The organism is Amycolatopsis sp. NPDC059235 (assembly GCF_042754125.1).
GTDB lineage: Bacteria > Actinomycetota > Actinomycetes > Mycobacteriales > Pseudonocardiaceae > Amycolatopsis > Amycolatopsis albidoflava.
Genome location: NZ_JBHZAG010000001.1, coordinates 241716 through 296589, shown reverse-complemented (window position 1 = coordinate 296589; position 54874 = coordinate 241716). Strand labels below are relative to the sequence as shown.

Annotated in this window: 48 protein-coding genes and 1 pseudogene (1 of these 49 running past the window's edge); 29 read left to right on the top strand and 20 right to left on the bottom strand. The window is 68.7% G+C overall.

The genetic code is table 11. The features are described from left to right. Positions 1-149: 149 nt before the first annotated feature. Together ACFXI3_RS01340 and ACFXI3_RS01335 are read left to right on the top strand one after the other, a co-directional pair. Positions 150-1844: a bifunctional 3'-5' exonuclease/DNA polymerase gene (locus tag ACFXI3_RS01340; RefSeq protein ID WP_378397329.1), complete on the top strand. Its 1695-nt coding sequence runs from the start codon at positions 150-152 to the stop codon at positions 1842-1844. Between the two features lie 152 nt (positions 1845-1996). Further along, positions 1997-2395, top strand: coding sequence for a hypothetical protein (locus tag ACFXI3_RS01335; RefSeq protein WP_378397328.1), 399 nt, complete (start codon positions 1997-1999; stop codon positions 2393-2395). Positions 2396-2398: 3 nt separating this feature from the next. Here the strand turns inward: ACFXI3_RS01335 and hrpA are convergent, their stop codons facing one another. From hrpA to ACFXI3_RS01320, 3 genes are all read right to left on the bottom strand, one after another. Further along, positions 2399-6274, bottom strand: a complete 3876-nt coding sequence (gene hrpA, locus ACFXI3_RS01330; protein ID WP_378397327.1) for an ATP-dependent RNA helicase HrpA — start codon at positions 6272-6274, stop codon at positions 2399-2401. Positions 6275-6350: 76 nt separating this feature from the next. After that, the gene (locus ACFXI3_RS01325) at positions 6351-7544 is read right to left on the bottom strand and encodes a cation:proton antiporter (RefSeq protein ID WP_378397326.1); all 1194 of its coding nucleotides are present in this window, start codon (positions 7542-7544) and stop codon (positions 6351-6353) included. A 42-nt stretch (positions 7545-7586) separates the two neighbouring features. Beyond that, positions 7587-7904: a hypothetical protein gene (locus ACFXI3_RS01320; RefSeq protein ID WP_378397325.1), complete on the bottom strand. Its 318-nt coding sequence runs from the start codon at positions 7902-7904 to the stop codon at positions 7587-7589. 289 nt (positions 7905-8193) lie between these two features. Between ACFXI3_RS01320 and ACFXI3_RS01315 the strand changes: the two genes are divergently transcribed. Then, complete coding sequence (locus ACFXI3_RS01315; protein WP_378397324.1) at positions 8194-9051, top strand: chitosanase; 858 nt, start codon at positions 8194-8196, stop codon at positions 9049-9051. Beyond that, positions 9015-9599 (top strand): L,D-transpeptidase, encoded by a 585-nt coding sequence (locus ACFXI3_RS01310; RefSeq protein WP_378397323.1) that lies wholly within the window; start codon positions 9015-9017, stop codon positions 9597-9599. Before ACFXI3_RS01315 ends, ACFXI3_RS01310 begins: the two co-directional genes overlap by 37 nt. Here the strand turns inward: ACFXI3_RS01310 and ACFXI3_RS01305 are convergent. From ACFXI3_RS01305 to ACFXI3_RS01295, 3 genes are read right to left on the bottom strand one after another with little or no spacing between them, the layout of a single operon-like run. Next, complete coding sequence (locus ACFXI3_RS01305) at positions 9565-10548, bottom strand: PHP domain-containing protein (RefSeq protein ID WP_378397322.1); 984 nt, start codon at positions 10546-10548, stop codon at positions 9565-9567. The two genes, ACFXI3_RS01310 and ACFXI3_RS01305, sit on opposite strands and share 35 nt — an antisense overlap. An 18-nt stretch (positions 10549-10566) precedes the next feature. Continuing rightward, a complete protein-coding gene (locus tag ACFXI3_RS01300; RefSeq protein ID WP_378397321.1) occupies positions 10567-11070 on the bottom strand; it encodes a metallophosphoesterase family protein in 504 nt (167 codons plus the stop codon). 4 nt (positions 11071-11074) lie between these two features. Beyond that, positions 11075-11728: a GntR family transcriptional regulator gene (locus ACFXI3_RS01295; RefSeq protein ID WP_378397320.1), complete on the bottom strand. Its 654-nt coding sequence runs from the start codon at positions 11726-11728 to the stop codon at positions 11075-11077. Positions 11729-11846: 118 nt separating this feature from the next. Between ACFXI3_RS01295 and araD the strand changes: the two genes are divergently transcribed. Together araD and ACFXI3_RS01285 are read left to right on the top strand one after the other, a co-directional pair. Then, positions 11847-13565 (top strand): L-arabinonate dehydratase, encoded by a 1719-nt coding sequence (gene araD / locus ACFXI3_RS01290; protein WP_378397318.1) that lies wholly within the window; start codon positions 11847-11849, stop codon positions 13563-13565. A gap of 90 nt (positions 13566-13655) precedes the next feature. Further along, a complete protein-coding gene (locus ACFXI3_RS01285) occupies positions 13656-15434 on the top strand; it encodes a VanW family protein (RefSeq protein WP_344287140.1) in 1779 nt (592 codons plus the stop codon). Here the strand turns inward: ACFXI3_RS01285 and ACFXI3_RS01280 are convergent. Continuing rightward, positions 15415-16092 carry a TetR/AcrR family transcriptional regulator C-terminal domain-containing protein gene (locus tag ACFXI3_RS01280; protein WP_378397317.1) on the bottom strand — a complete coding sequence of 226 codons (678 nt, stop codon included), beginning with the start codon at positions 16090-16092 and terminating at the stop codon, positions 15415-15417. The genes ACFXI3_RS01285 and ACFXI3_RS01280 overlap by 20 nt on opposite strands. 79 nt (positions 16093-16171) lie before the next feature. On the opposite strand from ACFXI3_RS01280, the gene ACFXI3_RS01275 reads away from it, so the two are divergent. The 3 genes from ACFXI3_RS01275 to ACFXI3_RS01265 are packed head-to-tail and all read left to right on the top strand — an operon-like array spanning position 16172 to position 19110. Further along, entirely contained in the window at positions 16172-16729 is a 558-nt protein-coding gene (locus ACFXI3_RS01275) for an ester cyclase (RefSeq protein ID WP_344287144.1), read from the top strand. A gap of 42 nt (positions 16730-16771) precedes the next feature. Then, complete coding sequence (locus ACFXI3_RS01270) at positions 16772-17542, top strand: ABC transporter ATP-binding protein (protein WP_067582806.1); 771 nt, start codon at positions 16772-16774, stop codon at positions 17540-17542. Next, a complete protein-coding gene (locus ACFXI3_RS01265) occupies positions 17518-19110 on the top strand; it encodes a hypothetical protein (protein WP_378397316.1) in 1593 nt (530 codons plus the stop codon). The genes ACFXI3_RS01270 and ACFXI3_RS01265 overlap by 25 nt, the downstream gene beginning before the upstream one ends. 669 nt (positions 19111-19779) lie before the next feature. Here the strand turns inward: ACFXI3_RS01265 and ACFXI3_RS01260 are convergent. Continuing rightward, positions 19780-21132, bottom strand: coding sequence for a TrpB-like pyridoxal phosphate-dependent enzyme (locus tag ACFXI3_RS01260; protein ID WP_344287150.1), 1353 nt, complete (start codon positions 21130-21132; stop codon positions 19780-19782). Positions 21133-21340: 208 nt separating this feature from the next. Here ACFXI3_RS01260 and ACFXI3_RS01255 point away from each other — a divergent pair, with 208 nt between their 5' ends. Continuing rightward, positions 21341-22120, top strand: coding sequence for a PIG-L family deacetylase (locus ACFXI3_RS01255; protein WP_378397314.1), 780 nt, complete (start codon positions 21341-21343; stop codon positions 22118-22120). A gap of 988 nt (positions 22121-23108) precedes the next feature. Here ACFXI3_RS01255 and ACFXI3_RS01250 read toward each other — a convergent pair. The 4 genes and pseudogenes from ACFXI3_RS01250 to pucD form a co-directional block, all read right to left on the bottom strand. Next, positions 23109-23243 (bottom strand): annotated as a pseudogene (locus ACFXI3_RS01250) (RidA family protein); the annotation flags it as partial. 39 nt (positions 23244-23282) lie between these two features. After that, entirely contained in the window at positions 23283-23762 is a 480-nt protein-coding gene (locus tag ACFXI3_RS01245; RefSeq protein WP_378397313.1) for a (2Fe-2S)-binding protein, read from the bottom strand. Then, positions 23753-24631 (bottom strand): FAD binding domain-containing protein, encoded by an 879-nt coding sequence (locus ACFXI3_RS01240; protein ID WP_378397312.1) that lies wholly within the window; start codon positions 24629-24631, stop codon positions 23753-23755. Before ACFXI3_RS01240 ends, ACFXI3_RS01245 begins: the two co-directional genes overlap by 10 nt. 518 nt (positions 24632-25149) lie before the next feature. Next, positions 25150-27483, bottom strand: coding sequence for a xanthine dehydrogenase subunit D (pucD, locus tag ACFXI3_RS01235; RefSeq protein WP_378397311.1), 2334 nt, complete (start codon positions 27481-27483; stop codon positions 25150-25152). A gap of 83 nt (positions 27484-27566) precedes the next feature. Here pucD and ACFXI3_RS01230 point away from each other — a divergent pair, with 83 nt between their 5' ends. Next, on the top strand, positions 27567-28562 hold the full coding sequence (locus ACFXI3_RS01230; protein ID WP_378397310.1) for a LacI family DNA-binding transcriptional regulator: 996 nt from the start codon (positions 27567-27569) through the stop codon (positions 28560-28562). Between the two features lie 23 nt (positions 28563-28585). Here ACFXI3_RS01230 and ACFXI3_RS01225 read toward each other — a convergent pair whose 3' ends face one another. After that, the gene (locus ACFXI3_RS01225; RefSeq protein WP_009081542.1) at positions 28586-29569 is read right to left on the bottom strand and encodes an amidohydrolase family protein; all 984 of its coding nucleotides are present in this window, start codon (positions 29567-29569) and stop codon (positions 28586-28588) included. Between the two features lie 340 nt (positions 29570-29909). Here ACFXI3_RS01225 and ACFXI3_RS01220 point away from each other — a divergent pair, with 340 nt between their 5' ends. The 6 genes from ACFXI3_RS01220 to ACFXI3_RS01195 all read left to right on the top strand — a co-directional run bounded on the left by ACFXI3_RS01220 (position 29910) and on the right by ACFXI3_RS01195 (position 37237). Then, positions 29910-31310 (top strand): amidohydrolase, encoded by a 1401-nt coding sequence (locus ACFXI3_RS01220; RefSeq protein WP_378397309.1) that lies wholly within the window; start codon positions 29910-29912, stop codon positions 31308-31310. A 34-nt stretch (positions 31311-31344) separates the two neighbouring features. Continuing rightward, a complete protein-coding gene (locus ACFXI3_RS01215) occupies positions 31345-32706 on the top strand; it encodes a nucleobase:cation symporter-2 family protein (RefSeq protein ID WP_378397308.1) in 1362 nt (453 codons plus the stop codon). A 211-nt stretch (positions 32707-32917) separates the two neighbouring features. Next, positions 32918-34270 carry a nucleobase:cation symporter-2 family protein gene (locus ACFXI3_RS01210; protein WP_378397306.1) on the top strand — a complete coding sequence of 451 codons (1353 nt, stop codon included), beginning with the start codon at positions 32918-32920 and terminating at the stop codon, positions 34268-34270. Positions 34271-34279: 9 nt separating this feature from the next. Beyond that, positions 34280-34885 (top strand): UbiX family flavin prenyltransferase, encoded by a 606-nt coding sequence (locus ACFXI3_RS01205; protein ID WP_378397305.1) that lies wholly within the window; start codon positions 34280-34282, stop codon positions 34883-34885. Continuing rightward, on the top strand, positions 34882-36243 hold the full coding sequence (locus ACFXI3_RS01200) for a UbiD family decarboxylase (RefSeq protein WP_378397304.1): 1362 nt from the start codon (positions 34882-34884) through the stop codon (positions 36241-36243). The genes ACFXI3_RS01205 and ACFXI3_RS01200 overlap by 4 nt, the downstream gene beginning before the upstream one ends. A 13-nt stretch (positions 36244-36256) precedes the next feature. Next, positions 36257-37237, top strand: coding sequence for a CobW family GTP-binding protein (locus ACFXI3_RS01195; protein WP_378397303.1), 981 nt, complete (start codon positions 36257-36259; stop codon positions 37235-37237). Position 37238: 1 nt separating this feature from the next. Here the strand turns inward: ACFXI3_RS01195 and ACFXI3_RS01190 are convergent, their stop codons facing one another. Continuing rightward, positions 37239-37637, bottom strand: a complete 399-nt coding sequence (locus ACFXI3_RS01190) for a RidA family protein (RefSeq protein ID WP_378397302.1) — start codon at positions 37635-37637, stop codon at positions 37239-37241. A 62-nt stretch (positions 37638-37699) separates the two neighbouring features. Here ACFXI3_RS01190 and mtnA point away from each other — a divergent pair, with 62 nt between their 5' ends. Beyond that, positions 37700-38665, top strand: a complete 966-nt coding sequence (gene mtnA / locus ACFXI3_RS01185) for an S-methyl-5-thioribose-1-phosphate isomerase (protein ID WP_378397301.1) — start codon at positions 37700-37702, stop codon at positions 38663-38665. Between the two features lie 24 nt (positions 38666-38689). Here mtnA and ACFXI3_RS01180 read toward each other — a convergent pair whose 3' ends face one another. Together ACFXI3_RS01180 and ACFXI3_RS01175 are read right to left on the bottom strand one after the other, a co-directional pair. Beyond that, entirely contained in the window at positions 38690-38905 is a 216-nt protein-coding gene (locus ACFXI3_RS01180) for a ferredoxin (RefSeq protein WP_378397300.1), read from the bottom strand. Between the two features lie 3 nt (positions 38906-38908). Continuing rightward, positions 38909-40099 (bottom strand): cytochrome P450, encoded by a 1191-nt coding sequence (locus ACFXI3_RS01175; protein WP_344287181.1) that lies wholly within the window; start codon positions 40097-40099, stop codon positions 38909-38911. Between the two features lie 196 nt (positions 40100-40295). Between ACFXI3_RS01175 and ACFXI3_RS01170 the strand changes: the two genes are divergently transcribed. Together ACFXI3_RS01170 and ACFXI3_RS01165 are read left to right on the top strand one after the other, a co-directional pair. Continuing rightward, complete coding sequence (locus ACFXI3_RS01170) at positions 40296-41543, top strand: sensor histidine kinase (protein ID WP_378397299.1); 1248 nt, start codon at positions 40296-40298, stop codon at positions 41541-41543. Next, a complete protein-coding gene (locus ACFXI3_RS01165) occupies positions 41531-42181 on the top strand; it encodes a response regulator transcription factor (protein ID WP_344287185.1) in 651 nt (216 codons plus the stop codon). The genes ACFXI3_RS01170 and ACFXI3_RS01165 overlap by 13 nt, the downstream gene beginning before the upstream one ends. A gap of 100 nt (positions 42182-42281) precedes the next feature. Here the strand turns inward: ACFXI3_RS01165 and ACFXI3_RS01160 are convergent, their stop codons facing one another. Next, positions 42282-42734 carry a hypothetical protein gene (locus ACFXI3_RS01160; RefSeq protein ID WP_378397298.1) on the bottom strand — a complete coding sequence of 151 codons (453 nt, stop codon included), beginning with the start codon at positions 42732-42734 and terminating at the stop codon, positions 42282-42284. 162 nt (positions 42735-42896) lie between these two features. Here ACFXI3_RS01160 and ACFXI3_RS01155 point away from each other — a divergent pair, with 162 nt between their 5' ends. Together ACFXI3_RS01155 and ACFXI3_RS01150 are read left to right on the top strand one after the other, a co-directional pair. After that, entirely contained in the window at positions 42897-43616 is a 720-nt protein-coding gene (locus tag ACFXI3_RS01155) for a class I SAM-dependent methyltransferase (RefSeq protein ID WP_378397296.1), read from the top strand. Positions 43617-43666: 50 nt separating this feature from the next. Next, on the top strand, positions 43667-44419 hold the full coding sequence (locus tag ACFXI3_RS01150; RefSeq protein ID WP_378397295.1) for a maleylpyruvate isomerase family mycothiol-dependent enzyme: 753 nt from the start codon (positions 43667-43669) through the stop codon (positions 44417-44419). Here the strand turns inward: ACFXI3_RS01150 and ACFXI3_RS01145 are convergent. Continuing rightward, complete coding sequence (locus ACFXI3_RS01145) at positions 44416-44814, bottom strand: hypothetical protein (protein ID WP_378397294.1); 399 nt, start codon at positions 44812-44814, stop codon at positions 44416-44418. The genes ACFXI3_RS01150 and ACFXI3_RS01145 overlap by 4 nt on opposite strands. Next, positions 44811-45323, bottom strand: a complete 513-nt coding sequence (locus tag ACFXI3_RS01140; protein WP_378397293.1) for a MarR family winged helix-turn-helix transcriptional regulator — start codon at positions 45321-45323, stop codon at positions 44811-44813. The genes ACFXI3_RS01145 and ACFXI3_RS01140 overlap by 4 nt, the downstream gene beginning before the upstream one ends. A 90-nt stretch (positions 45324-45413) precedes the next feature. Here ACFXI3_RS01140 and ACFXI3_RS01135 point away from each other — a divergent pair, with 90 nt between their 5' ends. The 6 genes from ACFXI3_RS01135 to ACFXI3_RS01110 all read left to right on the top strand — a co-directional run bounded on the left by ACFXI3_RS01135 (position 45414) and on the right by ACFXI3_RS01110 (position 51599). Next, positions 45414-46850, top strand: a complete 1437-nt coding sequence (locus ACFXI3_RS01135; protein WP_378397292.1) for an FAD-dependent monooxygenase — start codon at positions 45414-45416, stop codon at positions 46848-46850. Continuing rightward, positions 46851-48269: an MFS transporter gene (locus ACFXI3_RS01130; RefSeq protein WP_378397290.1), complete on the top strand. Its 1419-nt coding sequence runs from the start codon at positions 46851-46853 to the stop codon at positions 48267-48269. It abuts the gene before it with no gap. A gap of 126 nt (positions 48270-48395) precedes the next feature. Further along, positions 48396-49604, top strand: coding sequence for a cytochrome P450 (locus tag ACFXI3_RS01125; RefSeq protein ID WP_378397288.1), 1209 nt, complete (start codon positions 48396-48398; stop codon positions 49602-49604). 73 nt (positions 49605-49677) lie between these two features. Next, positions 49678-50244, top strand: a complete 567-nt coding sequence (locus ACFXI3_RS01120; RefSeq protein ID WP_344287201.1) for a TetR family transcriptional regulator — start codon at positions 49678-49680, stop codon at positions 50242-50244. A gap of 40 nt (positions 50245-50284) precedes the next feature. Further along, the gene (locus ACFXI3_RS01115; protein ID WP_378397286.1) at positions 50285-51211 is read left to right on the top strand and encodes an aminoglycoside phosphotransferase family protein; all 927 of its coding nucleotides are present in this window, start codon (positions 50285-50287) and stop codon (positions 51209-51211) included. 133 nt (positions 51212-51344) lie between these two features. Beyond that, on the top strand, positions 51345-51599 hold the full coding sequence (locus tag ACFXI3_RS01110) for a hypothetical protein (RefSeq protein WP_344287205.1): 255 nt from the start codon (positions 51345-51347) through the stop codon (positions 51597-51599). A gap of 27 nt (positions 51600-51626) precedes the next feature. Here ACFXI3_RS01110 and ACFXI3_RS01105 read toward each other — a convergent pair whose 3' ends face one another. Next, complete coding sequence (locus ACFXI3_RS01105) at positions 51627-52253, bottom strand: YigZ family protein (protein ID WP_378397285.1); 627 nt, start codon at positions 52251-52253, stop codon at positions 51627-51629. A gap of 562 nt (positions 52254-52815) precedes the next feature. Between ACFXI3_RS01105 and gltB the strand changes: the two genes are divergently transcribed. Continuing rightward, positions 52816-54874: the 5' portion of a glutamate synthase large subunit gene (gltB, locus tag ACFXI3_RS01100; protein WP_378397284.1), read on the top strand. It continues 2474 nt past the right edge of the window; only the first 2059 of its 4533 coding nucleotides appear in the window; the start codon lies at positions 52816-52818; its stop codon lies beyond the right edge, outside the window.

Sequence of the window (54874 nt, the reverse complement as noted above, 5' to 3'; positions counted from 1 at the left end):
GCGGGGGGGGGTTTTAACCCCCCGTACGGGGTCCCCCACCTCCGGGTCGGGCCCCGTGGTGTTTAGCTGCGCCCCCATGGCCCCCATCCCCGCACCGCCGGGCACCTGGGTGTGCGGAAATTGTCGGTGCTGGTCCGCACAATGTGACGGTGCAGGTGATCACCGGCCGGGAGGAAGAGTCCGGCTACACGATCGAGGGCCCTTCTGGGACCCTCCGCGGGCTGTCGCGCGCCGACTGGGCCGACGAGGTACGTCGGCTGGAGGCGGCCGAGAGCCCGCGCTGGGTGCTGCCCTCGGCCGAGGAGATCTACCCCGCGCTGGTCAAGGCCGGCGTGCGGCTGGGCCGGTGCTACGACCTGTCGCTCGCCGAAGGACTGCTGCTCGCGTACGAGGGCCGGGAGGGCGAATCACGCAGCCTGCGGGCCGCGTGGGCCCGGGCGAACGGCGAGGAACCACCCGACGACGGACCGGCCTTCGGCGAGGACGCCCAGCCCACGCTGTTCTCCCCGCGCGGCCCCGGCCTGCCGCCGGGCGTCACGGTCGTCGCCGCGGCCCGGCGGGTCCTGGCTGAGCAGGAGAAACGCGTCGCCGCCACGGAGAATCCCGCGCGGATGCGGCTGCTGCTCGCGGCCGAATCGGCGAGCGCGCTGGCCGCCGCCGAAATCTCCGCCGCCGGGCTCCCCTGGCGCGCCGACCGCCATCTGCAGCTGTTGGAAGAGCGCCTCGGCCCGCGCGTACCCGCTGGTCAACGCCCGAAAGCCCTCGTCGACCTCGCCGCGAAAATCTCGGCGGCCCTTGGCGGACGGCCAGTCAACCCCGACTCATCAGCGAGCGTCGTCCGCGCGCTGGCCCGGGAGGGCATCGAAATCCCGGCCGCGCGGAAGTACCTGCTGCAGGACATCGACCACCCCGCCGTCGCACCCCTGCTGGAGTACAAGGAGCTGTCGCGGCTGCACTCGGCCAACGGCTGGGCGTGGCTGGACGAATGGGTCACCGACGGACGATTCCGACCGCACTACGTCGTCGGCGGCGTGGTGTCCGGCCGCTGGGCCACCCGAGGCGGCGGGGCACTGCAGATCCCGCGCGCGTTGCGCTCCTGCGCGTCCGCGGACCCCGGCTGGAAGCTCATCGTCGCCGACGGCGCGCAACTGGAGCCGCGCGTCCTCACGGCGTTGTCCGGCGACCGCCGCCTGGCCGAGGTCGCCGCGGCGACCGATTTGTACGCTCGCTTGGCGGAAGCGCTGTTCTCCGGCACGCGCTACGTCCCGCTCCGCCCCGGCGACACGAGAGACGACCGTTCCCGCGCGAAGATCGCCATGCTGTCCGCGATGTACGGCGGCACCTCCGGCGAGGCTGGGCCACTGCTTGCGTTGCTGCGCCAGCGCTTTCCGGACGCAGTGTCCTATGTGGAGCATGCTGCCGCGGCGGGTGAGCGAGGCGAACGGGTCAGGTCTCGGCTGGGCCGTACGTCTCCGGCTCCGTCCGCTGCCTGGCGAGCTTTGACGGGCGGCCTCACCGAGGACGAGGCGACGGAAACCCGCGCGCGCCGGGCGTCGCGAAGCTGGGGGCGGTTCACGCGGAATTTCGTGGTGCAGGCCAGCGCGGCTGATCTGACTGCCGTTTTGCTGGCCACCTTGCGCGGACGGCTGCCTGACCCAGCGCATTTGGTGTTCTTCCTGCATGACGAGGTGATCGTGCACGCGCCTGCCGAACTGGCGGACGAGGTCGCGGGCATTGTGGAGGCGTCGATCCAGGAAGCCGCGAGGCTGGTCTTCGGAGAAGCGTGTCCCGTGCGATTTCCCATGGACGCGAAATCGGTGGACAATTATGCGGAGGCCAAGTGATCAGCTGACTCAGATTTCCCATCAACCACATGGCGGTACTCGAAATATCCATTCGGGCGAACGCGCAGTTGCCGTAGGTGGCGCTCAGCGCGTGACGTTCAACCGCAAAGGCGCTATCCGCCGATCGAGAACGATGAGTACCGTCGTGCCCCATGGTGGGGAGAAAGACAAAACGCAAAATCGGAAAACTCTGGGGCTATCTGGCGCTGATCGCGGTCGCGGTCCTGTGGACGGTTCCCTCGGTGGGGCCGGGAGTTATCGCGATTCTGTCGGCTTTCGTGGTGCTGTACTGCCTCTTCCAGGCCCCGACCTGGTGTTGCGCAACGACCCGGAAAGGAGAGTTCTGCCGCAACAACGCCAACGGAGTCCTCCTGGGCTGCCGCCTCCGGCAGCACAAATGGCAGAAGCTCAAGATGGCGTTCAAGGAGCAAGCTCCGGCGAAAGCTCTCGGAAGAATGCTCAGCAACATGGGCGGAGTGGCGGCCTCGCTTTCGGCGGTAGCTGGCACAGTTTCAGCGGGAGTCGCCACTGTCGCGCTCGTGGTGAAGTGATCCTCAGGCCAGCGCCTCGTCCAACGCCTTAGTGATCCGCTTCAACGAAACCGGATGCGCAGTCCCCAGTGTCTGCGCGAAGAAGCTCACCCGAAGCTCCTCGATCATCCACCGCACCTCCGCCAGCGCGGGCGAGGATGTCCCAGGCGGCAAAGCAGCCAACGCGTCCTGGTATTCCTTCGTGATCCACGCGACGTCCGCCATGCGCTGCAAGTCCCGTGTCTGCTCCAGCGGCAGCTTCTCCAGCCTCCGCTCGATGCCGCGCAGGTATCGGACCACGTTCGACAGCCGTCCGGCACCCGTTTCCGTCACGAAGCCCTTGTGCACCAAGCCATCCAGCTGACGACGGATGTCCGCCAGCGACTCGGCCGGGCCGCGGGTGTCGGACAGGCGCGTTTCGACGTCGATGGCCGCGCGCAGGATCCGCTCGACCTCCGTCAAAACCTCCAGCACCTTCGGGTTCAGCCCCGCCCGCACCTTCTCCAGCAGCGCGGCGAACCCTGCCTCGTCCCAGACCGGCCCGCCGGCGGACGCCATCAATGCGTCGACAGCACAGTCGACACAATCCTCCAGCAGGCCAGCGACGCTGCCATGCGGATTGCGGTTCAGCACCAGCTTCGAGGAGTTCGAAAGCGACCGCGTAATGAACTTCATCGGCGAGTTCAGGTTCAACCGCAGCATCCGCCGCGTGCCGGACCACATCGCGTGTTGCTGTTCGGCTGGCGTGTCCAGCAGCCGCACGGCCACCGACGCGCCCTCGTCCACCAGCGCCGGATACGCCTTCACATCGTGGCCGCGCCGAGTGGAGGCGAACACCTTCGGCAGCTCGCCGAACGACGGCTGCACCAGACCGGCCTTCTCAATGCTGTTGGCAGCCTTGGAAATCGTCTCCCGCACCCGCGGCGCGAGGCGGCGCTTCAGCTCTTCCAGGTCCTTGCCCTCGGCCACCCGCTTGCCGCGCTCGTCCACCACGCGGAAGGTGATCCGGAGGTGGTCCGGCACCGTCGAGAGGTCCCACGCCGAATGCGGGACGTCGATGCCGCGCATCGCGTGCAGCTCGTCGCCGAGGATGTCGAGGAGCGGACCGTCCGAAGGGGACATTCGCGTCAACGCGTCCGCGGCCGTATCGGGAGCCGGGACGAAGTTGCGCCGCAACGTTTTCGGCAGCGACTTGATCAGCTGCGTCGCCAGTTCGCCGCGCAGGCCGGGCACCTGCCAGTCGAAACCGTCCGGCGTGACCTGGTTCAGCACCGGCAGCGGGATGTGCACGGTCACGCCGTCGGCGTCCGCGCCAGGCTCGAACTGGTAGGTCAGCTTGAAGACGTGCGTGCCCTGTGTCCACGAGTCCGGGTAGTCCGATTCGCGGACCGCGCCCGCGACCTCGTTGATGAGCATGGACTTCTCGAACGACAGCAGGTCCGGCTCGTTCCGCCGCGCCTTCTTCCACCAGCTGTCGAAGTGCCGCACGGACACGATGTCCTCGGGCACTCGCGCGTCGTAGAACTCGTACAACGTCTGGTCGTCCACCAGGATGTCGCGCCGCCGGGCGCGGTTCTCCAGGTCTTCGACCTCGTCCAGCAGCGCGCGGTTCTCGGCGAAGAACCGGTGGTTCGTGTGCCAATCGCCCTCGACGAGCGCGTGCCGGATGAACATCGCGCGCGAGATCTCCGGGTCGATCCGGCCGTAGTTCACCCGCCGGTCCGCGATGAGCGGCACGCCGTACAGCGTCACCTTTTCGGTCGCCATCACCGCGCCCTGCTTGCGCTCCCAGTGCGGCTCCGAATACGAACGCTTCACCACGTGCTGCGCGAGCGGTTCGACCCAGTCCGGCTCGATCCGCGCGTTGACCCGGCCCCACAGCCGCGACGTCTCGACCAGCTCGGCCGACATCACCCAGCGTGGCTGCTTCTTGAACAGCGCCGAACCGGGGAACACCGAGAACCGGGCCCCGCGCGCGCCGAGGTAGTCGCCCTTCGCCGGGTCCTTGAGCCCGATATGCGACAGCAGCCCGGAAATCAGCGCTGTGTGCACGTGCTGCGGTTCGGCGGGCGTGGTGCTGAGCGTGATGCCGAGCGGTTTGGCGAGCTGGCGCAGCTGGCCGAAGATGTCCTGCCACTCGCGGATCCGCAGGTAGTTCAGGTATTCGGTACGGCACATCCGGCGGAACTGGTTGCCGGTCAACGTCTTCTGCTGTTCGCTGACGTACTCCCACAGCTTCAGGTAGGAGAGGAAGTCCGACGTCGGGTCCGCGAACCGGGAGTGCTGCGCGTCGGCGGCCTGCTGCTTCTCCGCCGGCCGCTCGCGCGGGTCCTGAATGGACAGTGCGGCGGCGATGATCATCACCTCGCGCACGCAGCCGTTCTGCGCGGCCTCCAGCACCATCCGGCCCATCCGCGGGTCCACCGGCAGCAGCGCGAGCTTGCGGCCGACCTCGGTGAGCTTCGAGGAATCGCCGGTCTCGAACGCGCCGAGCTCCTGCAGCAGCTGCACGCCGTCGGTGACCTGGCGGCGGTCCGGCGGCTCCACGAACGGGAACGCGTTCATGTCGCCGAGCCCGAGCGACGTCATCTGCAGGATGACCGACGCCAGGTTCGTCCGCAGGATCTCCGGATCGGTGAACTCCGGCCGCGATTCGAAATCCTCCTCGGAGTACAGCCGGATGCAGATGCCGTCCGAGGTACGCCCGCAACGGCCCTTGCGCTGGTTCGCCGACGCCTGCGAGACCGCCTCGATCGGCAGCCGCTGCACCTTCGTGCGGTGGCTGTAGCGCGAGATGCGTGCGGTGCCCGGATCGATCACGTACTTGATCCCGGGCACGGTCAGCGACGTCTCGGCGACGTTCGTGGCCAGCACGATCCGCCGTCCGGTGTGCCGCTGGAACACCCGGTGCTGATCGGCTGCGGACAGCCGCGCGTACAGCGGCAGCACCTCGGTGTTCCGCAGGTCCAGCCGGTTCAGCACGTCCGCGGTGTCGCGGATCTCGCGCTCGCCGGAGAGGAACACGAGGATGTCGCCCGGCGCCTCGCCGGACAGCTCCTGCACCGCCTCCGCGATCGCCTGCGTCTGGTCGCGGTCCGGGTCGCCTTCGGGCTCGTCCGGGTCCGCGAGCGGGCGGTAGCGCACCTCGACCGGATAAGTCCGGCCGGAGACCTCGACGATCGGCGCGTTGTCGAAATGCCGCGAGAACCGCTCCGGGTCGATGGTCGCCGAGGTGATGACGACCTTCAGGTCGGGACGGCGCGGCAGCAGCTGCTTGAGGTAGCCGAGGATGAAGTCGATGTTGAGGCTGCGCTCGTGCGCCTCGTCGATGATCAGCGTGTCGTACTGGCGCAGCATCCGGTCGGTCTGGATCTCGGCCAGCAGGATGCCGTCGGTCATCAGCTTGACCAGGGTGTCCTGGCCGGAGTGGTCGGTGAACCGGACCTTGTAGCCGACGGTGTCGCCCAGTTCGGTCTTCAGCTCGCTGGCGATCCGGTCCGCGACCGTGCGCGCGGCGAGCCGGCGCGGCTGGGTGTGCCCGATCTGCCCGCGTACGCCGCGGCCCAGCTCCAGGCAGATCTTCGGCAGCTGCGTGGTCTTGCCCGACCCGGTCTCCCCCGCGACGATCACCACCTGGTGGTCGCGGATCGCGTCGCCGATCTCGTCCTTGAGCCTGCTGACCGGCAGCTCGGCGGGGTACTCGATCTTCGGCACGCTTTCGCGGCGCTGCTGCACGCGCAGCAGCGCCGTCTCGACGTCGGCGGCGATGCGCTCGGCCGTCTCCTGCTTGGCACGAGACCGGCGCGCGCCGTCGAGACGACGACGGAGCCGGTACTCGTCGCGCAGCATCAGTTCGGGCAGCTGGGCGCGCAGCTCTGCGAAGGGGGATGGAGTGGACATACTTGGGCCAAGGATAGCCGTGCGTGACGGTCGTGGCTTCCGAATATGCCGCGAGTGACAGCCCCGCCTCCCCGATTCACGGCACCGGAGCCGGGCGCGGCCGCACGAGCTTGGCCGGAAGCAGCCAGGTCAGCCGGTCCGAGCGGAGCACGGCGAGCGGTCCGATCACGGCCAGGAGCAGCACGTATCCGGCGACGAACGGGGCCACCCGCGAGTCGAGCCCGGCCGCGGTCGCCATCGTCGCCAAGACCAGCGAGAACTCGCCTCGGGTGAGCACGGTCAGGCCGATGTTCACGCCTTCCTGCCGGTCGAAGCCGTGCAGGCGGGCGGCGAACGCGCCGGCGGCCAGGTTCAGCACCAGCGTCAGCACGACCGCGGCCAGCACCGGGAGGACGACCGTGCCGACCGCGCCCGGATCGATCGACAGCCCGAAGATGAAGAAGAACAGCGCGCCGAACGCGTCCCGCAGCGGCAGCACCAGCTTGTGCACCCGCGGCGCGACCTTGGAATTGCCGAGCATCATGCCGACCATGAACGCGCCGATCGCGTCGGAAACGCCCACCTCCTCGGCCACCGCGGCGCCGAGCACAGCCACGCCGACGAAGCAGACGGTGAGCAGTTCGTCATCCGCCGAGCCGAAGAGGCGCGACACCAGCCGTCCGCCCCAGCGGGCCAGCGCGGCGAGCACGAGCAGGAAGCCGAATGCCTTGCCGAAGTCGGCGAGCGCCGCACCGAAGCCGTCGGCACCGCTCAGCACCGGCTGCAGCAGCGCCAGATAGAGCGCGAGGAACAGGTCCTCCAGCACGACGATGCCCATGATGAGACGGGATTCCCGGTTGTTCATCCGCCGGGTTTCCAGGAGCAGTTTGGTGACGATGGCCGAGGACGAGATGCCGATCGCGCCGGCGATCACCAGCGCCTCGCGCGTGCCCCAGCCGAGCACGAAGCCGAACGCGAGCCCGCCGCCGATGTTCAGCACCAGGTATGCCAGCCCCGCCCAGGCGAGTCTGGCACCGCCGCGGGCCAGGTCGTCGAGCGAGAACTCCAGGCCGAGATAGAAGAGCAGGAACACGAGACCGAGCCCGGCCAGCACGCCGAACTCGGCCGGATCGTCCACAAGGGACAGTCCGGGGGTGTGCGGGCCGAAGACGAAACCGGCCAGCATGAACAGGGGAATCGTGGGCAGCCCGATCCGGGCGCCGACGCGGGCGAGGGCGCCGGCGGCGAGAAACGCGCCGCCGACGGCCAGCAAAGCATGACCGTTGCTCATGAAATCCTCTTGAGAGCCGGGTACAGGTGGGGAAACGAGTACTCAGCGATCAGGAGGGGCGCGCGCCGCGGCGGGTGCGGGCGCGCGGTCCAGTTCGACCGGCGGCGCGGCGGAAAACGGGACGGTGCACCAATCCGGCCGGGCGAGGCGGATCTCGCCCGGGGCGTCGGCGAGCGGCAGCGGGTGCGCGGCGACGAGATGCGGGCCTTGTTCCTGGACCAAGGCCGGTTCGGGGTCGTGCGGACGCGGACCAGTCGGTCCTGGCCCGGGTACGGCCACGCCGAGCAGGAGCAGCGCGGCGAGCAGCAGAACGAGGATGGACCGGTGCCGCGGCGCGGAAGCGGCGGCAGCAGTCGTCATCTCAGGATGAGTTTACCATGTCTTTAAGGTGCGCCGAGAGCTCTCGTTTTCGTCCATAGTGGACAGTCAGATGGCGACTCCCGCGGTTCCAGTGGATTTTCGGCCGCATTCAGGCAATCTTCATCGTCCACAGTAGACAGCTCACGTTCACATCTGTGAAAAGTTTTCGCATCCCTTGCCCCGCGGCTTCACGCTCGGTTATCGTGGCGCTACGCCGCAGCAGTACCCGGAACCGGTCATTCGCCGGTCCGGCCGCCTTGCCCACGTACCGCGGAAAGGGATTCCCCTCATGCGCAAGACGATGCGGCCCACGCTGGTCGCCGGTCTCACGGCTGCCTCGGCCCTCGCCCTCGTGTTCAGCACCCCCGCTCTCTCGGCCGCCGCCGTACCGGCCCCGCTCGCCGCCTCACCAGTGTCTTCGTCGGTGCTGGGATCCGGCGGCGACCTCGCGTCTCCGGAGAAGAAGGAGATCGCGATGCAGCTGGTGTCGAGCGCGGAAAACTCCTCGCTCGACTGGAAGAAGCAGTACTCCTACATCGAGGACATCAAGGACGGCCGCGGCTACACCGCGGGCATCATCGGGTTCTGTTCCGGCACCGGCGACATGCTCGAACTGGTGCAGGCCTACACCAAATCCGTGCCGGACAACCCGCTGGCGAAGTTCTTGCCCGCGCTGGAAAAAGTCAACGGCTCCGATTCGCACGAAGGTCTCGGCGCGCCGTTCGAGAACGCTTGGAAGGAAGCCGCGGGCACCCAGGAATTCCAGGCCGCGCAGAACAGCGAACGCGACCGCGTGTACTTCGACCCGGCGGTCAACCAGGGTAAGTCGGACGGTCTCGGCGCGCTCGGCCAGTTCATCTACTACGACGCGATCGTGATGCACGGCCCCGGCACGAGCACCGACAGCTTCGGCGGGATCCGCGACGCCGCGCTGTCGAAGGCGAAGCCACCGGCCCAGGGCGGCGACGAAACGGCCTACCTCAAGGCATTCCTCGACGCGCGCAAGGTGGTCATGAAGAAGGAAGAGGCACACGCGGACACGTCCCGCGTCGACACCGAACAGCTGGTGTTCCTCAATGACGGCAACCTCGATCTGCACACGCCGCTGAAGTGGAAGGTCTACGGCGACCCGTACGAGATCAACTGAACTCCCAGCAGGTTCTCGCGGTCACCGCGCATAGCGCGGCCGCGTGGGACCACGACGGCGACCGCTGGGTACGGGCACTCGGTCCGTACCCAGAGGAAGTCGGCGCGCAAGGAATCGGTGTCGCGCGCGAAGGGCTTTCCCTTACTCCCGCTGGAATCTGGCCGCTCACGGAGGCTTTCGGCATCGAGCCGAACCCCGGCACCCGGCTCCCCTATCGGCAAGTGACCACTTCGGACTGGTGGGTGTCCGATGTGCACTCTCCGCTTTACAACACGCATTACCGAGGCACACCAGGCCCGTTCGACGAAGCGGCGGGCGAGAATCTCGGTGCGGCGGGTCCCGCGTACGCGCACGCGGTGGTGATCGACTACAACCGCTCGCCAGTCGTGCCCGGTGCCGGTTCGGCGTTCTTCCTGCACGTGGCCACCGGCGGACCGACCGCTGGCTGTGTCGCTCTCGCGCAAAACGATCTGATCGCGGTGCTGCGCTGGCTCGACCCCGCGCGGAATCCCGTCATCGCAATAGCTGATCAGCCGTCCGCGTGTTGATGATCCGTTCCGGTCCGATGCCCGCGTTTTCCGCCCGCTCGCAGCCGTAAACCTGCCAGTCGAGCTGGCCGGGCGCGTGCGCGTCGCTGTCGATCGCGAACTCGCAGCCCAGTTCGGCGGCCTGGCGCAGCAGCCGCGTCGGCGGATCGAGCCGGTCCGGCCGCGAGTTGATCTCCACCGCCACCCCGTTCTCGCGGCAGGCGGTGAACACCTTCTCGGAGTTGAACTGCGACTCCGGCCTGCTGCGTCCGCCGACCAGCCGTCCGGTGCAGTGCCCCAGCACGCGGACATGCGGATTCTCGACGGCGGCCAGCATCCGCGGCGTCATCTCCCGCGCCGGCATGCGGAGCTTCGAGTGCACGCTCGCCACCACGAAGTCCAGCCGGTCCAGCAGCTTCTCGGTCTGGTCGAGCGCACCGTCGTCGAGGATGTCGACCTCGATGCCGTGCAGCAGGCGAAACGGCGCCAGCTGCTCGTTCACCCGCGCAACCTCGTCCATCTGCGCGCGCAGCCGCTCCGGGGACAGGCCGCGCGCGACGGTCAGCCGCGGGGAATGGTCGGTGAGCACGATCCACTCGTGCCCCAGCTCTCGCGCCGTCTCGGCCATCTCGAGAATCGGGCTACCGCCGTCGGACCAGTCGGAGTGCGTGTGACAGTCACCGCGAAGCGCCGTACGCAGCGCACCGCCGCCCGGCAGCTTCTTCTCAGGCAGCTTCGCCGCGTACGCAGGCGTGCGGTCGTGCCACGCGTCTTCGATGACCCCGGCAGTGGCTTTGCCAATGCCCTTCAACGCCTGAAGCGTCTTCGCACCGACGCGCGACGCTAGTTCGTCTTCGGAGAGCTTGTCGACCACCGCGGCGGCCTGGCGGAACGCGCGCACCCGGTAAGTCGGTTCACCGGCGCGTTCGAGCTGGAAGGCGATGTCGCGCAGGGCGCGGGCCGGGTCCATGACTCCTGTTTTACCCGCTCAGCCGCGCCGAGGCAGCTCATGCAGCTCGACGTCGCCGAGACGGCCGTCGCTGATCTCGGCGGTTTGGTACGTGCAGAACGGCTGTCGCCGCCGGTCGGTGGGCGAACCGGGGTTGAGCAGCCGCAGCCCGCCGGGCGTTACCGAATCCCACGGGATGTGGCTGTGGCCGAAGATCAGCACGTCGACGTCCGGATACAACGCGTCGCACCGAGCGGGACGGCCCTTCGCGTCGCCGGTTTCGTGCACCACTGCCAGCTTGACGCCTTCCAGCGTCTCGCGAGCCACCTCAGGCAGGCGTTTCCGCAGTTCAGGACCGTCGTTGTTGCCGTAGACGCCGATCAGCCGGGCGCTGCGGGCCTCAAGAGCGTCGAGAGTGTCCACGTCGACCCAGTCGCCTGCGTGCACCACGAGGTCGGCCTCCGCGACTTCGTCCCAGACCTGGGCAGGCAGTTCCTTCGCCCGCTTCGGCAGGTGGGTGTCCGCGAGGAGCAGCAACCGCACGCCGTCACTCCTCCCCGATCGCCTCGAGCACGTGGTCGAGGAACGCCGCGATGTGCGCGCGCAGCAACTCGGCCGCGCCGTCCTCATCGCCCTTCTTCGCGGCGGCGAGCACCGCCTTGTGCTCGCTCCATTCCTTGCGCCAGCTGGGATTCGCGTCCCAGCCGACCACGGTGATCAGCGCCGCGCGGTCGCGCAGGTCGTCCAGCATCGACACCATCAGCGGGTTGCCGCAGCCCGCGTACAGCGCGCGGTGGAACCGCCGGTTCAACAGGCTCAACGTGGTCTGGTCGGCATCCGCGGCCGAAGCTTCCTTCAGGATCTGCCCGGCCTCGTCGAACGCCGCCTTGTCCGAAGACCGCACGGCACGGCGCAGCGCTTCCGGCTCCAGCACCATCCGCACGTCGTAGACCGACCGCGCCAGTTCCGCGTCGACCACGCACACGGACGCGCCTTTGTATGGGCTGAACGTGACCAGCCCGGTGTTGGACAGCACCTTGAGCGCCTCGCGCACGGGCGTCTTGGACACCCCGAGCCGCGCGGCCAGCTCCGCCTCCACCAGCTGCTGACCGGGCACCAGCTCGCGGGCGAGAATGCCGCGCCGGATCTCCTCCAGCACCACCTCGGTGCGGGAGGCGGGGAGGCTGAACGTGGACGGCATGCCGACCCTCCTGGCTTTCGCGCTCGTCCCCGCACATTCAACCAGGCGGGCGTCTCCGAGCGTCGACACGTACGATCATATATCAGATGCCATCTGCCGACCGAGGAGACGCAGCCCGATGAAGGCACCCGAGGACTTGCGCAGCCACCGCTGGTTCGGCGGCGACGACCTGCGGAATTTCAGCCACCGCACCCGCGCCCGGCAGCTCGGCTACGAGCCGGAAGAACACCTCGGCAAGCCGGTGATCGGCATCCTCAACACCTGGAGCGACATCAACCCGTGCCACCAGCACCTGCGCGAACGCGCGGAGCAGGTCAAGCGCGGCGTGTGGCAGGCGGGCGGATTCCCGCTGGAGTTCCCGGTGGCGACGCTGTCGGAGACCTACCAGAAGCCGACGCCGATGCTGTACCGGAATCTGCTGGCGATGGAGACCGAGGAACTGCTGCGGTCGTATCCGGTCGACGGCGCGGTGCTGATGGGCGGCTGCGACAAAACCACCCCGGCGTTGCTGATGGGTGCGGCGAGCGCGGGGCTGCCGTCGATTTTCGTGCCCGCCGGGCCGATGCTGCGCGGAAATTGGCGCGGCGAGGTGCTCGGCAGCGGCACCGACATGTGGAAGTACTGGGACGAACGACGCGCGGGCACGATCGGCGACCGCGAACTGGCCGAACTCGAGCGCGGTCTCGCCCGCTCCCCCGGGCACTGCATGACGATGGGCACCGCGTCGACCATGACGTCCGCCGCCGAAGTGCTCGGGCTGACGCTGCCCGGCGCGGCGTCGATCCCGGCGGTCGATTCCGCGCACCACCGGATGGCGGCGGCGAGCGGCGCGCGAATCGTGGGCATGGTGTGGGAAGACCTCACGATCGCGAAGATCCTCGACGAGCGCGCGTACGCCGACGCGATCACCACCGTGCTCGCGCTCGGCGGGTCGACCAACGCGGTCATCCACCTGATCGCGATGGCCGGACGCAGCGGGATTTCCCTGTCTCTGAAGGATTTCGACGAGATCGCGCGCCGGGTGCCGGTGCTGGCGAACATCCGGCCGGGCGGCGATTGGCTCATGGAGGACTTCTATTACGCGGGCGGCCTGCCCGGGTTGTTGTCCCGCTTGACCGACCTGCTGCACCTCGACCGGGTCACCGTCACCGGGCGTCCGCTCGCCGATTCTCTCGCCGACGCCCGCGTGCACAACGACAACGTGATCCGCCCGCGCGACAACCCGGTCGCCAGCGAAGGCGGCGTGGCTGTGCTGCACGGAAACCTCGCGCCCGGCGGCGCGGTGATCAAGCACATCGCCGCTGACCCCGCGCTGCTTACCCACACCGGTCCGGCGGTGGTTTTCGACAACTACAAGGACCTGAAGAAGCGCATCGACGACCCGGCGCTGGGCATCACCGCCGATTCCGTACTGGTGCTGCGCGGATCCGGTCCGCTCGGCGGCCCCGGGATGCCCGAGTACGGCATGCTGCCGATCCCGGCGCACCTGCTGGAACAAGGCGTCCGGGACATGGTGCGGATCTCCGACGCCAGGATGAGCGGCACCAGCTACGGCGCGTGCGTGCTGCACGTGGCACCGGAATCGCACGTCGGGGGGCCGCTCGCGCTCGTCCGCGACGGTGACCTGATCACCCTGGACGTGCCTTCCCGGACGTTGCGGCTACAGGTCGACGACGCCGAGCTAGAGCGTCGTCTCGCTTCGTGGGCCGCCCCTGCGCCGCGGTTCGAACGAGGCTACGGTGCGCTGTACGCGGAGCACATCACGCAGGCCGACGAGGGCTGCGACTTCGACTTCCTCGCCCGTGCCGGCGCCAATCCGGAACCGGACGCGGGGTGACCGGTTTGTTCCGCTGGGGGCAGTAGTCCGGCATGTCCGGCTCGGCCCGTACGCTGTGCCCCTGACCGCAGCGAATCGAAGGGGTCTGAGGTGCAGTACGAACCGCGCTGGCCGGAAACCGACAGCGACCAGACCGAGATCCTGCCGGTCGTGCCGCCCGAGGAACCTCCGTCCCCGCCGCGAAGGCGCGGCCTGCGCAAAGCGGGCTGGATCAGCGGCGGCGTGCTCGGCGTCCTGGTCGTCGCCTACCTCATCGACCTGCTGACCAGCCAGGGCCGGGTGCCGCGCGGCGTCGTCGTGGCCGGCGTGGACGTCGGCGGGCTGGAGCGGCCGGTCGCCGAACGCGAGCTGCGCGGGAAGATCGAGCCGCGGCTCACCCAGCCGCTCACCGTCACCGCGGGCAACGCGCACACCAAGCTTTCGCCGACCGAGGCCGGGCTGGGGCTCGACTGGAGCGGCACCCTCGACCAGGCGGGCGACCAGCCGATCAACCCCTTCACGCGGCTCGCGTCGTTCTTCAGCACTCGCGAGCTGGGCGTGGTCTCGCACACCGAGGCCGACAAGCTCGACCCGGCGCTCGAGGACCTGCGCGGACGCGTCGACCGCGAGCCCGTGGAAGGCACGATCCGGTTCGACGGCACCACGCCGGTCGCGGTCCCGCCGCAGGCCGGGCAAAAGCTGGATGTCGCGGCGGCGCGGGCGAAGGTGCTGAGCGGCTGGGCTTCCAGCAACGAGCTGACTCTCCCGGTCGCGCCGACGCCGGTGCGCACCACCGCTGAGGGCGTCCAGCGGGCGCTCGCCGAATTCGCCAAGCCCGCGGTGTCCGCGCCGATCGTCGTCAAGGGCGAAGGCGCGGACGCGACGCTGACCCCGGAGCAGATCGCCGGCGCGCTCACGTTCGTGCCCGGCGACGGCGGCGGCCTCGCCCCGCAGGTCGACCCGAAGAAGGTCACCGACGCGCTCGCGCCGCAGCTGAAGTCGACCGAGCAGGAGGGCAAGGACGCGGCCATCGCGTTCTCCGGCGGCAAACCGGTCGTCGAACCGTCCGCGGACGGCAACACCGTCGACTGGGAGCAGAGCCTCAAGCCGCTGCCGAACACGCTGAAGCAGACCGACAGCCGCGAGCTGAAGGCGATCTACAAGAAGACGCCCGCGAAGGTCACCACCGAGCAGGCGGACAAGCTGGGCGTCAAGGAAGTCATCGGCGAATTCAGCACCGGCGGGTTCGCGCCCGACTCCGGCACGAACATCCGCGTGGTCGCCGAGAAGGTGAACGGCGCGATCGTGAAGCCGGGAGAAACGTTCAGCCTCAACGGGTTCACCGGCGCGCGCGGGCGTCCGCAGGGCTACGTCGAAGCGGGCGTGATCGAGAACGGCGCGCCTGCCCGCGAGGTCGGCGGCGGCATTTCGCAGTTCGCCACCACGCTGTACAACGCGGCGTACTTCTCCGGGATGAAGGACGCAGGGCACAAGGAACACAGCTACTACATCAGCCGTTATCCGGCCGCGCGCGAGGCGACGGTGTTCCAGAACCCCAACGGCGCCAGCGTGATCGACCTGAAGTTCACGAACGACTCGGACACCGGCGTCGCGATCCAGACCGTCTGGACGCCGTCGTCGATCACCGTGAAACTGTGGGGCACCAAGCGGTACACCGTCGAATCGGTGCCCGGCGAGCGGTCGAACCCGACGCCGCCGCCGACGAAACCGGGTCCGGCGGAGAACTGCCACGCGTCCAACGGCGCGCCCGGTTTCACCGCGAGCGACACCCGGATCCTGCGCGACGCCTCGTCGGGCCGGGAGGTTTCGCGGCACACGCGGTCGGTCCGCTACAACCCGCAGCCGAAGATCACCTGCGGGGAGCAGTGAGTCGATGCATCGTGGCGGCCACCGCCAGATCGACGGCGAAGGAAAACTCCGCTTCGTGATCGCACCGCGCCAGATGCGGCGCGGATTCGACGACGGCGGGAAGTTCGGTCTGCTCCAGTTCGGCGCGGCGATGGGCGATTCCGGCTTCATCGGTGACGCCGAACGCCGGGCCCGCGCCCGCCTCGCGCAGGAGCGAGCCGACTACGACGGCCAGGAGCGAGCGCAGCAGGTGCACAGCCTCTTCGGGGGACGCGCCTGCCTTGCGCAGCACCGAAAGCACCGCTTCGACCGGGGCGAGCGCGGCGATCGACGGCAACTGTCTGGTTAGGACCAGCGCAGCGGCCTGCGGGTGCGCGCGCGTTGCTTTCCGGAAGGACTGGGCGATCGCGCGGAGGTCTTCTTCGAGCTGGCCAGTCAAGTCCGGGAGGTCGATTCCGCCGAGCACGTGCCCGGCGACGGCGTCGAGCAAGGCTTCTTTGCCGTCGATGTGGTGGTAGAGGCTCTTCGCGTCCACGCCGAGGCGCTGCCCGACGGTCCGCATGCTCACCGCTGCCGCGCCGTCGGCGTCGACTACTTCCAGCGCGGCCGTCAGGATCGCCTCCCGCGACAGCCGGGCGTCTCCCTTGCGCGGGCGTCCCCGGCGCGTCGTGGTGTTCACGGTTCCATCATGGCGCACTTGCAGTTAACCCACACTGTGGATTAAATTGCGGTTCCGCTCTCCCGGCTTGGAGGAACCCGTGGACCCGTCGGCCATCCCCGCTCCCGAAGTGCTGCGCGCCCGGCAAAAGCTCGTCCTCGACCACTTCCGCGACGAGGTGCGCCAGGACTGGGACGACGTGCTGGCGACGTTCCCGCACCCGCGCTACGAGATCGTCCCGACGATGACCGTGCACGACGGCGATTCCGCGGTGCGCGGTTACTACGACGAAACCCGCCGCGCTTTTCCGGATCAAGACCACGAAATCATTGCCCTGCGACACAGTGCAGATGCGGTAATCGTGGAATTCTGGCTTCTTGGCACCCATCGCGGGCCGCTCGGGAAGATTCCGCCGACCGGGCAGCGGTTCCGCGTCCGGATGACCGCGTACTTCCTCTTCGACGCCGACGAACAGCTGGTGTGCGAACGCATCTACTTCGACACGCTCACCATGCTCCGCCAGCTGTTGAGCGCGTACGACGTCCGGAAACCCACCTCGTGGCCCAAGCTCGTCCGAGCCGTGCGCGGGCTGCTCGCGATGTCCGGAACCCCGGATCCGCGGCTCTCCGACACCACTCCGCCCGCTTTTTGTCGGTGACCCCGCGTACAGTCGTGCGCACACCACGGGAAGGGGGAACCGGTGTCCGACGACGCGGCCATGGGGCTTTACGGACTCACCAAACGGTTCGGGACCACGCTGGCAGTAGACGATGTGCGGCTGGAAGTGCCGCGAGGGTCGTTCTTCGGCCTCGTCGGGCCTAACGGAGCCGGGAAAACGACGTCGCTGTCGATGGCGGTCGGGCTGCTCAGGCCAGACGCCGGCGAAGCGCGCGTGTTCGGCGTGGACGTTTGGCGGGAGCCGGAACGGGCGAAAAGCCTGATCGGCGTTCTTCCGGACGGATTGTCCATTCCGGAGCGGCTCACCGGGCGGGAACTGCTGACGTACATGGGCTTGCTGCGCGGGCTCGCGCCGGACACAGTCGCCGAGCGTGCCCAGGAACTGCTCGGCGTGCTGGAGCTGACGGACGCCGAGCGCACCCTCGTCATCGACTATTCCGCGGGCATGCGCAAGAAGATCGGCCTCGCGACGGCGTTGCTGCACGGCCCTCGGCTGCTGGTCCTGGACGAGCCGTTCGAAGCGGTCGACCCGGTTTCCGCGTCGACGATTCGCACGATCCTGCAGCGGTTCGTCGCTTCCGGCGGCGCGGTCGTGCTGTCGAGCCACGTGATGGCGTTGGTGGAGCAGCTGTGCAGTCACGTCGCGGTCATCACGCGCGGGCGCGTCGTCGCCGCGGGCGCGGTGGCGGACGTGCGGGGCGAAGGCACGCTGGAAGACGCGTTCGTGCACATTGTCGGCGGGCGGACCGGTGGAGCGGAGGGGCTGGCGTGGTTGGCGTCCTCGTCCGACTGAAGCTGCGGGTCCTGCGCAATTCGCTGCGCGGGCGGCAGATCGCCGGAATGATCGTCGGCGGCATCTTCGGTCTGCTGGCGGCTTTGTTCACCGTCGGCATCGCGGTGTTCCCGGCTCCGGAAGCGCGGATCACCGTCGACCTGCTCACCTCCGTCTACGCGGTGTGGATGGCGGGCTGGGTGCTCGCGCCGATCGCGACCGGAGGCGGGGACGACACCCTGCGTCCGGAACACTTCGCGCTGCTGCCGATCGGCCGTCGCAAACTGGCAGTCGGTCTGCTCGCGGCGAGTTTCGTGGGCGTCACCGCGCTGGTGAGCCTGCTGGCGTTCCTTGGCTTGGCGTTCTATGGCCTGCGGTTCGGTGCCGGGGCGGCGCTCGTCGGGCTCGTGTTCACCGTGCTGCAGCTGGCGTTCGTGGTGCTGCTGTACCGCGTGGTGATGGCCGCGCTCGGCACCCTGCTGACGTCGCGCAAGGGCAAGGAACTCGGCATCATCCTGGTGGCGCTCACCGGGTTGTCCGGCGTCGCGGTGAACTACGTGATGCGGAGCGTCGGCCCGGCGATCGTCACCGGCCAGATGCCCGGCTTCGTCAGTGTCATGCACGCCCTGCCGTCCGGATGGGGCACGCTCGCGGTGCACGCGGCCGGAGTCGGCGAATGGGGCACGGTCGGCGGCCTGTTCGCCGCGCTGCTCGGCGCAGTGGCTGTTCTGGTCCTGGTCTGGGGCGCGCTGCTGGCCCGCCAGGTCACCACGCCTTCCTTCCGCGGTGCCTCCCGCACCCGCGCGAAGAGCGCCCGCACGCGGCGCAGCCTGCTCCCGGCCACGCCGATCGGCGCCGTGGCGCGCAAGGAGCTTTACACCTGGTGGCGGGACGCCCGCCGACGTGTCGCGCTGCTGTCGACGCTGCTCATCGGTTTCGTCATCACCGTCGTGCCAGCCCTGTCCGGCGGCGGAGGTGGCGGGCAGTCGGTGATGCTGCCGTATTTCGGTGTCGCAGTGGTGATTTTCGCGTCCATGCAGTCCGGCAACCTGTACGGAATGGACGGCAGCGCCCTGTGGCACACGCTGGTCGTCCCCGGTGCCGAACGCGCCGACGTGCGCGGCCGTCAGCTTGCGTGGGCCTTGATCGTCGCCCCCATCGCCGTGGTGCTGGCGCTGGTCCTGCCCGGCGTCACCGGCGTACCGGGCGCGTATCCGTGGGTTCTCGGCCTAGTCCCGGCGACCCTGGGCGCCGGAGCCGGAATCCTGATGCTGCAATCCGTCTTCCTGGCCTTCCCTTTGCCGGATCAACGGCGCAGCGGCAGCCCGTGGTCGTCCGGCGGACGCCCCGGCTGTGCCCGAGCCGCGCTGATGCTGGCGACGACGCTGCTCATCGTGCTCGGCGCGTTGCCGGTGGTGGCGCTGTGCGTGGCCGGGAAGCTGGCGGACCTGCCGGTGCTCCAGTGGCTGGGCATTCCGGCCGGGATCGCGACCGGTATCGCCTTGGCGTGGTGGTGGGGTTCACTCGCCCAGAAACGGCTGGTGGAGCGCGGACCGGAGCTGCTGGCGACGGTCTCCAAAGAACGGTGACAGATTTTCTTGCCGAGGTTGTCGAATGGCGTGGAGCGCGTTCGTAGCCACGGCAAGAGACCCGGTTTTGAGGAGTTCGCCATGTAGCAGTACCTGCTGGCCGTCCAGGGAGACGAAACCACGCTGGAGACCGGTGCCGAACTGACCGCCCAGATGGCCCGCACGACGAAGGTCACCGGCCCGGCCCCGCCCTGCCCGACTCAGCCGCGCCAGGCTCGGCCCTGCCCGACTCAGCCCGCCAGGCTCATCCGTGCCCGTCTCGGCCCAGCCCCACCCGGCTCAGCACGGCCCGGCCCCACACAGCCCCGCCCCGGCTCAGCCTCATCCGGTTCAGCGCGGCCCAGCTCAGCCTGGCCCAACTAGGTCAGCCCGGCCCAGCTCAGCCCGGCCCGGCCTAGCCCGGCTCAGCGCGGCTCGGCTCAGCCCGATTCGGCTCGGCTCGGCCCGATTCGGCTCGGCCCGCCGCCTCACCTCACCGCGAGGCAATCCCAGCCAACGGCACCTCACCAACCGACCGCAACCCTCCCGGGCCGTCAGCTGCTCCAGCCGGACTGCTGCCCACCCGCTCACCGATCCCAGCCGCCCACTCCCGGCGAGTCACTTAAAGCGCAGCATCACTTGCCCACTAATTCCTCAGTCACCTCCTCTCCAGTCCGCCAGCCGCATCCGTCAGGGAAGCGCGGCCAGAGATTCCTCCAACGCCGCGTCCGGAAGTTCGTTGTCCACCATGTCCCCGGCCAGATACGCGCCGTACGCGGGCAAGTCGAGGTGCGCGTGTCCGCAGAGTGCCGTCAGGATCACCTTCTCCTCACCAGTTTCCTTGCAGCGCAACGCTTCCTGAATGCACGCGGCCAACGCATGTGTCGGTTCAGGCGCGGGGATGATGCCTTCCGTGCGGGCGAACTGCACTCCCGCGGCGAAACATTCCTGTTGACCGATCGCGAGCGCCTCGATGAGGCCCAGTTCGTAGATGTGCGAGATCAGCGGCGACATCCCGTGGTAGCGCAGGCCTCCGGCGTGGATCGGGTCCGGGATGAAGTCGTGGCCGAGCGTGTGCATCTTCAGTAGCGGCGTGAGACCGGCCGTGTCGCCGAAGTCGTAGGCGTAGCGGCCTCGGGTGAGGGTCGGGCAGGCCGCCGGTTCGACCGCGCGGATCACCGGGTTCATCCGGCCGGCCAGTTTTTCCCGCAGGAACGGGAAAGCGAGCCCGCCGAAGTTGGAGCCGCCGCCGGTGCAGCCGACGAGCACGTCCGGGGTGTCGCCTGCCATTTCGAACTGCCGGAGGGCTTCCTCGCCGATCACCGTCTGGTGCAGCAGCACGTGGTTGAGCACGCTGCCCAGCGCGTACCGCGCACCCGGATCCGCCGCGGCCTGCTCGACCGCTTCACTGATCGCGATCCCAAGACTGCCGGTCGACTGCGGGTTCTCCGCCAGGATCGCGCGGCCGGCGGCAGTGCGATCCGATGGACTCGGGTACACCTGCGCACCGAAGGTCTCCATCATCAGCTTGCGGTACGGCTTCTGGTCGTACGACGCCCGCACCTGCCAGACCTCGCACGACAGTCCAAAGGTCGCGCACGCGAACGCCAACGCGCTTCCCCACTGCCCGGCGCCGGTCTCGGTGGTGAGCCGCGTGACGCCCTCGGCCGCGTTGTAGAACGCCTGTGGCACAGCGGTGTTCGGTTTGTGCGAGCCGACCGGGCTGACACCCTCGTACTTGTAGTAGATCCGGGCCGGGGTTCCGAGCGCCTTCTCCAGCCGGCGGGCGCGATAGAGCGGAGACGGACGCCAGAGCCGGTAGACGTCGCGGACTTCCTCGGGAATGTCGATGTAGCGCTCGGTGGTGACTTCCTGCTCGATGATCGCCCGCGGGAACAGCGGAGCCAGGTCCTCGGGCCCGACGGGCTCGCGTGTTCCCGGGTGCAGCGGCGGAGGCGGCGGCTCGGGCAGGTCCGGCACCACGTTGTACCACTGCGCCGGGAGATCGGCCTCGTCCAGAATGTATTTCGTCCGTTCTGCCATGACGCCTCCTCGGTCGGCGGAACCCAACGTAAGCCGGGCGGCGGGAGAAGCCAAGCGCCGGAGCGCGCGAGGGGACCCCTCGCGCGCATAAAGCGGCAGGTCCACCCATGTGGGCGACCTGTCCACAATGGAGGGTGTGGAGGATTCGCCGGAAGCAGTTTCCGGCGGGCGCCGGTTTTTGTCGGTGGGTGCCGGTAGGTTCGTTGGCATGGCGACATTGGTGACGTTCCACGCCCACCCGGACGACGAGGCGATCATGACCGGCGGCGTGATGCGCAAGGCGGCCGACGAGGGGCACCGGGTGGTGCTCGTGGTGGCCACGCGCGGAGAAAAGGGCGAGATCCCCGAGGGCCTGCTCGAAGACGGCGAGCAGCTCGCGGACCGGCGAGTGAAGGAGACGCAGGCGGCGGCCGAGGTGCTGGGCGTCTCGCGAGTGGAGTTCTTGGGATACCAGGACTCCGGAATGATGGGCGACCCGTCGAACGACGGCCCGGGCACGTTCTGGACCGCCCCGGTCGAAGAAGCGGCGGAGCGGCTGGCGGCGATCCTGCGCGAGGAGTCGGCGGACGTGCTCACGGTCTACGACGACTTCGGCGTCTACGGCCACCCGGACCACATCCAGGTCCACCGCGTCGGCATGCGCGCGGGAGAACTCGCGGGCACGCCGCGGATCTACCAGGGCTCGGTGAACCGCGACGAGGTCCGCCGCGCCGCCGAAGCCGCACGCGCGGCGGGCGAGGAAGGCGGCCCGGACGAGGACATGATCATCGGCAAACCGGCGGCCGAGCTGACTGCCGAAGTCGACGTCACGGCATACGCGAAGGTGAAGCGGGCGGCGATGCGGGCGCATCTGAGCCAGATCAGCGAGGAGTCGTTCTTCCTGGCGCTGCCGGACGAGAAGTTCGCCCAGACGTTCGGGACGGAATGGTTCATCCGGGAAGGACAGGGTCCGGGGGTGACGGAGACGGATCTGATGAAGGGGCTCTGACTGGGGCCTGGGCGAGCCGCGGGGACGCGGGTTTCCGGCGAGGGTCCGGAGGATCGGGCCGAGTCGGCAGGTTGACGCTGCCGGAATCGCCCGTGGGTTCGGATCTCCGGTGCAGATGGTGGCCGAGTCTGGGTGGCGGGCGGGCATCGACGGAGTTGTCCGCGAGCACGGTTGTCCGGCGCAACTCGCGGACCGGGTCTGGGCGAAGGATTCGGCATCGGCAGAGCTGTTCCCGAGCGCGGTTGTCCGACGCAACGCCCGGAACGAGTCAGGGCGACCGATCGGCATCGGCAGAGCTGTCCGCGAACACGGTTCCGCAGCGCAGATAGCGGACCAAGCCCGATCGGCAGATCGGTGCCGATAGAGGTGTCCACGAACACGGTTGCCCGGCGCAACTCGCTGACCGAGCGCCGTCGGCGGATTGGCACTGGCGGAGTCGCCCGCGGGCGCGGGCTTCCACGGACACGCCACGGGCCGAGCGCGGTCGGCAAATCGGCACCGACAGCGTCGCCCGCAGGCGCGGCATCCACCCAGGCATCACCAACCGAGCCTGGTTGGCAGATCGGCGCGGGCGGCTGCGTGGGGGTCGTAGGGCGAGAAGCGGCAGGGTCCGCGTCGCCCGGAGGCGCGGTATCCGCCCAGGCATCATCGACCGAGCCCGGTCGGCAGATCGGCGCGGGCGGCCGCGTGGGAGTCGAAGGGCGAGGAGCGGCAGAGTCCGAGATCGGCTGGCGGTCACACGCGAACCAACCCTGCGAGGAGCGGCAAGGGCCGCGATGGGCCGACTATCGAGGCAAACTGACCATGCCCCGAACAGGCGGGATTGCTTGCTCGGCACCGAGCACACAACCCCAGCCGGTGCGGGCGATGCCCAGGCCGAGCGAAATGGTGCCGGTCCGCGTTCCCGGGCAGGACGGGAAGTTGCGCGGCACGGCATGGCAAGCCGGGCGTATGCACCTGGCAAGGCAGCTCAGCCGACCTGTCTGGCTCCCGTCGACGAAGGGCAGCTGCCGAAGATGTAGACGTGCGAGCCGGTGCGCACGGCCGGCACGTACGCGGCCAGCGGTGCGGCGACTCCGGGCAGTTCGATTCCGAGCTCGGCGAGCCGGTCGCTCCAGGTCAACGCCGCCCCCTCAGCTCTTCGGCCGCAAGCGGCCAGCCGTCATGCGGGTTCCGCTTCTCCGACTCGAGCTGAGGCCAGGCGGACTGCGTCCAGGATCTTCTCGTACCCAGTGCAGCGGCAGAGATTGCCCGCCAGGGCTTCGCGAATCTCCGGGTCCGTCGGGGCGGTCACGCGGTGCACGAGTTCGTGCGCGGCGACGATCAACCCCGGCGTGCAGAAGCCGCATTGCACGGCGCCGGCTTCGACGAAAGCCTGCTGCACTGCGTCCAGCTGGTCGCCGTCTGCCAGGCCCTCCACGGTGCGGACGTTTCTGCCTTCGGCTTGACCCGCGGCGACCAGGCACGAACACACTGGGGCACCGTCCAAATACACTGTGCACGAACCGCATTCGCCCTGTTCGCAGGCGTTCTTCGAGCCCGGCAAGCCTAGTTGGTCGCGCAGTACGAACAGCAGGCTTTGTCCTTCCCAGACCTCGTCGACGGTGCGCGGTTCGTCATTGACAGTGAGGTTCAGGCGCATTTCGGCTGCCCGCCTTTCCGATAGTCGTCCCAGGCCCAGCTCAACGTCCGGCGGGCCAGTACTGCGATCGCGTGGATGCGGTAGTCCGCGCTGCCTCGGACGTCGTCGATCGGGGACGCAGCGCTCGCGGCCAGCTCGCCGAAGCGGCGTACGACCGGGTCCGGCAGCGGGAAGCGGGATTCCCATGAATCGGAGAGGGCGTCGCGGAGGAAGTCTTCGGCGGCGGTGGCTCGGCGTGGCGTCGGGGCGGCCGATCCGATCGCCGCGCCTACCCAGCCGGTTTCCGGGGCCAGGTCCAGTGCGAACGAGCACACCGCGATGACCATCGCGTTGCGGGTGCCGACTTTCGCGAACTGCTGCGGGCCGGTCGCGACCGGGAGGTGGATGGCAGCGATCAGCTCGTCCGGGGCCAGTGCGTTGCGTTTGACGCCCCGGTAGAACTCCGTCGCCGGGATCATCCGGATGCCGCGTACGGACGCGACCTCGATTGTCGCGTCGCAGGCCAGGAGCGTGGGATGGGTGTCGCCGGCCGGGGAGGCTGCGCCCAGGTTTCCCCCGACAGTGCCGCGGTTGCGGATTTGCGGCGACCCGACAGTGCGGCTGGCCATCGCCAATCCGGGGAGGCGGGTGCCGAGTTCGGTGATGATCCGGGTGTACGACACGCCCGCGCCCAGACGGATCCGGCCGTCCTGCTCAGTCCATTCGGACAGGTCGCTGATCCGTGTGAGATCGAGCAGCGCAGCGGGGCGGCGGTGGTCGAAGTTGAGCTCGACCAGGACGTCGGTGCCGCCTGCCAGGGGGACGGCGTCCGGGCGGTCGGCTTTCACAGCGAGGGCTTCCGCCCAGGTCGCAGGGGTCAGGAAATCCACGGGGCACCTCCGGCCTCGGGCAGGAAAGAGAAGGGGTGGAAAGGCAGAACGGCCGCGTTAGGCAGCGCGGTCACGAAGCGACCCGCACGCCCGCTCCGGCCTGCTCGGCCAAGGCGATGCCGTCCGGGGCGAACCGGAGAGGTCGGCAAAGGCGTGCCGGTCACGATACGGCCCGCAAGCCCACACCCGTCGGCCCTCCTCGGGCGATGTCTGCCAAGCGAACCGGGACAACTCAACAAGAGCGAGCCGGTCACGAACCGACCCCCAACCCCCGCACCCGTCCCCCGACCAAGGCGATGCGGTCCGTGGAGAACCGGAGAGTTCAGCAGAGGCGGGCTGGTCACGAAGAGAACCACAAGCCCACCCCCGTCGGCCCTCCCCAGGCGATGTCCTCCAAGCGGATCGGGAGAGCTCAACAAGAGCGAGCCGGTCACGATGCGGACCGCAACCTCGCACCCGTCTCCCCGGCCAAAGCGATGCCATCAGGGCGGATCGGGCCGTCCGGCAAGACAAGCCAGTCACGACGCAACCCCCAACCCCGCACCCGTCTCCCCGGCCAAGGCGATGTCGTCCGGGCGAATAGGGGCGTTCGGCAACGGCAAGCCGGTCGCCGAGCGGAGGGCGTTCAGGATCGCTGGGGTCGACGACAGGGTCGGCGGCTCACCCACGCCGTTCAGGCCGTAGGGCGAGTCCGGGTGCGGGAATTCGAACAGGCTGATCGGCATCGGCGGCACGTCGAGCACGGTCGGGATCAGGTAGTCCGTGAAGGACGGGTTGCGCACCCGGCCCTCGCGGTCGACCAGGATTTCCTCCATCAGGGCCAAACCCAGGCCCTGTACGCTGCCGCCTTCGATTTGGCCTTCTACTGCCAGCGGGTTCATTGCCTTGCCGACGTCCTGGGCGGTCGCCAGCTCGACTACCTTCACCAAACCCAGCTCCACGTCCACGTCCACCACCGCTCGGTGGGCGGCGAAGGCGAAAGCGATGTGTGCGTCGCCCTGGCCGGTTTCCGGGTCGATGCCTTGGGTGGGGCGGTGGTGGTATTCGAAGATGTGCGAAAGAGTGTCCGAACCCACGAGGTCGGCGATCGAGCACACTGGGCGTCCGGCGGGGTCCAGGACTTGGTCGTCGCCCAGGGAGAGCGCGGGGAGGCCAGAAGCGGCAGTAGCGCGGCGTAGCAGTTCGCGTGCGATGTGGCGGCAGGCGCCTTGCACTGCCCCGGTGGACATCCAGGTCATGCGGGAGGCGGACGCTGAACCGGCGTCGCCGATTTGGGTGTCGGCGGGCAACACGACTATCCGGGAGACGCCTAGTTCCGTGCTCGCCACTTGCGGCTGGACGGTCGTGACGCCTTGTCCGCATTCCGCGGCAGCGGTGTGCACTGAGACCACCGGGGCGCCATTGACCACCGTCAGTGCGACTCGCGCGGTCGAGATGTCGTCGACGCCTCCTGAGTAGCCGATCGCTTTCACCCCGACCGCGTAGCCGACTCCGCGACGCACCCCCTCGCCGTGCGTCGTGTTGGCGGCTCCGCCTGGAAGAGAAAGCAGGTCCGAATTGGCCGCGGGAGGCAGCGGACGGTCTCGGAGGGCTTGCAAGAGTTCCGCGACGGGGGCTGGGCCGTCGACGGCTTGGCCGGTGGGCAGGACCGTGCCTGTGGTCATGGCGTTGCGGAGGCGCAATTCCATCGGGTCCATGCCCAGTTCATGGGCCAGTTTGTCCATATTGGACTCACAACCGTAGGCCGATTGGACGGCACCGAAACCGCGCATCGCTCCGCACGGCGGGTTGTTCGTGAAGACTGCTAGGCCGTCGATTTCGGCATTCGGGACGTCGTAGGCACCGGTGACGAAGTAGCAAGCATTGGCGATTACTACCGGCGAAGTCGAGGTGTAGGCACCGCCGTCCAGAACCAGGCGGGCTTTGACGTAGACCAGGCGGCCGTCTTTGGTGGCACCGTGTTCGTAACGCATCTTCGCCGGATGGCGGTGTACGTGGCCGAAGAAGGATTCGTAGCGGTTGTAGGACATTTTCACCGGACGGCCTAGCCGCAGGGCCAGCATGCAGGCGTGCACGTGGACGGAGAGGTCTTCCCGGCCGCCGAAGGCACCGCCGACTCCTGCCATGGTCAGGCGCACTTTTTCCGGCGGCAGGCCTAGGCACGGGGCAAGTTGTTCCAAGTCTTTGTGAAGCCATTGCGAGGAAACGTAAAGCTCGACGCCGCCGTCTTCGGAGGGGATTGCCAGACCGGATTCCGGGCCAAGGAAAGCTTGGTCCTGCATGCCGACTTCGTACTCGCCGGTGACTACGACATCCGCCTCGGCGCGGGCGCGGGAAAGGTCGCCGTGGCGGATTTTTACGTGTCGTACCAGGTTTCCGCCGGGATGGACGGGGCGGACACCCTCGTCCAGGACCGTCATCGGATCGGTGACCGGGGTCAGCGGTTCGTAGTCGACGATGATCAGTTTTGCCGCCTGGCGGGCGGTTTCGGGGTCGTCGGCGGCGACCAGCGCGACTGGTTCGCCGTGGTAGCGGACTTCGTCGAAAGCCAGTACCGGCTGGTCGGCGGATTTCATGCCGCACGTTTTCGCGCCGGGAACGTCCTCGTGAGTGAGCACGGCGTGCACGCCCGGTTGAGCGAGAGCTTTGCTCGTGTCGATGGACCGGATCCGCGCGGCCGCGTGGGGGCTGCGCAGCGTGGTCGCCCAGACCATGCCCTCGATCCACAAATCCGACGAATAGGCGAACCTGCCGGTCACCTTGGCGGCGCCGTCCGGACGGAGGGCGCTTTCGCCCACCCGGGCGGCTTTCCCGGTTTCCGCGGCGCGTACCAGCGAGTCCACAGTGACCACCAGCTTTCCTGCGTTGCCGACTCCACATGATTCAACACGTGTAGATCGGGACTGTCAACGGCTCTTCGGGTATCGTCTGGCGCATGCAGCGGGTCACCCGGGACGATGTCGCACGGCTGGCGGGCACCTCGCCGGCCGTGGTCAGTTACGTGCTCAACAACGGTCCGCGTCCGGTCGCCCCCGCCACTCGGGCGCGAGTGGAACAAGCGATCGCCGAGCTCGGGTACCGGCCGAATCTCGTCGCGCGGGCGTTGCGGTCCACGCGCAGCAATGTGCTCGGACTGGTCGTGCCGGACAGCAGCGAGGGCTACTTCACCCAGCTCACCCACGCGGTCGAGCGGGCCGCGTTCGCGCGTGGATCCTTGGTGCTGCTGGGAAATTCGGCGTTCTCCCGGGAGCAGGAGCTGCGGTACGCCGAATCGCTGGCGAACATGCGCGTGGACGGTCTGCTGCTCGTCCGCGCCGAGATCGCCGGAGCGGCGGCGACCCACTCCACTTTGGACGTTCCGGTCGTCTACCTGCACCACCACGCCCCGACCGGAGCCGCCGCGCCGTCCGTGGTGCTGGACAACAAGGCGGGCGGGCGGTTGACCACCGAACATCTGCTCGGGCACGGCTACCGGGAGATCGGGTGTCTCACCGGAACCGCGCGGTCCGGGCCGGTGGCCGATCGGGCTCGCGGCTGGACGGAGGCGATGCGGGCGGCGAAAAGGAGTGCGGGCAACGTCGTCCGGACTGGTCTGGATCGGCATGCCGCGCGGGCCGACATCCGGCGATGGCTGCAATCGCCGGAGCGGCCGCGCGCGATCATGGCGACCGCGGACGGGCTGGCGCTCGACACGCTCACTGTCGCGGCGGAGCTTGGTTTGAACGTGCCGAAAGACCTTGCGGTGATTGGCTTCGGCGGTACCGACGCCGCCGCGCACAGCTGGCCCGCGCTGTCCACCGCCGGGCATTCCTTCGACGATTTCGCTGACGCCGCAGTGTCCACTCTGGACAAAATAAAAGAAGACACTCAGCCGGAAGACCGCATCCTCGACGTACAACTGACCGCGCGCGCCAGCTGCGGGTGCGACTGAACCCCGCAGCCGGCGCAAGCGAATCAGGAGTTAGCGGCCTCAGCCCACGCCGACGGCGTGTAGCCGAGATAATGCGAAGCGTGCGTATTCGCCGCCGAGGCCTGCGGAATATCGCCGCGCAAATAAGCCTCGGCTTCCGCCTTGTCCTTCGGCGGCGGCGTCGGCGCGAGGCCGAGCAACTTGGCCATGTTGTTGCCGAGGTAGCCCTCCAGGTCGTCCTCGGACAGGTTCAGGCCCTGCGGCGGCTGGTGGCACAGCACTTCCAGCTCCCGCGCCCACATGCCGGGCTCGTTCGGCGGCGAATCGGTGCCGAAGACCAGGTCGCTCTTCTTCATCTCCTTGGCGAATTCGACGATCCGCGACTGCAGCAGCCAGCCCGATTCGCCGATCACGTTCGGCGAGTCCTGGATCATCCAGAACGCCTCGAAACAGTAGACGCCGCCGGTCTGGATGCCGAAATGGCCGAGAATGAACGTGACGTTCGGGAACTCGCGGATGATCGGGTAGAACTGGGTCGGGATCGAGTACGGCCCGTCCCCGGTGTGGATCAGCACGATCACGCCGAGTTCGTCGCACACCCGCATCACCGGCCGCAGCCAGTCCAGCGCCCGGTCCGGGCGGTAGGAATGCATGTTGGCGTGCAGTTTCAGCATCTTGTAGCCGTATTCCTTCACGTGGAAGGCCAGCTCCGCCGCGCCGTTTTCCGGGCCGAACCGCGGGTTGTACATGAAGTTCCCGACGAACCGGTCCGGGTACTGCTGCACCAGCGAGGTCACGTACGCCTGGTATTCGCGGATCCCTTCCCGGCCGGTTTTGTTGCCCTCCCGCCAGGTCGTGTTGCCCGGCGGCGGCATGATGCAGCTGACGTCCACGCGCCGCGGCTTGCCGTTGATCCAGAATGGACCGTCCATCATTTCCAGCGTGCGCTCGCCGGTGAACGGGGTTCCGGTGTGCCGCCAGGCTTCGTCGACGAGATTCGTCGGATGGACATGGGTATCGATAATCACCGGATGTCTCCTTACGCAAGACTTGAGTAAAGGACTCCCCGGCCGCGCTTCACCGCACCTACGGGACCCGGAAGCGCGATCCGCGCTCCGGCGCAACCGAGTGCAACACCTTCGCCGCCCGCTGTCAACACATGATCGCCGAATGCCTTGCGCGGCAAGACTTTTCCGGAGAAGGCTCTTGACACCGGCACCGCGAGGGCTTTGCATTGAACGACCCGGCGGCGCTGCCGGGCGCCGGTGACCTCCCGTTTCGGGCCAACCGTTCGGCCAGCTGCCTCCAGCCGCGCGCTGGAGACGACCGCCGGGCCGGGTCCGACCCCGCCCGGGGAAGGGCGGCCCGATGTCGGCTGCGGAACCCTGCGACCTCCTCCTGACCGGCGGCACCGTGGTGACCGTCGACGACCGGCGCACTGTCCACCAGAACGGCTACGTCGCGATCACCGGCGACCGGATCGCCGGCGTCGGACCGGGATCCGGCACTGAGCGCTGGCGCGCCGAAGAAGTCGTCGACTGTCGAGGCAAAGCCGTGCTGCCGGGCCTGGTCGACGGGCACAACCACCTCTACCAAGCACTCGCTCGCGGGCTCGGCGAAGGCATGTCGATCGTGCCGTGGCTGTGCGAATTCATGTGGCCGTATTCGATCGCGATCACCGGGCCCGAAGCGGTGGCCGGGGCACGGCTCGGCGCGGTCGAGGCGTTGCGCGCCGGCATCACGACGGTGATCGACAACCATTACGCGCCAAGCGATCTTGAAACGACCCTCGCCGTCGCCGACGTCATCGAGGAGGCCGGCCTTCGCGGCGCGGTGGCCCGCGGCATGCTGGGCGAACGCACCGAAATCGCCGACCGCCGCGGTCAGCCGATCGAACTGTTCCGCTATTCGAGCGAGGACGAGTTCGCGATCACCCGCGAGGCGATGCAACACCGGCCGCCGACGTCGAAGGTCGCGGTGTGGCCCGCCGCGCTCAACCTCTGTTACGTGGAGCAGAAACTCGTCCGCCGCACGGTCGAACTCGCCCGGGAATTCGGCACTCGCTGGCACACCCATTGCTGCGAGAGCAAAACCGATCCGGTCAGCTACCTCGAAACCCACGGGGTCCGGCCGGTCGAATGGCTCGCCAGGGAAGAACTCCTCGACGAACGGGCCACCCTCGCGCACGCGATTTGGCTCGACGAAGCCGAAATCGAGCAGGTCGCCGCCGCGGGCGCGGGGGTCTCGCACAACCCGGCGTCCAACGGTTACCTCGCCTCCGGCACCGCGCAGATCGCGAACCTGCGCAAGCAGAACGTGCCAGTCGCGCTGGGCACCGACGGTCCCAGCTGCGGTCATCGGCAAGATCTTTTCGAGGCGATGAAACTCAGCGTCTTCGGCCAGCGAACGGCCACTTTGGACCCGACGGCGCTGCGGGCCGAGGACGCGCTGGAAATGGCCACCCGCGAGGGGGCCCGTTACGCCGGAATCGACGCGGGAGTGCTCAGCGAGGGCAAACTCGCCGATGTCATCGTGACCGCGCTCGATCGTCCGCACGTGCGCCCGGTGCACCGGGCGGTCGCCGCCCTCGTCTACTCCGCGCGCGGGTCCGATGTGGAGCTGACGATCGTGGGCGGCGAGATCGTCTACCGCGACGGACAGTGCGTCCGCGTCGACGAAGAGGCCGCCGCCGACGAGGCGGAACGGCACGCGGCCCGGCTGCTGAAGCGCAGCGGCATGGGCGGACTGCTCACTCCCTGGGCGCGGTGATCCGCGCTCCCCTTTCCCCGCTGTGGAGGAAACCATGCGATTCCGTCCGCGCACCACCCGAGCCGAAGCCACGACCCGCGACGCGGTCGACACCGTCCCCCGGCTGCGGCAAATGCTCCCGCTCGGTGTCCAGCACCTGCTGGTCGCCTACTCCGGAATGGTCACCGTCCCGCTGCTGATCGGGCTCGGCGTCGGCCTGTCCACCGCGCAGATCGCCACGCTCGTCACGGCGAACGTGCTGGTCAGCGGCATCGCGACGCTGTTGCAGACGCTCGGGATCGGCAACGTCGGCGTCCGGCTGCCGATCGTGATGGGCTCGACCTTCACCGGCATCACCCCGGCGATCATCGTCGGCAAGGAGGCCGGGCTGCCCGCGGTCTTCGGCGCGACGATCGTCGCCGGGCTGCTGACCTGGCTGGTCGCGCCGTGGTTCAGCAAGCTGATCCGGTTCTTCCCGCCCATCGTGACCGGGACGATCATCGCGATCATCGGGTTCTCGCTGCTGCCCTCCACCGCGACGCTGATCGCCGGGTCCAATCCGGGCGCCGCCGACCACGGTTCGGCCGGACGGCTGATTCTCGGGCTGGGCACCATTGTGCTGACTGTCTGTTTGGAACGGTTCGCTCCGCCCGCGGTGCGCCGTTTCGCGATTCTGATCGCGCTGGCCGTCGGGACGCTCGTGGCGATCCCGCTCGGCATGGCGGACTTCAGCTCGGTCGGGCACGCGGATTGGGTCGGCGTGGTGAAGCCGTTCGAATTCGGCATGCCGACGTTTGCCTTGTCCGCCTTGCTGCCGATGATCATCGTGCAGCTGGTGAACATGGTGGAATCGACCGGCGACACGCTCGCCATCGGGCAGATCGTCGGCCGCGACGTCGGACCGCCCGAGATCTCCCGGGCACTGCGCGCGGACGGGATCGGCTCCGCGTTCGCGGGCGTGTTCGGCTCGTTCACGGTCGTCACCTTCGGCGAGAACGTCGGGCTGGTCAGCATCACCCGCGTGATGAGCCGGTTCGTGGTCGCCACCGCGGGCGCGGTGCTGGTGCTCATGAGCCTGGTGCCGAAACTCGGCGCGGCCGTCGCGTCGCTGCCCGGCCCGGTGCTCGGCGGCGTCGGAGTGGTCATGTTCGGCACCGTCGGCGCGGTCGGGTTGCGCATCATGAGCCAGGCGGATCTCAGCAACGGGCGCAATATCTTGATCGTCGCCATCTCGTTCGGTTTCGGTCTCTTGCCGGTCGGCGCGCCAGAGTTTTACCAACATCTGCCCGTTGTGGTGCAGACCGTGCTCACGAGCGGCATCGCGGCCGGCGGCATCGCGGCGTTCCTGCTGAACCTCGTGCTCAACCGCCGCGAGCGGGCTCCGCGCACCGGGCCGGAAGCCGCGCCCGGGTATTGACCCTCGGCGGCTTCCGATGCACCATAGTCGAAACTCCTTGCAGGGAAGGAAAAATCTTCGCTCATTCCATAACCCCGTAGGTGCGGCGGCAGGATTCGCGCGCGGCCGGGGGTCATCGACGCCGGCTGCCCGTCCGGCTCCGGCGACGACCCACGATCCGCCCGGCCCGGCCGCTTTCCCGGTCCCGCCGGCCCAACGAGGTGAGGGAATCATGGCCAGTCCCCTGTCCCCGGTGGACGAACGTCCCCGATTCGGCCCGCTGGTGCTGCTGGGTTTGCAGCACGTGCTCGTGATGTACGCCGGTGTCGTCGTCGTGCCGATCGTCGTCGGCGCCGGGCTGGGCCTGCCCCAGTCGCAGATCGCCGACCTGGTCAGCGTCGACCTGGTGCTCGCCGGGATCGGCACCATGCTGCAGGCGTTCGGCGTCTGGAAATTCGGCATCCGGATGCCGCTCGTGGTCGGCGCGGCGTCCAACGGAATCGTCCCGATGGTGCTGATCGGCAGCACGCAGGGCTTGTCCACAGTGTACGGCTCGCTGCTCGTGGTCGGCGTGCTCTGGGTGCTGATCGCGCCGTTGTTCAGCAAACTGCTCAAGCTGTTCCCGGAGGTCGTCACCGGCACGGTCATCACGTTGATCGGATTGACGCTGATCCCGGTCGGGCTGAAGCTCATCGCCGGTTCCAATCCGTCCGCGCACAACTACGGTGCGCCGGCGAATCTCGCGCTGGCCGGGTTCACGCTCGCCTTGATCGCGGTGTTCTACCGGGTGTTCCGCGGTCTCCTCGGCCAGCTCGCGATGCTGATCGCGCTGACCGTCGGCGCGATCGTCGGCTGGCTGACCGGATTGGGCAGCCTCGCCGGAGTCGCCCATGGCCCGGTCTTCGGGCTTCTGCGACCGATGCATTACGGAGCGTTGCATTTCGACATTCCGTCGATTCTGCTGTTCCTGGTGATCGTTTTCGTGCTGATGGTCGAGGCGTCCGGACAGGGCCTCGCGGTCGGCCAGGTGGTCGGCAAGAAGGTCGGACCGCGCGACATCGCCAATCTGCTCCGGGTGGACGGACTGCTCACCGCACTCAGCGGCGTGTTCAACGGTTTCGCCTACACCACGTTCGGCCAGAACATCGGACTCGTCGCGCTGACGAAGGTGCGCAGCCGCTATCCGGTCGCGGTCGGCGGCATGATTCTGGTGGTTTTCGGGGTGGTGCAGCCGATCGGCCGGGTGATCGCGGCGATCCCGCAACCGGTGATCGGCGCGGCCGCCGTCGCCACCTTCGCGGCGCTGACGGTGTCCGGCATTCAGCTGCTGTCCCGGGTGGACTTCAACAAGACCGGCAATCTCGTGATCGTCATGCTGTCGCTCGGCGTCGGCTTGATCCCCGCAGGCGCCCCGGACTTCTACAAGCAGTTCCCGTTCGCCGCACAGGTTTTCCTGAAGAGCGGCGTGGCCACCGGCACCGTGCTGGCGGTGCTGCTGAACCTGCTTTTCTTCGCTGCTCGGAAACGGCGGCCGGAAGAGCCGCTCGTGCACCGAGAACCCGCCGCAAAGCTTTCCCAGTCCTGAAAGGACATCATGGGCACCGAACCGCAGCGGCCCCGGCTGATCGTCGGCATCACCGGGGCCAGCGGCCCGCACCTCGCTGTCCACCTGCTGACCGCGCTGCGCAAGCTCGGCACGGTGGAAACGCATCTGGTCATGTCCCGGGCCGCACACCGCACCATCGAACTGGAAACCGGAATGCCGCCCGCCGAGGTGGCCGAACTGGCCGATGTCCGCCACGCGCGCGGGGACATCGCTGCGTCCATCGCATCCGGTTCCTTTCGCACCACGGGCATGGTCGTCGTGCCGTGCTCGATGAAAACCGTCGCCGGGATCGCGCACGGCTACAGCGACGACCTGCTCGTCCGCGCCGCCGACGTGACGCTGAAAGAACGCCGTCCGCTCGTGCTCGTCGCCAGGGAAACCCCGTTGAGCCTCGTGCACCTGCGCAATCTCGTGGCGGTGACCGAGGCGGGCGCGACAGTGCTGCCTCCGGTGCCCGCCTTCTACCACCAGCCCGAGTCCATTGAGGACATCCTCGCCCACCTGACCGGCAAGGTGCTCGACCAGTTCGGCATCGAGAACGAACTGTTCGCGCGCTGGCAGGGGCCGCCCGCCTCGCAAGGAGTTTCGCGGTGAACCACCGGCAAGATCCCCATGCTTTCGTCGACCAGTATCGCCAGGAGTTTCCCGACGACGTGCTCGTCCTCGACGATCCCGTTCCGGCCGACGAGGGCGTCACCGGGGTGATTTACGAACTCGCCGCCGCCGGGCGGCACGAGATGGTGCTGTTCCGGAAGGTGACCGGGCTGGACGTGCCGGTGGTCAGCAACCTGTTCGCTTCACGGCAGCGCATCGCCCGCATGCTCGAAACCGGACCGTCCGGTTTGCACAGTGCATACCAGCAGCGTGCGCTTCGCGCGGTGCCGCCGAGGGTGGTCGACAGCGGGCCCGTGCTGGACGACGTGACGACCGATGTCGACTTGGCGACCATCCCGATGCTGCGGCACTTCGCCAGCGACCGATCCCCTTACGTCACCAGCGGAATCATCGTCGCCGAGGATCCGGACACCGGTGTCGGCAACCTCAGCTATCACCGGGCGATGCCGCATTCCCGCACCGAATTGGCGACCAGTCTCCATTCTCGGGGCGACCTGTGGCGGATGCTGCAGAAGTACGCCGAACGCGGCGAGCCGATGCCGGTCGCGATGGTGCTCGGCGGGCATCCGCTGTTCATGCTCGCCGCGTCCGCACGGGTCGGCTACGACGTGGACGAACGCGCGGTGGCGGGCGGATTGCTCGGCGAACCGCTGGAAGTCGTGCGCACCCCGCAGCACGGCATCGGCGTTCCCGCCTGGTCGGACTTCGTGCTGGAGGGCACGATCGACGCCTCCGAACACGCGGACGAAGGCCCGTTCGGCGAATTCTCCGGCTATTCCTCGAACCGCTCGACCAACAACGTGCTCCGCGTGCAAACGATCATGCGCCGCGCCGACGCCATGCTCATCGACGTCGTCGGCGGCAACACCGACGAGCACCTGAATCTCGCCCGCGTGCCGCGGGAATCGGAAATGGCGGAGAAACTCAAGGCCCGCTTCCCGGACGTCACCGCGGTCCATTACCCAACGTCCGGCACGCACTTCCATTGCTATGTCGCACTACGCCAGCGACGGCCTGGGCAAGCCCGGCAGGTGATGCTCGGCCTGCTCGGTTGGGATCCGTACGTGAAGACGGTGATCGCGGTGGACGAGGACGTCGACGTCACCAATGACAGCGATGTGCTCTGGGCGCTCGCCACGCATTTCCAGCCGCACCAGGACTTGTTCACTGTGGACGGTCTGCCCGGATCGCCGCTCGACCCGTCCTCGGGCTCCGACGGGACGACGTCCCGGATGGGCCTGGACGCCACCCGCGGCCCGCAGTTCGACGGCAACCGCATTGTCGTCTCCGAAGAAGCACGTCTGCACGCTCGCCGGATTCTCGGCGGGAACGGTTAAGGAGGGAATCATCATGGCCAAAATCCCGGTGACGGTACTGACCGGCTTTCTCGGCTCCGGCAAAACCACGCTCGTCAACCACATCCTCACCGCGAACCACGGGCACCGGATCGCGGTGATCGAGAACGAGTTCGGCGAAATCCCGATCGACAACGCGCTCGTGCTCGGCGGCGACGAGAAGATCATCGAAATGAGCAACGGCTGCTGCCTGTGCTGCACCGCGCGCACCGACCTGATCGAGATCCTGCAGTCGCTGCTGCGCCGGCGCGAACGGTTCGACCGGATCCTCATCGAGACCAGCGGAATGGCCGACCCGAACCCGGTCGCGCAGACGTTCTTCGTGGACGACGAGGTGTCGGCGGCCTTCGCACTGGACGCGATCGTCACGCTGGTCGACGCGCGGCACGTCGGCAGCCATCTCGAGGAGGGCGAGCACGACGGCGTCGGCGGCCAGGTGAGCAACCAGATCGCGTTCGCCGACCGGATCGTGCTCAACAAGATCGACCTGGTCACCGAGCCGGAAATCGAGGAACTGCGCACGCGGCTCCGCTCGGTGAACGCGACCGCGGACATCCTCACGTCCAGTTACGGGAGCGTCGACCTGGACGACATCCTCGGCATCAACGCCTTCGACCTGAACCGCACCGTCGCCGCCGATCCAGGCTGGCTCGAAGACGAGTCCCACCACCACGACCCGACCCTGGAATCCGTCTCGATCGAGCTCGACTGCCCCCTGGACCGCGCCGCGTTCGAACAGTGGCTCACTGCGTTGCTGGCCGAACGCGGCGACGATCTGTACCGGTTCAAGGGAATCCTGGCTTTCGACCGCCGCACGGTGCTGCAGGGCGTGCATCGGATTTACGAATTGACCGATGCGGGCGAGTGGGGCGAGGAGCCGCCGATCAGCAAGCTCGTGCTCATCGGGCGAAACCTGGACCGCGCGGAGCTGACCGACACCGTGTCGCGCTGCAGCCTCACCGCGGCTGGACGGTGACCTACGTAAGCGCCGCAGTCACGTCCAGCTCGACGAGCTGCCCTCGGTAGCCCAGACACGTCACCCCGACCAGCGTGCTCGCCGTGGTGAACGCCGCCGCGATCGGCGAGTTCACGAACCGTTCCCACACCGCGGCGAGGGTCGGCTGGTCGGAGGTCGCCACGTAGATCACCGTGCGCACCACGTCCTCCGAGGTCGCGCCGGCGTGGGCCAGCGCGGCCTCGGTGTTGACGACGACCTGGTCCACCTGGGCGAGGACATCGCCCGGGACGACCTGGCCGTCGAGCGACAGCGGGCACTGGCCGGCGAGGTGCACGGTGCGGCGCGCGTCGACGGTGGTCACGTGGTGATAGCCGGGAGTCGGATGCAAGGAGGACGGGTTCTGCCGTTCAATGGTCACGAGGCGGATCGTCGCTCACGCACGCGGCGGCCCGCCACGGGATTTCCGGACCGGGAGGGCGTATGCGCAGGACCATCGACTGGGCCGACGGCGCGATCGTGATCGTGGACCAGGTAGCGCTTCCGGGCGAGTACCGCACCCTCACGCTGCGCACCGTGACCGAACTGGTCGACGCGATCCAGCGGCTGGCAGTCCGCGGAGCACCGGCGCTGGGAGCGGCGGGCGCGCTGGGAGTCGCGTTGGCGGCTCGCCAGGGCGACGATGTGCGGGCGGACGCCGACCGAATCGCACATGCCCGCCCGACAGCGGTCAACCTGGCTTGGGGCGTTTCCCGGGCGCTGGCCCAACTGCCGCACGGAGCCGACGCGGTGCTGGCCGAAGCACAGGCGATGCTCGACGAGGACGAGCAACGCAACCACACCGCGTCGGCGCACGCGGCGAAAGTCGTGCTGGATGCGTGCCCGCGCAGGCCGTTGCGGCTGCTCAGCCACTGCAACACCGGACACCTGGCGACGGTCTCGTGGGGCACGGCGCTCGGCGTCGTCTGGCACCTGCACGAGCGGGGCCTGGTCGAGTCAGTGCTGGTCGACGAGACGCGGCCGTTGCTGCAGGGATCTCGCCTCACCGCTTGGGAACTCGAGCAAGCCGGGGTGCCCTACCGCGTGCAACCGGACGGCGCGGCAGCCACCGCGATGGCGCGCGGCCTGGTCGACTGCGTGCTCGTCGGCGCGGACCGGATCGCGGCGAACGGCGACGTGGCCAACAAAATCGGCACCTACAGCCTGGCCATCGCCGCCGCCCACCACCAGGTCCCGTTCGTGGTCGTCGCCCCGACGTCCACTGTGGACAAAGCCATCGCCACCGGCGCGGACATCGCCATCGAAGAACGCGCGGCCACCGAGCTGACGGAGTTCGGCGGAACCCAGATCGCGCCGAAGGGCTCGGCGGTATTCAACCCGGCCTTCGACGTCACACCCCACTCGCTGATCACCGCGGTAGTCACCGAGGACGGTGTGTTCGGCTCGTGAACCTGGTGCGGTGGCGGTCCAGAGCTAAGGGCGTGGGCCGACGACCTCGGCACCGTCCCGCACCGTGATCGCCATGGCCGGGCAGGAGTCCGCCGCGTCCAGCACAGTCTCGTCCGGTCCGACATTCCCGGCGACGGCCCGCGCGGTGGCCCCGTCCAGCTCGAACACCTCCGGCATCAACGACGCGCACATCCCGCTCCCGATGCACGCGCCCCCGTCGACCTCAACCGTCCAGCTCATCGTTCACCATCCCACCGGCATCGACCGCGGCCCGCGAACCAGCATCTGCGTCTTCCACTCGATATCCCCGGCCAGCCGCAGCCCAGGCAACTCCCGGGTCAACGCCCGCAACGCCTCCTGCAGTTCCAGCCGGGCGAGCGGAGCCCCCAGACAGTGGTGCACCCCGTGCCCGAACCCGAGATGATGGTTGTCGCCACGGTCCAGCACGAGCTGATCCGCGGTCCCGAACTGCAACCGGTCCCGATTGGCCGCCCCGATCGCCACCAGCACCGGTTCCCCTTGGCGCACCAGGACATCGCCGACCTGGACGTCCTCCACCGCATACCGCGCGAACCCGGCCCCAGCCCCGAGCGGCACGAAGCGAAGCAACTCCTCCACCGCGGTCGGGATGAGCGACGGGTCGGCACACAACCGTTCCCAGTGCTCGTGCTGATCCAGCAACGCATAAACGAAGTTAGGAATCTGGCTGGCCGTCGTTTCGTGCCCAGCCACCAGAATCCCGACGCACAGATCGACCAATTCCAGCTCAGTAAGCCGATCCCGGACATCCCGCGCTTCGATGAGCGCGGTCATCAGGTCGTCCTGCGGCCGCGCGCGATGCTCGGCGATCAGACCGGCCATGTACGCCCGCAGCTCCTCGCGGCTGCGCTCCGACTCCTCCGGCGTAAGCCGCGTGGTCGACAACGCCGCATCGCTCCACTCGCGGAACTGCGGCCGGTCGCCCACCGGCACCCCGAGCAGCTCGCAGATCACCGCGACCGGGATCGGCAGCGCGTACAGATCGACAAGATCAGCCGGTTGCCCGTGCTCCCGCAACTGCGCGATCAGCTCGTCAGCCAGCCGCGCCACCCTCGGGCGCAATTCCTCGACGCGCCGCGCGGTGAACGCCTTCGCGACGAGCGTGCGCAGCCGGGTGTGATCCGGCGGGTCCATCGACAGGATGCCGCCCGGACGCCGGTACCCCGACATCCGCGGCTCGTCGCTTTCCTGCGCCAGCGCGCGGGAAAACCGCCGGTCGCCGAGCACGAGGCGGGCGTCGGCGTAACGGGTGGCGAGCCAGGCGGCCTCGCCGTGCGGCATCTGGACGCGAATCATCCCGGCGTTCTCGCGAGCGGCGGTGTAGGCCTCGTTGAGCGCGAGGCCCGCCTCCTCGTTGAACGGGTAGGCGAGCGGTTCGGTGTGCGTGGTGGTCATGCCAACGACTCCCCGGATCCCTTTGTAAGCAGGTGCTTACATGCCTACACCCGAGATCGGCCGCACGTCAATCCGCCAGGAGATTCCAGAACGTCCCGGGACGCCTCCCCAGGTGCGCCAGGTGGCACTAGGTTCACCATGAGACCGGGTACCGGCTTCATGGCACGGTCCTCCCGCAGTGCCCTAGCGTCATGCCATGACGATTCCAGCCGGGCTGAGCCGCGCGGTCCTCCGCGCGCGGCGGGACACCGGTTTTCTCGCCGCCGGCGTGCTGCCGCACCTGGCGCTGATGCCCGTGTGGGCCTGGGCGGCGGCAACTGTCGCCAGGACGGAAAACTGGCTCCTCACGGTTTCTGTGTCGGCCGCCCTGGTCCTGCTCGGCACCCCGGTGCTGACAGCCGTTCAGCGGGCTCGCTACCGGATGCTCCTCGGTGTGGATGTCCCCCGGCTCACCCGCACGGCGCCGGAACAATGGACGTGGACCTCGGCCGCCCGGTGGTTCGCGGCGACGCGGCCTTGGCGCAAGATCGGCTACCACCTCCTGCTGGGCCCGTTGCTGGCGCTGCTGGAGTTGCTGGTGCTCGCGGTGGCGGCGGCGAGCCTGGCGGGCGTCCTTGTCTACGGCTGGGCGTGGGCGCTGCCAACCGGAATCCGCCCAGACGGGTTCGGCTACCTGACTCAACTTCCGGCCTGCACAGCGGCCGGGCTCCTGCTGCTGTGCGCCCTGCCCTGGACCACGCGGGCAGTAGCCCAGGCCGAGGCGCGGCTGGCATTGGGCCTGCTCGGACCCAGCCAGGCGCAACGACTCCAGCAGCGGGTCGATCAGCTGGCGGTGAGCCGGACCGACTTGATCCAGGCCGTCGACGCGGAGCGCCGCCGGATCGAGCGCGACCTGCACGACGGCACCCAGCAGCGGTTGGTGTCTCTCGCGGTCAACCTGGGTCTGGCCATCGCCACCCGCCCGGACCTGCCGAGCGACGCCCGCGAGGTGATCGAGAGAGCACACCGGGAGGCGAAGGAGGCGATCGCCGAAATCAACGACCTGGTGCGGGGCCTGCACCCGGCCGTGCTCGAAGACCGGGGTCTGGACGCGGCGTTGTCCGGGCTGGCTGCCCGCACGCCGCTGCCGGTGCGGCTGCGGGTCGAGCTGGAGGAGCGGGTGGCACCCAACGCGGAGTCAGTCGCGTACTTCGTGATCTCCGAGGCGCTGACCAATGCGACGAAGCACGCCAACGCGATGCGCGCGGAGGTGATCGTCCGTCAGGTCGGCGAGGTGCTGCGAGTGCGCGTTACCGACGACGGGCTGGGCGGTGCCGACGCCGCCGCCGGCACGGGGCTGACCGGGCTGGCCAAGCGGGTCGGCTCCCTCGACGGAGCCTTCCACGTCAGCAGCCCCGTCGGCGGGCCCACCACCGTCACCGCGGAGCTGCCGTGCGCGCGGTGATCGCCGAGGATTCGGTGTTGTTGCGAGTCGGCCTGATCAAGGTGCTGGAGGCGGGCGGGTTCCAGGTCGTCGCGGAAGCCGGCGACGCGGAGGGGCTGCTGGCTGCGGTGGCGGAGCACCGGCCCGAACTCGCCTTGATCGACGTCCGGATGCCGCCCGGCTTCACCGACGAGGGCGTGCGGGCGGCGATGGAGATCCGCCGGCGCTGGCCGGGGACGCCGGTGGTGCTGCTTTCGCAGTACGTGGAGGAGCGATACGCGGCCGACCTGCTGGCCGCGAACACCAGCGGGGTCGGCTACCTGCTCAAGCAGCGGGTCGCCGATGTCGCCGACTTCGTGGCGGCGGTCCGGCGCGTGGCGGACGGGGGCACGGCTCTTGACCCGCAAGTCGTCGCCCAGCTGATCCTGCGGCGCGACAGCGACCCGCTCGCGCGGCTGACTCCTCGCGAACGGGACGTGCTCGGCCTGATGGCCGAGGGACGCTCCAATGCCGGAATCGCGCAGGCGCTGGTGGTCAGCGAGAGCGCCGTGGCGAAGCACATCAACAACATCTTCGCCAAGCTCGACCTGCCCGTGGTCGACGCGGACCACCGCCGCGTCCTGGCCGTGCTGCGGTTCCTCGGAGCGTCCCGGGCCTGAGCTTCCTGTCCGTGAGGGGAACCCTGAGGGAATCTGATTCCCTCAGGGTTCCCCTCACGGACGTCGGCATCGCGCGCTGGCACCGGACCGTGAGTGCCGATCACGTCGCGAGCCCTTCCGGTCGGCGGCCCGGCCGGGGTAAGGCCCGGGTCGCGAGAACCGCGCAGACCACCGCCAGCGGCACCTCGGCGAAGACCGCCATCAACACCGCCATGGTGAAGTCCGGACCCGGGGCGGCCGTCATGACGTCGAACCAGGCGTCGGTCAGCAGCAGGGCCGAGGTCGCGGCGGAGGTCAGGCAGGCTCGGCGGTCGCCGCGTCTGAGGAGCAGTCCGGTGGAGAGCAGGCCGAGCGCCTCAAGGCTGTCCAGCCCCGTCCATGTCCAGGCCCAGTGCGAGGCCTGAGCAGTGGCCGGCAGCTCGGTGTGCAGGAAGACCAGCCAGGGAATCATCGCCAGGCCGAGCACGGTGAGAACCGTGGCCGCCCGGCGAAGCACCAGGGGGAACGCCGAGGCGGCGGCCTTCGGAAGGATCCGCGGGACACCGCTCGCCATGACACCTGACTCCCTCCGGTGCCCGCCCCTCGGGCACGGCATCAGCATGTCTTTCGCGGTGTGCCCGAGGCAGTAACGCTCCTATCCGACTTGGTGGTGGCAGTAGGTACACCTTTCGGCTCCAGACCTTAAAAAAGCGGCTGGAGCACTAGGCTCGATCCAATGACTTCCGCATGGACGAACGAAACCGCGATCCAGCAGTGGAACACCGGCAGCACCCGGGAATCGATGGAAGCGACCGCCGAGGGCGGCGACTTCGCCAAGCAGCATCTGGTCAATCCCGTCCTTCTCCGGCTTCTCGGCGACGTGCGCGGCCGGAGAGTGCTGGACGCGGGCTGCGGCAACGGTTATTTCAGCCGGATGCTCGCCGCGCGCGGGGCCGAGGTGACCGGGGTCGAACCGGCCGCGAGCCTGATCTCGTTCGCCAAGGAGAAGCCCGCCGAGGGGATTTCCTACCTCCAAACAGATCTCGCTCGGCTGCCGAAGCTGGAGCCGTTCGACGCCGTCGTCTGCAGCATGGTGCTGATGGCGATTCCCGACTGGAAGCCGGCGATGCGCGCCTGTGTCGAGGCGCTGCGGCCGGGCGGGCTGTTCGTGTTCGCCATCGTCCATCCGGCGTTCGAGGAGTTGTTCGGCACCTGGCAGAAGTACGGCGAATACCGCCGGAAGGAGTATCTGGCGGAGTACGAGATCGCCGGGCGGGACGCGTCGGACTTCCATCGGCCGCTTTCCGCCTATCTCAACGAAGTGGCCGCCCTCGGCTGCCGGGTGCGCGAAGTCGTCGAGCCGGGGCTCGACCCGGTGCACGGGATCGAGGCTTACGCGCGCATGCCGAACTTCCTGATCGTCGCGGCGGAAACCGGCTGCCCGATAGGGCAATAACCGGTTCCCGAACGCCCCGGCCGCGGCCCGGTTTTGGATAGCGTGGTCGCATGGTGGACTACGGCCTGGATTTGTCCGAAATAACCCGCGAAACCGCGTTGCCGGATTTGCTCGCGGAAGGCGACGACCTCGACGCGGTGGTGTCCGCGGAACCGGACTGGTCGAGACCCACCCCGGCGCAGCGGTGGACGATCGGTCACCAGATCGCGCACCTCGCGGCAGCCGACGCGAACGTCCTCCTGGCCATCCGCACGCCGGAGAAGTTCGCCGCCGTACTGGAGGAAGACGCCGACGCCGTCGCGGCCGAGGGAGCCGCGCGACCGCGTTCGGAGCTGTTGGACTCCTGGCGCGCCGGGCGGGCCGAAGTGGCGGCGGCCCTCGGCGAGATCCCGTTGGACCAGCCATTTCCCTGGTACGGCTCGGAGTCCACCGCGACGCTCGCGGTAGCGCTTCGGCTGATGGAAACCTGGGCGCACGGACAGGACATCTTCGACACCGTTGGCGTCGAACACCGTCCGACGGACCGGCTCAAGCACATCGCCGCCTTGGGCTTCGCCGGGCGCGGGCTGTCGTTCTACGCCGCCAAGCTGCCGCTGCCGACCGAGCCGATCCGGCTCGAACTGACCGGTCCCGACGGCGCCGTCTGGGGTTGGGGTCCGGACGACGCCGCACAACGGATCCGGGGCAGCGCAAGGGATTTCTGCCTTCGCATCACTCAGCGGCGCGCGTTGGACGAAACCGGACTGGCCGCGATCGGCGACGACGCGAAAGCCTGGCTGGAGAACGCCCGGGTCTTCCTCTAACGACGCCCGGGCCGCAGCAGCGCGACGCCCAAGGTCAACGCGCTCGTCGACGCCACGTGGATCGCCAGCGCCTTCCGGTTCGGCGCCCACACTCCGGTCGTCGGACCGCCGGACCACATCGCCGCGACGAAACCGCCCGCGGCACAAGCCATTGCCCGCCACAACGCCGGCGAGCGATCCCGTCCGGCCGCCAACCCGGTGCCCACCGCACCGAAAGCGCCCGCGGTGATCAGCGCTTCGCGCGCCATGTGGTACTGCACGTGACCTTCTCCGTTCCGGACCTCCGGTGCGCGGTAGCTCGGATCGGTGATGTGCGTGACCGTCTGCCACACCGACGGCGCGGCGGCGGCCAGGCCCGCGACAACCGCTGCCGCGCCCAGGGTTTCCCGCTTCATTGCTCGTCCTTTCCCTTGAGGTGGTGCGAAACCCGCCGCAGCGCGTCGTTCACCACGTCGATGGTTTCCGGGTCGAGAGCGTTCGCGATTTCGCGTTCGATCTCGGTCTTGAGCTCGAACGACGCGAGCGCCTGCCGTTTGCCCTCCTCGGTGAGGGACACGAGCACCGAACGCCGGTCGCCGGGGTCCTTGTCCCGGCGGACCCAGCCGCGGGCCTCGAGCCGGGTGATCCGGTGCGTGACCGAACCCGAGGTCAGCTCGACCGCGTCCATCACCTGCCCCGGCGTCAGCCGATGCCCGGGCGCGCGCTTGAGCGCGGCGAGCATTTCCAGCTCCCACAACTCGATCCCGTGCGCGGACAATTCGCGGCGCATCGCCACTTCCAGCTGGTGCGCGACCCGCCGCAGCCGGTAGGACAGCGACTTCGCGCCCAGCACGCTCTCGTCGCCGCCGCCGCGCCGGACGGCGTCCACCAGGTCGTCGACCGCGTCCCGCGGGGCTGTGTTCACCGGCACGGACCTTTCTCTCGACATCAAGACAGTGAGAGAATACCTTGACGTCAAGACAGTTCGCCAGTCGAGCATCGTCAAGGGGGAACCATGGACATCGAAGTCGCAGTGATCGGAGCCGGACCCGTCGGGATGGCGGCGGCCGCGTTCCTGCACCACGCCGGAGTCTCGGTCCGGGTCTTCGAAGCGAATCCGGACCGGGTGTGGCAATCGAGGGCGACGACCGTCCATCCGCGCACGCTCGAAGTCCTCGACGCGCTGCCGGACGAGGCGGGTTCGCTGGCCGCACGCCTGGTCGCCGAGGGAAATCCGGTGCCCGCCGCGCATTTCGCGACCCTGCCGAACCTGCTGAGCTACACCGGACTCGACACGTCGTTCCCGTTCGTGCTGATGCTCCCGCAGCCGGAAACCGAGCGGCTGCTCGCCGAGCATCTGGCCGAGCGGGGCGTCGTGATCGAGCCCGGGTGGAAACTCGCCGACCTAGCGCAGGACGAGGAAGGCGTCACCATCGTCTCGGAAACCGGCGACTCCCAGCGAGTCGGTTACGTCGTCGGCGCGGACGGCGCGCACAGCGCGACCCGGCACGCGCTCGGCCTCGGCTTTCCCGGAAATCCCGCGTCCACTATGGGTTTCCTCGCCGACGTGCGCCTGGAACGCCCGCCAGCCCACCCGCACAACTGGGACTACGAACGCGGCTCGTACAGCGTGCTTCCGCTGCCCGGCGGCATTCACCGCATCTTCGGCCACGAACCCGGCGACACCGGCCTCACGCCTGAAGAAGCCGCGCGCCGCCAGGCGCTGATTCCCGACGAGACCGAACTGCGTGCGACGCTGAAACGGCTCGCCGACGACGATTTCGGCATCACCGAGGTGATCTGGGCCTCGCGGACCGGCGATACCACCCGACACGTCGAGCAGTACCGCGTCGGACGGGTGTTCCTCGCTGGCGACGCCGCGCACGTCCAGCTTCCGGCGGGCGGGCAGGGTCTCAACGTCGGTGTGCAGGACGCGGCGAACCTCGCGTGGAAGCTCGCCGCGGAGGTAAAGGGACGCGCGCCGCGGCGAATCATCGACGGCCCGCAGTCCTACGACGCCGAACGCCGTCCCATCGCGGCCCGGCTCGCGGCGAACACCCTCGCCCAGGCAGCGCTCATGGTCAATTTCACTCCCGGCGGAAAAGCGTTGCGCGACTTGATGTCCAGCCTCATCGGCCGCGACGGCGACACCGCGGACCAACTGCGCGGCTGGCTGTCCGGGCTGGAGGTTTCCTACGCCGAGGACGACAGCCTGGTCGGCCGCCGCGTTCCCAACCTTCCGCTCGCCGACGGCCGCACCCTCCATCGCGCACTGCGACCGGACCGGCTCACTCTCGTGGCTTTCGGCAGCACTGTCGCGGAGGACGAGAACGTCGTGCGCTCAACGCGGGACTGGCACGACTTGGCCGCTGTGCTCGTGCGTCCGGACGGTTACGCCGCCGAAGTGTGGACAGCGGACGAAAAGATCACCACCGACTGGATGGAGCGCTGAATGGGCGTGGACACCGCACGCGGACGCTTCGGCATTCTCGCGATCCTGTGCTCCAGCATCCTCGTCGTCGCGATGGACAACACCATCGTCAACGTCGCGCTCCCGGTCATCCGCGCCGATCTCGACGCGTCGATCAACGGTCTGCAATGGACAATCGACTCCTACACGCTGGTGATCGCCTGCTTCCTGATGCTCGGCGGAGCCACCGGAGACCGGTTGGGGCGCAAGCGAATCTTCCTCGCCGGGTTGGTCCTTTTCGGACTCGGCTCGCTGCTGTGCAGCCTCGCCCCGTCGATCGGCTGGCTGGTCGCCGCCCGGATCGTGCAGGCGCTCGGCGGCGCGATGCTGAACCCGGTCGCGATGTCGATCATCACGAACGTCTTCGCCGACCCGGGCGAGCGCGCGCGGGCGATCGGGGTGTGGGGGTCGATCGTCGGGATCTCGCTGGGCGTCGGCCCGGTGCTCGGCGGCGTGCTCACCGAGAGCATCGGCTGGCGGGCGATCTTCTGGGTCAACGTCCCCGTGGTCGTCGCGGCGCTCGCGCTGACTGTGCGCTACGTGCCGGAATCGCGGGCTCCGCGACCGCGCCGGCCGGATCCGGTGGGACAAGTACTGGTCGTGGTGCTGCTCGGCTCAGTAGTGACCGCCGCGATCGAAGGCCAACGGCTCGGCTGGGGTTCGCCGCTGATCCTCAGTCTGGCCGGGCTCGGCGTGCTCGCCCTGATCGCGCTGATCCGCTGGGAAATCCGCCGCCGGGAACCACTGGTCGAACTGCGGTTCTTCCGGAGCGCACCGTTCTCGTCGGCCACGATCAGCGCGGTATGCGGGCTCGCGGCGTTCGGGACGTTCCTGTTCCTGTCGCCGCTGTACCTGCAGGACGTGCGCGGACTGTCGGCACTGCAATCCGGCTTGATGCTGCTGCCGACCGCCGTGGCCGTGACGATCGCCGCTCCACTGGCCGGACGTCTCGTCGCTACTCGCGGCGCGCGGATTCCGCTGCTGACCGCTGGGATCTCGATGACCGTGGTTGCCGTTGTGCTCACCACCGCGTCGGCCACCACGCCGCTGTGGCTGCTCGCGATCGCGTACGGCGTGTTCGGGATGGGCTTCGGCCTGCTGAACCCGCCCATCACCAACGCGGCGGTGAGCGGCATGCCGCGGTCGCAAGCCGGGGTCGCCGCCGCGGTCGCGTCCACTTCGCGGCAGGTCGGGCAGACCCTCGGGGTCGCCGTCGCGGGCACCATCCTGGCTGCCGCGGCCACTCCGCTGGCCGGTTACGCCACCGCCTGGTGGGCCGTCGCGGGCGGGACCGCGCTCATCATCCTGCTCGCCGTCGTCGCCACCACGGCTTGGGCCCGCGCGGGGGCGGAACGGGTGGCCCGCCGTTTCGCCGACGAGCCGATCACCGAACCGGTCTAATCGCGGCGGGTGAATCGGGCAGAGGTGTGGTCCTTCCGTCGCCTATCCGGGTCGATCGCCCCGCGACGGTGCGGGCGTCTCCAGAGTGGAGGATGCCCGCACCGTCGGAGGAAAGGCGCCATCCGCATGCCCACCCCGCCCGAGACCCCGGCACTTCCGACCACCCGAACCCCAGCCTGCCCGTTCGACCCGCCCGCCGAGTACGCCGAACTCCGGGAGGCCGCGCCGGTGTCGCGGATCCGCTGCCCGGCCGGGTTCGACACCTGGCTGGTCACCCGTTACGACGACGTCCGCGCGGTGCTCGCCGACCCGGCGCTCAGCTCGCGCGGAGCCTCGTCGGTGCACGTCAAAGCCGATCTGGACCCGTACGCCGAGATCGACCCGGGTTCGATCATCCAGCTCGACGGCGCGGAGCATTCCCGGCTGCGCAAGATGGTCGTCGCCGAGTTCACCGTCCGGCGGGTGGAGAAGCTGCGCGAGTACGTCCGCCAGCAGGTCGAGCAGCATCTCGACGCCATGCTCGCCAAGCCGGGCCGCGCCGATCTGGTCCAGGACTTCGCGCTGCCGATCCCGTCGCTGGCGATCTGCGAGCTGCTCGGCGTCCCATACGCCGACCGCGAGCTGTTCCAGCGCCAGAGCAGCCTGCTGGTCAGCACCGACCAGGACGCCGAAACCACCGAGCAGGCGTACCACGAACTGGCCGGTTACCTGGGCAAACTGTTCGCCGGCAAGCAGCAGGAACCGCAGGACGACCTGTTCAGCAAGCTCATCGTCCGGGCCGAGGCTTCCGGGGAGACGCTCGATCTGGACGAGCTGATCATGCTCGGGCTCAGCCTGCTGGTCGCCGGGCACGAAACCACCGCCAACATGATCGCGCTCAGTGCCCTTCTGCTGCTGGAACAGCCGGAGCAGCGCGCGCAGGCCCTCGCCGATCCGCCGCGTGCGGTCGAGGAACTGCTGCGGTATCTGTCGGTCGTGCAGTTCGGCGTGCTGCGTTACGCCACCGAAGAGGTCAAGGTCGGCGACCAAACGGTGGCCGAGGGTGACTGGCTGATCGCCGCACTGAACTCGGCCAACCGCGACGAGGACCGGTATCCGCGCGCCGACCAGCTGGACTTCACTCGCGAATCGCCGCGCACGCACGTCGCCTTCGGGTTCGGCGCGCACCAGTGCATCGGCCAGCAGCTCGCCCGGGTCGAGATGCAGGAGGCGCTGACCGCGTTGTTCCGCCGCGTGCCGGACCTGCGGCTGGCGGTGCCGAAGGAATCTTTGGCGTACAAGCACAACACGCTCGTCTACGGCCCTGAGGAGCTGCCGGTCGCCTGGCCCGCGTAGTTCGTCCGGCCGATCCCCGGCCGTCCGGGTTAACCTCGTCGCGCATCACCGGCGCACACCAGGGGGAAACCGAATGGCCGCGGACCAGCCTTCGCGCAAACGCGACGCGACGGCGACGAAAGCCGCGCTGCTCGACGCCGCGGCCGAGCTGTTCGCCGACCGCGGCTTCGACCGCACGACGGTGCGCGACATCGCGAACCGCGCGGGCGTCAACCAGGCGTTGCTGTTCCGGTACTTCGGCAGCAAGGACGCGCTGTTCGAGCACGTGATGGCGCGCGGCGGCCTGGCCCAGGTCGAGACGACCCCGCCGGAGCGGCTGTTCTCCGCGGCGCTGCGGAGCCTCCTCGAACGCGACGACTCGGCGTCCCGCTCGATCGAGACCTACCTGCGGTCGTCCGGCACCGATCGCGCCGACGAGGCTCTCCGCGCCCAGCTCGACGCCGAGTACACCCGCGCATTGTCCGGCCTAACCGACGAGCCGGACGCCGAACTCCGCGCCGACCTCGCGATGGCCTGGCTGCTCGGCATCGGCCTGGTCCGCTCGATCACCCGCAAGGAACCGCTCGCCACCGCGTCCGCCGACGAGATCGAACGGCTCATCGGCCCCGCCGTGCGCACCCTGCTCGAACGCAGCAAGTAATTCGATACAGCGTCGGAGGGCTCGCCGATACCGTCAGCGCATGTTCCCGCCCGCCGCCACCGCGGCCGAGTCCGACCAGCTGACCCGCGAAGGCCTGCTGCCCGCGGTACGAGACCTCCTCCGTTCGCTCGGCGAACCCGGCGAACCCGTGCCGTTCGACGACGGTTCGCTGCCGGTGTACGCGGTCGGCGACCAGCTCGTCCTGAAGCTCTATCCGCCGGTGTACCTCGACGAGCTGACTACCGAGCGCACCATGCTGGAAGTCCTGCACGGCAAGCTCCCCATCCCGACTCCGGGCGTCGTGCACGCCGGAACGCGCGACGGCTGGGGTTTCGTCGTGATGGAACGGCTTCCCGGGCGCACGCTCAAGCAGGTCTGGCCGGAACTGTCCACAGCGGACAAACTCGCGCTCGCCCCGAAGATCGGCGAGGCGCTGTCCACTTTGCACTCCGTGCGCGACCCGGCGTTGTCCGTGCTCGCTCCGCGGGACTGGACCGCGTTCCTTGCCGGGCAACGCGAAAAGCTGGTCGACCACCACCGCCAGACCAAGCTGGACGAACACTGGCTGGTCCAACTGCCGGAGTTCGTCGACGCGGTCGACCTGGGGACGCCGGAAACCGTGCCGCTGCACACCGAGGTGATGCGCGACCATCTGATGGTCACCCGAGAAGGGGATAACTGGCGGCTGTCCGGCCTGTTCGATTTCGAACCGGCCATGCGCGGCGCGGCGGAATACGAGTTCGCCGCCGTCGGCTTGTTCGTTTCCAGCGGCGACCCGGCATTTTTGCGCAGTCTTCTGCTCGCTTACGGTTACCATCCGGCCGATCTCGGCCCGGACTTCTCCCGCCGTTGCCTCGCGTACACGCTTCTGCACGTCTACAGCGACTTCCGCTGGTACCTCGACGTGCTCCCGGCTCCGGAAAAACCTACTTTCGTATCCCTCGCGGACGCATGGTGGGGCGCGTGAGGGGTACCCCCGAACTACCCCGCGACATACCCCCGTAAAAAGGAGTGAAATACGCGACAACCCGGCAATCGCGACGGACACTGGAACTGTTCCCGGGGTACACCAGGGGCCGGGACCAGAAGGAGGAACCGCCGTGACTGCCGAGTTGAACCATCGGGAGCGGGCAACCCTGCGTGCCGTGGCCGGAGGGCACGCGGAGATCAGCTGCAGCTGCGAACCGGACTTGTTCGTGGACGGGCTGAGCTGCTGCGACCAGGGCACGGTCCGCGACCTCGTCCGCAAAGGGCTGATCGCGCCCGCCGAGGACGGAGCGTGCGGCGCGCGGGTACGCGCGGTGCTCACCGAAGCCGGGGTGCGTGCGTTGGACGGAAAGCCCGTCGCGGCTTGATCTTCCGGAGCTCGAGCCGGTGCGCGGCTACCCGCGCACCCACTCCTCCCCCAGTTCGACGGCGACCGCCTCGCCGCCGGTGAGGTCGGCCAGCCAGCTGCTGAATCGTTCCTCCTCGCCGGGCGACAACCCGACCTCGAAGTGCGCCGCCGCCTCGAACCGCGTCTCGTGCAGCACGTACAGCGAGGCGCGGAGATCGTTCTCGAAGCGGCCCGCCCTGGTGTAGTCCATCGTTACGTCGAACAGCCGCAAGCGCCGGTACTCCACCAGGCCTACCGCGTCGAGCGCGTCCGACACCGCTTGTCCGTAGGCCCGGATCAACCCGCCCGCGCCGAGCAGCACCCCGCCGAAGTGCCGCGACACCACCGTGACGGTGTCGGTGACTTCGCGGCGGCGCAACACCTCCAGCATCGGCACTCCAGCGGTCCCGGCGGGCTCGCCGTCGTCGCTGGAGCGCTGGGTGCGGCCGTCCGGGCCGAGAACGAACGCGTGACAGTGGTGCCGGGCCGCGGGTTCGGCGCGCCGGCGGGCCGAAATGATCTCCCGCGCGGCCGCTTCTTCGCCGACCGGAGCGAGGGCGCAGAGGAAGCGTGAACGCCGTATTTCAATCTCGTGCAGCCCCGCCGCCGCCACGGACAGATAACGATCAGTCATCGGCGCTCCCCCTCATGACCACCAGTCAACCAGCCGCAGACGCGGGGTTGACACCGGGCAGGAAGACATGTTTCCGCAGGTCAGCGCACTGGCTGACCGCGTGCCGGGAGAGACGGCCCGACATATGGGAGTACCCCGGAGGGCGTCAACGTATGCGTGGCTTATCCCACGAGAGCGCGATGACGTATGTCGATCACAGCGAATTCACACTATCGTCATAAGACCCGGCGAACCCGGGAGTCACCACCACGCGCCCCGGCTGGCCCCCACCACACAGGCTGACCGACCCCGGCGCGTGCGCCTGTACAGCGACGTGCAGAACTTTTTTTCCGCCGCCCATCGCCGTGCGGTGACAAACCATCCGGCACCCGGACCGGTCCTCGACCGGCCGCGGTCAGCCACGCATCGCGACGCAGTGCCGCGCCTCGCGGGTGCGAAGGCACCGGATGGTTTCCCTTCTCGACTGACCATCGCGGTTTCGGACCACTTCGTTAACCGGTTCAGTGCTGAACCCCTCTTCGGAGTAAAGAAACCGCGCCAACGCCTTGGGAGGCGGCCAGCCGTGACCCACCGTTCGAGCACCCCGGCCACTGACGGCCTCTATGACCCCGCTTACGAGCACGATGCCTGCGGGGTGGCGTTCGTCGCGGACCTGACCGGTCGCCGAGACCATCAGATCGTGGCGAAAGCCCTTGTCGCGTTGAAGAATCTGGAACATCGCGGGGCACGCGGGGCAGAACCGGACACCGGGGACGGCGCGGGCCTGCTCATCCAGGTTCCGGACGCGTTCTACCGCGAGGTCGCCGGGTTCGAGCTGCCGCCGGAAGGCAGCTACGCCGTCGGCACCGCGTTCCTTCCGCAGGACGAAAAGCGCCGCGGCCGCGCCATGACCACCATCGAGCGGATCGCCGCCGAGGAGGACATGCGCGTGGTGGGCTGGCGCGAGCTGCCGGTCGACACCGCGCACTGCGGTCCGACCGCCGCGCAGACCATGCCGCATTTCACCCAGCTGTTCCTGGCCGGGCGCAAGAACAATCTCGACGGCCTCGCGCTCGAGCGCGCCGCCTTCTGCGTGCGAAAGCGCGCCGAGCACGAGCTGGTCGAGGATGACGTGTACTTCCCGTCGCTCTCCTCGCGCACGATCGTCTACAAGGGAATGCTCACCGAGCCTCAGGTCGAGAAGTTCTTCCTCGACCTCGCCGACGAACGCGTGACGAGCGCCATCGGCCTGGTGCACTCCCGTTTCTCCACCAACACTTTCCCGTCGTGGCCGCTCGCGCACCCGTATCGCTACGTGGCGCACAACGGCGAGATCAACACGCTCAAGGGCAACCGCAACTGGATGGACGCTCGCGAGGCGCTGCTGGAGACCGACCTGATCCCGGGCGACCTCAAGCGGATCTACCCGGTCATCACGCGCGGCGCGAGCGACTCGGCGTCCTTCGACGAGGTGCTGGAGCTGCTGCACCTCGGCGGCCGGTCGCTGCCGCATTCGGTGCTGATGATGATCCCGGAGGCGTGGGAGAACCATCAGGAAATGGACCCCGCGCGCCGCGCCTTCTACGAGTTCCACTCCACGCTCATGGAGCCGTGGGACGGACCGGCGCTGGTGGCGTTCACCGACGGCGCGCAGATCGGCGCGGTGCTGGACCGCAACGGCCTGCGTCCCGGCCGCTACTGGGTCACCGACGACGGTCTCGTGGTGCTCGCCAGCGAGGTCGGCGTGCTGGAGCTGGACCAGGCGAAGATCGTCCGGAAAGGACGGTTGGAGCCGGGCCGGATGTTCCTGGTCGACACCGTCGCCGGGCGGATCGTCGAGGACGAGGAGATCAAGGGCCAGCTCGCTTCCGAGCACCCGTACGACGAATGGGTCGACGCCGGGCTGCTCCGCCTGGAGGAGCTGCCCGAGCGCGACCGCGAGGTCCCGCTGCACGCCGCGCTCGTGCGCCGGCAGCAGGCGTTCGGCTACACCGAGGAAGAGCTCGAAACGATCCTCGAGCCGATGGCCCGCACCGGCGCGGAGCCGATCGGGTCGATGGGCAACGATTCGCCGCTCGCGTCCCTTTCATCCGGTTCGCGCCCGTTGTTCGACTACTTCATCCAGCTGTTCGCCCAGGTGACCAACCCGCCGCTGGACGCGATCCGCGAGGAGCTGGTGACCGCGCTGGGCACGCAGATCGGCGCGGAGCCGAACCTGCTGGCCGCGGACTCGACCTCGTGCCGCCGGATCGTGCTGCCGTTCCCGGTGCTGGACAACGACCAGCTCGCGAAACTGGTGCACGTCAACGACGACGGCGACCTGCCGGAGTTCCAGGCGGTCACCGTGATGGGCCGGTACAAGGTGAACGGCGGCGGGGACGCGCTGCTGCAGCGGCTCGACGAGATCCGTGCCGAGGTGTCCGAGGCGATCGAGGACGGCGCGCGGCTGATCGTGCTGTCCGACCGCGGGGTCGACGCCGACCACGCGCCGATTCCGTCGCTGCTGCTCACCGGCGCGGTGCACCACCACCTGGTGCGGGAGAAGACGCGCACGCAGGTCGGGCTCATCGTCGAAGCGGGCGACGCGCGCGAGGTGCACCACATCGCGCTGCTGGTCGGCTACGGCGTGGCCGCGGTGAACC

Excerpts from the sequence above, each read along its gene's own strand:
- ACFXI3_RS01205 (WP_378397305.1), top strand. The coding sequence starts at position 34,280 with ATGGGCACCGAACCGCAGCGGCCCCGGCTGATCGTCGGCATCACCGGG.
- ACFXI3_RS01255 (WP_378397314.1), top strand. The coding sequence starts at position 21,341 with ATGGCGACATTGGTGACGTTCCACGCCCACCCGGACGACGAGGCGATC.
- ACFXI3_RS01305 (WP_378397322.1), bottom strand. The coding sequence starts at position 10,548 with ATGGACCCGGCCCGCGCCCTGCGCGACATCGCCTTCCAGCTCGAACGC.
- ACFXI3_RS01320 (WP_378397325.1), bottom strand. The coding sequence starts at position 7,904 with ATGACGACTGCTGCCGCCGCTTCCGCGCCGCGGCACCGGTCCATCCTC.
- ACFXI3_RS01210 (WP_378397306.1), top strand. The coding sequence starts at position 32,918 with ATGGCCAGTCCCCTGTCCCCGGTGGACGAACGTCCCCGATTCGGCCCG.
- ACFXI3_RS01125 (WP_378397288.1), top strand. The coding sequence starts at position 48,396 with ATGCCCACCCCGCCCGAGACCCCGGCACTTCCGACCACCCGAACCCCA.
- ACFXI3_RS01230 (WP_378397310.1), top strand. The coding sequence starts at position 27,567 with ATGCAGCGGGTCACCCGGGACGATGTCGCACGGCTGGCGGGCACCTCG.
- ACFXI3_RS01130 (WP_378397290.1), top strand. The coding sequence starts at position 46,851 with ATGGGCGTGGACACCGCACGCGGACGCTTCGGCATTCTCGCGATCCTG.
- ACFXI3_RS01260 (WP_344287150.1), bottom strand. The coding sequence starts at position 21,132 with ATGGCAGAACGGACGAAATACATTCTGGACGAGGCCGATCTCCCGGCG.
- ACFXI3_RS01315 (WP_378397324.1), top strand. The coding sequence starts at position 8,194 with ATGCGCAAGACGATGCGGCCCACGCTGGTCGCCGGTCTCACGGCTGCC.
- ACFXI3_RS01180 (WP_378397300.1), bottom strand. The coding sequence starts at position 38,905 with ATGAGCTGGACGGTTGAGGTCGACGGGGGCGCGTGCATCGGGAGCGGG.
- ACFXI3_RS01335 (WP_378397328.1), top strand. The coding sequence starts at position 1,997 with ATGGTGGGGAGAAAGACAAAACGCAAAATCGGAAAACTCTGGGGCTAT.
- ACFXI3_RS01120 (WP_344287201.1), top strand. The coding sequence starts at position 49,678 with ATGGCCGCGGACCAGCCTTCGCGCAAACGCGACGCGACGGCGACGAAA.
- ACFXI3_RS01155 (WP_378397296.1), top strand. The coding sequence starts at position 42,897 with ATGACTTCCGCATGGACGAACGAAACCGCGATCCAGCAGTGGAACACC.
- ACFXI3_RS01175 (WP_344287181.1), bottom strand. The coding sequence starts at position 40,099 with ATGACCACCACGCACACCGAACCGCTCGCCTACCCGTTCAACGAGGAG.
- ACFXI3_RS01170 (WP_378397299.1), top strand. The coding sequence starts at position 40,296 with ATGACGATTCCAGCCGGGCTGAGCCGCGCGGTCCTCCGCGCGCGGCGG.
- ACFXI3_RS01145 (WP_378397294.1), bottom strand. The coding sequence starts at position 44,814 with ATGAAGCGGGAAACCCTGGGCGCGGCAGCGGTTGTCGCGGGCCTGGCC.
- ACFXI3_RS01195 (WP_378397303.1), top strand. The coding sequence starts at position 36,257 with ATGGCCAAAATCCCGGTGACGGTACTGACCGGCTTTCTCGGCTCCGGC.
- ACFXI3_RS01150 (WP_378397295.1), top strand. The coding sequence starts at position 43,667 with ATGGTGGACTACGGCCTGGATTTGTCCGAAATAACCCGCGAAACCGCG.
- ACFXI3_RS01160 (WP_378397298.1), bottom strand. The coding sequence starts at position 42,734 with ATGGCGAGCGGTGTCCCGCGGATCCTTCCGAAGGCCGCCGCCTCGGCG.
- ACFXI3_RS01245 (WP_378397313.1), bottom strand. The coding sequence starts at position 23,762 with ATGCGCCTGAACCTCACTGTCAATGACGAACCGCGCACCGTCGACGAG.
- ACFXI3_RS01135 (WP_378397292.1), top strand. The coding sequence starts at position 45,414 with ATGGACATCGAAGTCGCAGTGATCGGAGCCGGACCCGTCGGGATGGCG.
- ACFXI3_RS01295 (WP_378397320.1), bottom strand. The coding sequence starts at position 11,728 with ATGCCGTCCACGTTCAGCCTCCCCGCCTCCCGCACCGAGGTGGTGCTG.
- mtnA (WP_378397301.1), top strand. The coding sequence starts at position 37,700 with ATGCGCAGGACCATCGACTGGGCCGACGGCGCGATCGTGATCGTGGAC.
- ACFXI3_RS01105 (WP_378397285.1), bottom strand. The coding sequence starts at position 52,253 with ATGACTGATCGTTATCTGTCCGTGGCGGCGGCGGGGCTGCACGAGATT.
- ACFXI3_RS01215 (WP_378397308.1), top strand. The coding sequence starts at position 31,345 with ATGCGATTCCGTCCGCGCACCACCCGAGCCGAAGCCACGACCCGCGAC.
- araD (WP_378397318.1), top strand. The coding sequence starts at position 11,847 with ATGAAGGCACCCGAGGACTTGCGCAGCCACCGCTGGTTCGGCGGCGAC.
- ACFXI3_RS01220 (WP_378397309.1), top strand. The coding sequence starts at position 29,910 with ATGTCGGCTGCGGAACCCTGCGACCTCCTCCTGACCGGCGGCACCGTG.
- hrpA (WP_378397327.1), bottom strand. The coding sequence starts at position 6,274 with ATGTCCACTCCATCCCCCTTCGCAGAGCTGCGCGCCCAGCTGCCCGAA.
- ACFXI3_RS01115 (WP_378397286.1), top strand. The coding sequence starts at position 50,285 with ATGTTCCCGCCCGCCGCCACCGCGGCCGAGTCCGACCAGCTGACCCGC.
- ACFXI3_RS01325 (WP_378397326.1), bottom strand. The coding sequence starts at position 7,544 with ATGAGCAACGGTCATGCTTTGCTGGCCGTCGGCGGCGCGTTTCTCGCC.